Annotated in this window: 50 protein-coding genes, 1 tRNA gene and 1 pseudogene (1 of these 52 cut by a window edge); 39 read left to right on the top strand and 13 right to left on the bottom strand. The window is 64.5% G+C overall.

Features of this window, described 5'->3' with window-relative positions:
• Both FMM79_RS14705 and FMM79_RS14700 read left to right on the top strand, forming a co-directional pair.
• Positions 1-994, top strand: the 3' portion of a protein-coding gene (locus tag FMM79_RS14705) for an acyltransferase (RefSeq protein WP_148628212.1). 116 nt of this gene lie to the left of the window's left edge; the window shows 994 of its 1,110 coding nt (coding positions 117-1,110); its start codon lies beyond the left edge, outside the window; it ends in the stop codon at positions 992-994.
• 47 nt (positions 995-1,041) lie between these two features.
• Positions 1,042-1,401: a YigZ family protein gene (locus FMM79_RS14700; protein ID WP_148628211.1), complete on the top strand. Its 360-nt coding sequence runs from the start codon at positions 1,042-1,044 to the stop codon at positions 1,399-1,401.
• A 6-nt stretch (positions 1,402-1,407) separates the two neighbouring features.
• On the opposite strand, the gene FMM79_RS14695 is transcribed toward FMM79_RS14700, so the two are convergent.
• Together FMM79_RS14695 and FMM79_RS14690 are read right to left on the bottom strand one after the other, a co-directional pair.
• Entirely contained in the window at positions 1,408-1,650 is a 243-nt protein-coding gene (locus FMM79_RS14695) for a hypothetical protein (protein WP_148628210.1), read from the bottom strand.
• 243 nt (positions 1,651-1,893) lie between these two features.
• Positions 1,894-2,511, bottom strand: a complete 618-nt coding sequence (locus tag FMM79_RS14690) for a DNA-3-methyladenine glycosylase (RefSeq protein ID WP_148628209.1) — start codon at positions 2,509-2,511, stop codon at positions 1,894-1,896.
• Between the two features lie 152 nt (positions 2,512-2,663).
• Between FMM79_RS14690 and FMM79_RS14685 the strand changes: the two genes are divergently transcribed.
• The 30 genes from FMM79_RS14685 (at position 2,664) to FMM79_RS14540 (ending at position 35,658) form a co-directional block, all read left to right on the top strand.
• Positions 2,664-2,981 (top strand): 2Fe-2S iron-sulfur cluster-binding protein, encoded by a 318-nt coding sequence (locus tag FMM79_RS14685; protein WP_148628208.1) that lies wholly within the window; start codon positions 2,664-2,666, stop codon positions 2,979-2,981.
• Between the two features lie 196 nt (positions 2,982-3,177).
• Positions 3,178-4,188 carry a cysteine synthase A gene (locus FMM79_RS14680; protein ID WP_148628207.1) on the top strand — a complete coding sequence of 337 codons (1,011 nt, stop codon included), beginning with the start codon at positions 3,178-3,180 and terminating at the stop codon, positions 4,186-4,188.
• A 17-nt stretch (positions 4,189-4,205) separates the two neighbouring features.
• The gene (locus FMM79_RS14675; protein ID WP_240339221.1) at positions 4,206-4,598 is read left to right on the top strand and encodes a hypothetical protein; all 393 of its coding nucleotides are present in this window, start codon (positions 4,206-4,208) and stop codon (positions 4,596-4,598) included.
• Between the two features lie 921 nt (positions 4,599-5,519).
• Positions 5,520-6,023 carry a division/cell wall cluster transcriptional repressor MraZ gene (locus tag FMM79_RS14670; protein WP_148628206.1) on the top strand — a complete coding sequence of 168 codons (504 nt, stop codon included), beginning with the start codon at positions 5,520-5,522 and terminating at the stop codon, positions 6,021-6,023.
• Complete coding sequence (gene rsmH, locus FMM79_RS14665) at positions 6,020-7,003, top strand: 16S rRNA (cytosine(1402)-N(4))-methyltransferase RsmH (protein ID WP_148628205.1); 984 nt, start codon at positions 6,020-6,022, stop codon at positions 7,001-7,003. Before FMM79_RS14670 ends, rsmH begins: the two co-directional genes overlap by 4 nt.
• Entirely contained in the window at positions 7,000-7,581 is a 582-nt protein-coding gene (locus FMM79_RS14660) for a hypothetical protein (RefSeq protein ID WP_148628204.1), read from the top strand. Before rsmH ends, FMM79_RS14660 begins: the two co-directional genes overlap by 4 nt.
• A complete protein-coding gene (locus FMM79_RS14655) occupies positions 7,578-9,356 on the top strand; it encodes a penicillin-binding protein 2 (protein WP_240339219.1) in 1,779 nt (592 codons plus the stop codon). The genes FMM79_RS14660 and FMM79_RS14655 overlap by 4 nt, the downstream gene beginning before the upstream one ends.
• Entirely contained in the window at positions 9,353-10,825 is a 1,473-nt protein-coding gene (locus FMM79_RS14650; RefSeq protein WP_148628203.1) for a UDP-N-acetylmuramoyl-L-alanyl-D-glutamate--2,6-diaminopimelate ligase, read from the top strand. Before FMM79_RS14655 ends, FMM79_RS14650 begins: the two co-directional genes overlap by 4 nt.
• A complete protein-coding gene (gene murF / locus FMM79_RS14645) occupies positions 10,822-12,321 on the top strand; it encodes a UDP-N-acetylmuramoyl-tripeptide--D-alanyl-D-alanine ligase (RefSeq protein WP_148628202.1) in 1,500 nt (499 codons plus the stop codon). Before FMM79_RS14650 ends, murF begins: the two co-directional genes overlap by 4 nt.
• A gap of 16 nt (positions 12,322-12,337) precedes the next feature.
• Positions 12,338-13,408 carry a phospho-N-acetylmuramoyl-pentapeptide-transferase gene (gene mraY / locus FMM79_RS14640; protein ID WP_039388133.1) on the top strand — a complete coding sequence of 357 codons (1,071 nt, stop codon included), beginning with the start codon at positions 12,338-12,340 and terminating at the stop codon, positions 13,406-13,408.
• A gap of 14 nt (positions 13,409-13,422) precedes the next feature.
• A complete protein-coding gene (gene murD, locus FMM79_RS14635; protein ID WP_148628201.1) occupies positions 13,423-14,820 on the top strand; it encodes a UDP-N-acetylmuramoyl-L-alanine--D-glutamate ligase in 1,398 nt (465 codons plus the stop codon).
• On the top strand, positions 14,820-16,097 hold the full coding sequence (locus tag FMM79_RS14630) for an FtsW/RodA/SpoVE family cell cycle protein (RefSeq protein WP_240339217.1): 1,278 nt from the start codon (positions 14,820-14,822) through the stop codon (positions 16,095-16,097). Before murD ends, FMM79_RS14630 begins: the two co-directional genes overlap by 1 nt.
• The gene (murG, locus tag FMM79_RS14625) at positions 16,094-17,380 is read left to right on the top strand and encodes an undecaprenyldiphospho-muramoylpentapeptide beta-N-acetylglucosaminyltransferase (RefSeq protein WP_148628200.1); all 1,287 of its coding nucleotides are present in this window, start codon (positions 16,094-16,096) and stop codon (positions 17,378-17,380) included. Before FMM79_RS14630 ends, murG begins: the two co-directional genes overlap by 4 nt.
• A complete protein-coding gene (gene murC / locus FMM79_RS14620; RefSeq protein WP_148628199.1) occupies positions 17,377-18,798 on the top strand; it encodes a UDP-N-acetylmuramate--L-alanine ligase in 1,422 nt (473 codons plus the stop codon). The genes murG and murC overlap by 4 nt, the downstream gene beginning before the upstream one ends.
• Positions 18,795-19,697 carry a UDP-N-acetylmuramate dehydrogenase gene (gene murB, locus FMM79_RS14615; RefSeq protein ID WP_148628198.1) on the top strand — a complete coding sequence of 301 codons (903 nt, stop codon included), beginning with the start codon at positions 18,795-18,797 and terminating at the stop codon, positions 19,695-19,697. The genes murC and murB overlap by 4 nt, the downstream gene beginning before the upstream one ends.
• Positions 19,694-20,674, top strand: a complete 981-nt coding sequence (locus FMM79_RS14610; RefSeq protein WP_148628197.1) for a D-alanine--D-alanine ligase — start codon at positions 19,694-19,696, stop codon at positions 20,672-20,674. The genes murB and FMM79_RS14610 overlap by 4 nt, the downstream gene beginning before the upstream one ends.
• Positions 20,671-21,609, top strand: a complete 939-nt coding sequence (locus FMM79_RS14605) for a cell division protein FtsQ/DivIB (protein ID WP_148628196.1) — start codon at positions 20,671-20,673, stop codon at positions 21,607-21,609. The genes FMM79_RS14610 and FMM79_RS14605 overlap by 4 nt, the downstream gene beginning before the upstream one ends.
• Positions 21,610-21,658: 49 nt before the next feature.
• Positions 21,659-22,939 (top strand): cell division protein FtsA, encoded by a 1,281-nt coding sequence (gene ftsA / locus FMM79_RS14600; RefSeq protein ID WP_148628195.1) that lies wholly within the window; start codon positions 21,659-21,661, stop codon positions 22,937-22,939.
• A gap of 206 nt (positions 22,940-23,145) precedes the next feature.
• Positions 23,146-24,696: a cell division protein FtsZ gene (gene ftsZ / locus FMM79_RS14595; RefSeq protein ID WP_148628194.1), complete on the top strand. Its 1,551-nt coding sequence runs from the start codon at positions 23,146-23,148 to the stop codon at positions 24,694-24,696.
• 275 nt (positions 24,697-24,971) lie between these two features.
• Entirely contained in the window at positions 24,972-26,885 is a 1,914-nt protein-coding gene (locus tag FMM79_RS14590) for a lipopolysaccharide assembly protein LapB (RefSeq protein ID WP_240339216.1), read from the top strand.
• Positions 26,886-27,095: 210 nt separating this feature from the next.
• On the top strand, positions 27,096-27,602 hold the full coding sequence (locus FMM79_RS14585) for a YbjN domain-containing protein (protein WP_148628193.1): 507 nt from the start codon (positions 27,096-27,098) through the stop codon (positions 27,600-27,602).
• Positions 27,603-27,756: 154 nt separating this feature from the next.
• A complete protein-coding gene (proC, locus tag FMM79_RS14580) occupies positions 27,757-28,569 on the top strand; it encodes a pyrroline-5-carboxylate reductase (protein ID WP_148628192.1) in 813 nt (270 codons plus the stop codon).
• A gap of 145 nt (positions 28,570-28,714) precedes the next feature.
• Positions 28,715-29,452 (top strand): Bax inhibitor-1/YccA family protein, encoded by a 738-nt coding sequence (locus tag FMM79_RS14575; protein WP_148628191.1) that lies wholly within the window; start codon positions 28,715-28,717, stop codon positions 29,450-29,452.
• 187 nt (positions 29,453-29,639) lie between these two features.
• Complete coding sequence (locus FMM79_RS14570; RefSeq protein WP_240339215.1) at positions 29,640-30,338, top strand: hypothetical protein; 699 nt, start codon at positions 29,640-29,642, stop codon at positions 30,336-30,338.
• 146 nt (positions 30,339-30,484) lie between these two features.
• Positions 30,485-30,560, top strand: a tRNA-Ala gene (locus tag FMM79_RS14565).
• Positions 30,561-30,696: 136 nt separating this feature from the next.
• Positions 30,697-31,752 carry a GTPase ObgE gene (obgE, locus tag FMM79_RS14560; RefSeq protein ID WP_148628189.1) on the top strand — a complete coding sequence of 352 codons (1,056 nt, stop codon included), beginning with the start codon at positions 30,697-30,699 and terminating at the stop codon, positions 31,750-31,752.
• A gap of 389 nt (positions 31,753-32,141) precedes the next feature.
• Positions 32,142-33,320, top strand: coding sequence for a glutamate 5-kinase (proB, locus tag FMM79_RS14555; RefSeq protein ID WP_148628188.1), 1,179 nt, complete (start codon positions 32,142-32,144; stop codon positions 33,318-33,320).
• A gap of 40 nt (positions 33,321-33,360) precedes the next feature.
• Positions 33,361-34,284, top strand: coding sequence for an NAD(P)-dependent oxidoreductase (locus tag FMM79_RS14550; RefSeq protein WP_148628187.1), 924 nt, complete (start codon positions 33,361-33,363; stop codon positions 34,282-34,284).
• A 103-nt stretch (positions 34,285-34,387) separates the two neighbouring features.
• On the top strand, positions 34,388-35,383 hold the full coding sequence (locus tag FMM79_RS14545; protein WP_148628186.1) for a bile acid:sodium symporter family protein: 996 nt from the start codon (positions 34,388-34,390) through the stop codon (positions 35,381-35,383).
• A gap of 74 nt (positions 35,384-35,457) precedes the next feature.
• Positions 35,458-35,658 carry a hypothetical protein gene (locus FMM79_RS14540; RefSeq protein ID WP_199904325.1) on the top strand — a complete coding sequence of 67 codons (201 nt, stop codon included), beginning with the start codon at positions 35,458-35,460 and terminating at the stop codon, positions 35,656-35,658.
• A 161-nt stretch (positions 35,659-35,819) separates the two neighbouring features.
• Here FMM79_RS14540 and fahA read toward each other — a convergent pair whose 3' ends face one another.
• Positions 35,820-37,145, bottom strand: coding sequence for a fumarylacetoacetase (fahA, locus tag FMM79_RS14535; protein WP_240339214.1), 1,326 nt, complete (start codon positions 37,143-37,145; stop codon positions 35,820-35,822).
• A gap of 77 nt (positions 37,146-37,222) precedes the next feature.
• On the bottom strand, positions 37,223-37,669 hold the full coding sequence (locus FMM79_RS14530) for an Rrf2 family transcriptional regulator (protein ID WP_148628185.1): 447 nt from the start codon (positions 37,667-37,669) through the stop codon (positions 37,223-37,225).
• Between the two features lie 251 nt (positions 37,670-37,920).
• Between FMM79_RS14530 and FMM79_RS14525 the strand changes: the two genes are divergently transcribed.
• Both FMM79_RS14525 and FMM79_RS14520 read left to right on the top strand, forming a co-directional pair.
• Positions 37,921-38,190: a GlsB/YeaQ/YmgE family stress response membrane protein gene (locus FMM79_RS14525; RefSeq protein ID WP_148628184.1), complete on the top strand. Its 270-nt coding sequence runs from the start codon at positions 37,921-37,923 to the stop codon at positions 38,188-38,190.
• Positions 38,191-38,486: 296 nt separating this feature from the next.
• Positions 38,487-39,089 (top strand): superoxide dismutase, encoded by a 603-nt coding sequence (locus FMM79_RS14520; RefSeq protein WP_148628183.1) that lies wholly within the window; start codon positions 38,487-38,489, stop codon positions 39,087-39,089.
• Between the two features lie 439 nt (positions 39,090-39,528).
• On the opposite strand, the gene FMM79_RS14515 is transcribed toward FMM79_RS14520, so the two are convergent.
• The 3 genes from FMM79_RS14515 to FMM79_RS14505 all read right to left on the bottom strand — a co-directional run bounded on the left by FMM79_RS14515 (position 39,529) and on the right by FMM79_RS14505 (position 41,904).
• Complete coding sequence (locus tag FMM79_RS14515; protein ID WP_148628182.1) at positions 39,529-41,085, bottom strand: hypothetical protein; 1,557 nt, start codon at positions 41,083-41,085, stop codon at positions 39,529-39,531.
• Between the two features lie 110 nt (positions 41,086-41,195).
• The gene (locus FMM79_RS14510; protein WP_148628181.1) at positions 41,196-41,726 is read right to left on the bottom strand and encodes a sigma-70 family RNA polymerase sigma factor; all 531 of its coding nucleotides are present in this window, start codon (positions 41,724-41,726) and stop codon (positions 41,196-41,198) included.
• Entirely contained in the window at positions 41,719-41,904 is a 186-nt protein-coding gene (locus FMM79_RS14505) for a NepR family anti-sigma factor (protein WP_148628180.1), read from the bottom strand. The genes FMM79_RS14510 and FMM79_RS14505 overlap by 8 nt, the downstream gene beginning before the upstream one ends.
• 315 nt (positions 41,905-42,219) lie before the next feature.
• On the opposite strand from FMM79_RS14505, the gene FMM79_RS14500 reads away from it, so the two are divergent.
• Entirely contained in the window at positions 42,220-43,941 is a 1,722-nt protein-coding gene (locus tag FMM79_RS14500; protein ID WP_240339213.1) for a CHASE domain-containing protein, read from the top strand.
• Positions 43,942-44,119: 178 nt separating this feature from the next.
• A complete protein-coding gene (locus FMM79_RS14495) occupies positions 44,120-44,512 on the top strand; it encodes a hypothetical protein (protein ID WP_148628178.1) in 393 nt (130 codons plus the stop codon).
• 81 nt (positions 44,513-44,593) lie between these two features.
• Here the strand turns inward: FMM79_RS14495 and FMM79_RS14490 are convergent, their stop codons facing one another.
• Positions 44,594-45,391, bottom strand: a complete 798-nt coding sequence (locus FMM79_RS14490; protein WP_148628177.1) for a response regulator — start codon at positions 45,389-45,391, stop codon at positions 44,594-44,596.
• A gap of 536 nt (positions 45,392-45,927) precedes the next feature.
• Here FMM79_RS14490 and FMM79_RS14485 point away from each other — a divergent pair.
• Entirely contained in the window at positions 45,928-46,563 is a 636-nt protein-coding gene (locus tag FMM79_RS14485) for a sigma-70 family RNA polymerase sigma factor (RefSeq protein WP_148628176.1), read from the top strand.
• Between the two features lie 64 nt (positions 46,564-46,627).
• A complete protein-coding gene (locus FMM79_RS14480; protein ID WP_148628175.1) occupies positions 46,628-47,047 on the top strand; it encodes a response regulator in 420 nt (139 codons plus the stop codon).
• 300 nt (positions 47,048-47,347) lie between these two features.
• On the opposite strand, the gene FMM79_RS14475 is transcribed toward FMM79_RS14480, so the two are convergent.
• From FMM79_RS14475 to FMM79_RS14465, 3 genes are all read right to left on the bottom strand, one after another.
• On the bottom strand, positions 47,348-47,830 hold the full coding sequence (locus FMM79_RS14475) for a hemerythrin domain-containing protein (protein ID WP_148628174.1): 483 nt from the start codon (positions 47,828-47,830) through the stop codon (positions 47,348-47,350).
• A gap of 85 nt (positions 47,831-47,915) precedes the next feature.
• A complete protein-coding gene (locus FMM79_RS14470; protein WP_148628173.1) occupies positions 47,916-50,483 on the bottom strand; it encodes an HWE histidine kinase domain-containing protein in 2,568 nt (855 codons plus the stop codon).
• Complete coding sequence (locus tag FMM79_RS14465; RefSeq protein WP_148628172.1) at positions 50,476-51,042, bottom strand: biliverdin-producing heme oxygenase; 567 nt, start codon at positions 51,040-51,042, stop codon at positions 50,476-50,478. Before FMM79_RS14465 ends, FMM79_RS14470 begins: the two co-directional genes overlap by 8 nt.
• Before the next feature lie 323 nt (positions 51,043-51,365).
• On the opposite strand from FMM79_RS14465, the gene FMM79_RS14460 reads away from it, so the two are divergent.
• Positions 51,366-52,082, top strand: coding sequence for a Crp/Fnr family transcriptional regulator (locus tag FMM79_RS14460; protein ID WP_148628171.1), 717 nt, complete (start codon positions 51,366-51,368; stop codon positions 52,080-52,082).
• A 142-nt stretch (positions 52,083-52,224) separates the two neighbouring features.
• On the opposite strand, the gene FMM79_RS14455 is transcribed toward FMM79_RS14460, so the two are convergent.
• Together FMM79_RS14455 and FMM79_RS14450 are read right to left on the bottom strand one after the other, a co-directional pair.
• Entirely contained in the window at positions 52,225-55,623 is a 3,399-nt protein-coding gene (locus FMM79_RS14455; protein WP_240339212.1) for an autotransporter domain-containing protein, read from the bottom strand.
• 405 nt (positions 55,624-56,028) lie between these two features.
• Positions 56,029-56,155, bottom strand: a pseudogene (locus tag FMM79_RS14450) (IS630 family transposase); the annotation flags it as partial.

Raw genomic sequence — 56,155 nt, 5'->3', positions numbered from 1 at the left:
CTTTCCGTTCTCGGGGCGGCTCCAGCATTACTGTGTCATCGTCTTTTTCGTGTTGTCGGGCCTTGTCATCGCGACCTCGGTGACGGCGCGTCCCTCCAGCCTCGCACGCTTCACCATCGCACGGGTTAGTCGTATCCTGCCGGTCGCGGTGCCCGCGCTGCTGTTCGCGGCGCTTTCGGCCTATCTTCTGGCGGGGGACGCGCATGTGCGCATCGACAACAGCCCCGACGATCCGCGGCTCTTCGCCGAGCGCATCCTGCCGCCACTGGTATTCCTGAGCGCCTGGCCGGGAATGCCAGCACCAGTCTGGAACCCGCCGTACTGGTCGCTGTGCTACGAGGTCTGGTATTACGCGATCTTTGCGCTGGCCTTTTTCCTGAGGGGCTGGGCGCGCGTGATGGCAATTGCGATTGCGTGTATTCTGGCCGGGTCGACGCTGCTCCTGCTCTTTCCGGTCTGGCTGATGGGCGTGGCGCTGACCGCTATGCCGTCCGCAAAAAGATTGCCTCTGCGCGTCGCGCCGCTGGTGCTGGCGGGCTGCGGACTTGCGGCCTGGGGACTGTTTCAGGTCGATATGACGGTTCTCAATCCGCTGGCGGCGCGGATCTGGCCCGAGCCGCTGAAGTGGTCCTATTGGGTGCTGTCGGATCTGTTGATGGGCGCGATTATGGCCTCCGCCGTCATCGCGCTGCGCCCGCTGGCGGCGCGCCTTGAAGCTCCGATCTTGCGGATGCGAGGGGCGGCTCATGCGCTCGCGGGCTTCTCCTTCACGCTTTACCTGTTTCATTGGCCGCTGATCCAGTTGCTGCGCTCGCACGGGATCGAGGCGGGAGGCAGCCCGCTGCTCTGGGCCGGGCTGCTGATGCTGGTGACCGCGCTCTGCGTGCTGTTTTCGCAGGCGACCGAGGGCATGTCACCGCATCTTCGTCGCTGGATGGAGCGTCGCTTCCATCCCCGCGTAGCGAGGCCGAAGGTTCAGCCGGCCATCGTCTGAATCGCGCGTGCTTTGCATCGCCAAGGGACGGACGCTAAGGCGCGGGCATGCGCACTTTCGACAAGATCATCTCCGATAGAGGCTCGAAATATGCCGTTTCGGGCGCGCCGTGCCGCGACGCCGAAGAGGCAAAGGGGCTGATCGAAGGGCTGAAGAAGACCAGAAGGTTCGCCAAAGCCACGCACAACTCATGGGGCCTCTTGGGGGCGGGAGGTCCGGTCAAGAACGATGACGGGGAAAGCGGGGCGGGCATGATCATCCTCCAGCAGCTCGAAGCGGCCGGGCTGGAGGCGCATCTTGTAGTGGTGACCCGCTGGTACGGGGGCAAGCACTTGGGTGGCGACCGCTTTCGCCATGTGCGCGATGCGGTCGCCCTTTATCTGGACGCGTTGAACGCGGAAGGCTGAGGCGCCTCAGCCCGCGAGCGCGCTTTCGCGCACGGGGACATGCACCAGCGGTGGGATCAGGTCGGGTGCGGGCGTGCGCACGCGGCGAATGGTACACAGCCGGGTTTCATCCAGCCACAATTCGGCGTTGCGGTCCTGGGCTTCCTTGTGCGCGAAAATCAGGGCTTCGCTCGAATCGGCGGCGGTGAACTCAAGCCGCTGGGCAAGACCCACTTCGTCCTCGGCGAAGCGCAACTGGTAAACTGGCATCGGGCATCCTCGGGTTTCCACCGTTCGCACCCGGTTCCGGGCCGCGCACTCTCTCTCACTCTTGGCGATGGCCCATGGAGCAGGGCCATTCTTTGACCCTGCGCAATTCGCCATCGCGGCGGGAATGCGAACGGGAGGAAATTGGTTCCCGCCCGAGGCGAGGGAAGAGAGGGGGCGCGACAGATCGTGGCCAGCCTGCGCCGGACGAGAGAAGGTGTCGTGCTTTCAGCGGTTTGGTGCGTGTCACAGGGCTGCGTTGTTGTAGCAGTGCCAGGTGAAGATCGCCGCGGCGCCCCGGTGCGGCCGCCAGTTCTCGGCAAGCTTGCGGGTCTCCTTCTCGCTCGGCCTTTCGGGAAGGCACAGTATCTTGCCGATGCCGACCTGTACGGCCAGGTCGCCTGCGGGCCAGATGTCGGGGCGCCCCTCGGCGAAGAGCAGGTAGATCTCGGCCGACCAGCGCCCGATGCCCTTGATGCGTACCAGTTCGGCAATGGCGGCCTCGTCGTCATCTGGGAGGTTTGCAAGGTCAAGTTCGCCCGCCACCACCAGCTCGCACAGCGAGCGTGCATAGCCCTGCTTCTGGCGCGAGAGGCCGCATCCGCGCAGCGCATCGAACTCGGCTGCGAGGAGGTCTTCGGGGGGCAGCTCGGGCCCGAGCAGCGATTCGAGCTTGGCCCAGACCGAACTTGCCGCGGCGACCGACACCTGCTGGCCCACGATTGTGCGAAGAAGAGTTGCATAGCCGGTGGGGCGGGGGCGTGGTTCGGGGTAGCCACACGCCTTCAGCGCCCGGGCGATGCCTGGCTCGATACCGGCCAGGGTATCAAGCCCATACTCAATCTGGTGTGCGCCCAGCGCCATGATGCATCTCTCTTGTTTAAGTATGAACTTTTGGATGATTAGTATTAACAAATCGGCTTGCCAAAGCCGTATGGCGCTTCTAGCACCTCCTCTCAGAGGCGTGTAGAAGCGCCGCCGACCAACCCGGTTTTACCAAGAGGGGACACAGGACAATGCCGCAGATCACCGTCGTCAATCACGCGGGCGAGGAATCGAGCGTCGAGGCCAGCGAAGGCCGCACGCTCATGGAGACCATCCGCGACAGCGGTTTTGATGAACTTCTCGCGCTGTGCGGCGGCTGCTGCTCGTGCGCGACCTGCCATGTCCACGTCGACCCGGCCTACATGGACAAGCTGCCCGAGATGAGCGAAGACGAGAACGACCTGCTCGACAGCTCGGACCACCGCAACGAGTACTCGCGTCTCTCCTGCCAGATCCCCATTACCGCGGCGCTTGAAGGCTGCAAGGTAACGATCGCCCCCGAGGATTGATCGACGCGCCTTTGGCTCCGAAAATGGGGTGCAAGGTCGGTGCCGGACGATACGTCCGGCCGGCCTTGCGCCCCTTTTCGTTGCGAGCGGCCCTTTCGGCGGGTTCCGGCGGTATGCGTTAACCCGCGGTCCAGCTTTTTACGCCTAAAGCGCAATTCGATTGCGACATGCAGGGACACTTCCTAAGTCAGCGGCCATGACAGCACCAAACGCCACGCCTTCCTCGATCGACTTGATCGGCAATACCCCGCTCGTACTTCTCAAAGGGCCCAGCGCCGCTGCCGGCTGCGAAATCTGGGGCAAGTGCGAATTCGCCAACCCCGGCGCCTCGGTCAAGGATCGCGCGGCGCTCTGGATCGTGCGCGACGCCGAAGTGCGCGGCGAGCTGAAGCCGGGTGGAACGGTGATCGAAGGCACGGCGGGCAATACTGGCATCGGTATCGCGTTGGTGGCCAATGCGCGCGGCTACAAGTCGGTCATCGTCATGCCCGACAACCAGTCGAAGGAAAAGATGGACACGCTGCGCGCGCTCGGCGCCGAGCTGGTCCTTGTCCCGCCCACCAAGTTCGCCGACCCCAACCACTTCGTGCACACCTCGCGCCGTCTGGCCGAAGAAACCGAAGGGGCCGTCTGGGCCAACCAGTTCGACAACGTCGCCAACCGCAAAGCCCACATCGAAAGCACTGCGCCGGAAATCTGGGAGCAGCTGGGTGGCCGCATCGATGGCTTCACCTGCGCGGCGGGCACCGGCGGTACGATTGCGGGCACCGGCCTTGGCCTAAAGGCCTTCGACGAGAACATCCTCGTTGCGCTGACCGATCCGTATGGCGCGGCGCTCTACAACTACTATGCCAACGGCGAGTTGAAGGCCGAAGGGTCTTCGGTTGCAGAAGGGATCGGCCAGGGCCGCATCACCGCCAACCTGGAGGGTGCGCCGATCGACACCCAGTTCCGCATGTCGGACGAGGAAGGTCTCGAGTGGGTGCGTCGTCTGCTGGCCGAAGAGGGGCTGTGCCTGGGCCTGTCTTCGGGCATCAACGTGGCAGGTGCGGTAGCGCTTGGTCGGAAGCTTGTCGCGGAAGGTCGCAAGGATGCGCGTGTTGCCACGATCCTGTGCGACACCGGCTTCCGGTACTTGTCCACACTTTACAACCCCGAGTGGCTCGAAACCAAGGGTCTGCCCATCTTCCCGTGGCTGGTGCGCTGAGGTAATCTTTCCCCGAGATGGCAGCCAAGCTTCCCCCCCAGGTCGTCGAACCACTGACCACTCCGCAGCATTTTGCAGAACCGTCTTCGCGCGAACTGCGCTCGCAGGCGATGCATCGGTTGCAGGTCGGGCTTTTCGGCCTGTGTGCGATGCTGCTCATCGTCGGGCTGGCGAGCATCATCATGGAGCGCGCGCGCCTTGCGGATGAGGAAGACCCCATCCGCGAGGTCGTCGCGGCTGATGCGCCCGAGAAGAAGCCGGCAAGCGACCCGCTCGCGGATATCGGCGTGATGCCCGCAGCCGAACCTTCGCCGAAGGCCAAGGAAGCCGAAGGCACCTCGACGCGCGATGTGGAAGGGCCGCTCGATCCGCGTGCGGCGCCTTTCGATGCGCCGCTGCGCGAGGAATAGACCTCGTCCCTTGTTCTGGATGAGGTGTGCGTGGGGCCTCGTGCCCCGCAGGCGTCCTGAGAATCACTTAGAAATTTGCGTCCGATTCTCGGTCTGCGTCGGTTCCTCGTGGGGAGTGGGCGGGGATTGGCAGTGCCGGGCGCCGTGTTTCCTTCCGGACTATCCCTAAGGACGATTGCCAGGACCTTGGCTGAGTGGAACTTCGTCCCGGTTCGGGGAGGACTGGGGACAGGCCGGGGCCTAGGGAGAGGCCCCGGCCTTTTGGCTTCCTGATCCTCGCGCCATATTGCGCAATTTCGGCTTGGGGTGGGTCCATATGGAGATCTGCGGGGATGGGCGTGGGCCGTTTCGGGGAGGACTGGGGATCGATTGGCTCCCCACGTGGTCGCTACGGGGGCGCATCGGTCCTGTTTTTCGTAGTAAAGGGTTCCCTGAGGCGCGAAAAACCGGGACTTTTTGCCATGATTGCGCCGGTTGGCCTTTCCGGCGGGCAAAAGGGGAGATCGCGGGATCGTGCATTCATGATGGCTGCAATCCGTGTCTTTACGCAGGTTCTTGCGGCAAGGGTGGGGACGCTCGGGGACAGCGGCGAGTGGCGCTATCTTCGCAGCCGCAAACTCAGTGGAACTACATAAAATTACACAAATTCAAAGGTATTATTGGATAACTTAGGCTTAACAGGCCCTGTGGAAAGTATGTGGGTAAAGTCCCCAGGGCGTGCGATCTCGTGAAAATTCCCGTCATTCCCCAAATTTCCCTTTTATCCCCCAAGGGGGCAAGGTAGAAGGAAACGCAATCGGAATGCCTGAGTCCCGCCGCGCCGTGTTCGGTTGGTGCGGACCCTGTTGCGCACCTGCGCTGCGGGGGGTGGTCTCGGTCATGCTCCGAGGCGGCAAAACCCACGGGGATCAACAGGGCGGCATGGCTGGGCAGCCAACCATCTACAGCGGACAGGGCTTCTCGCTTATACGCGACAAGAAGCGCTTTGTGCTGCCCAACACCCTTCGCCCCACGGTTCGGGAATCGAGCGGCAAGGACATCATCTGCCTGGCCAAGCATCCCGAGTGGAAGTGCCTCGTCGCCTTCGGCCTTTCACGCGTGGACGACTTCGAGAAGCAGCTCGACACTGAGGAAGAGCGCGCGGACCGCGCCGGGCGCCCTTTCAGCCGCGACAAGCGTGCGATGCAGCTCTACTCGTTCCAGCAGGTACCTTTCGACGGCTCGGGCCGTTTCGTCCTGCCCGAGGCGCTGTCGGGTCTTGCCAACATCGAGGACCAGCTCTTCTTTCAGGGTGTGGGTCGCTTCATCACCATCTGGAACCCGGCCGAGCTCTATGCGCTCGCCGAGGATCCCGAGATGGAAACCATCGTCGCCACCTGCCGTTCGCTGGCCGACGCCGAACTTGCCAAGGCGAAGAAGAAGTGAGCGAGGCTCCCCACATCCCCGTCCTCTTGGACGAAGTCGAAGCCGCGCTGCTGCCGCTTGCCGGTCAGGTGGTCGTCGATGCGACCTTCGGGGCGGGCGGCTATACGCGTCGCCTGCTGGATGCCGGTGCGACCGTCCACGCCTTCGACCGCGATCCCGACGCGATCGCGGCCGTCCACGCGAACCCTGAACGCTGGCCCGAACTTTCCAGTGTGCCGCCCCGCCTGGTCCTGCATCCCCGCCGCTTCTCCGAAATGGTCGATGCCCTGTCTGACGCAGGTATCGAAACCGTCGACGGGATTGTGGCCGACATCGGTGTCTCCTCGATGCAGCTCGACCAGGCGGAGCGCGGGTTTGCCTTTGCCAGCGACGGTCCGCTCGACATGCGTATGAGTCAGGATGGCTACTCGGCCGCCGACTTCGTGAACGAAGGCGAGGAGAGCGCGATTGCCGATGTGCTCTATCTTTACGGTGAAGAACGCCAGTCGCGCCGCGTCGCCCGCGCCATTGTCGCCGCGCGTCCGATCACCACGACGGGCGAGCTGGCGCGTGTCATCCGCAAGGCGCTTGGCCACCGCCCCGGCGCTCCCAAGGATCCTGCGACGCGCAGCTTCCAGGCGATCCGCATCCACGTGAACGGCGAGCTCGACGAACTCGAGGTCGCGCTGGCCGCAGCCGAGGGATTGCTGCGCGAAGGCGGGCGACTGGCCGTGGTCACGTTCCACTCCCTGGAAGACCGCATTGTCAAGCGCTTCCTCAAGGAGGCGAGCGGCCAAGCGCGCTCCACCTCGCGCCACCTGCCGCTCGTCGATACCGGTCCCGCGGCGACCTTTGCGAAAGTGGCCAAGCCGGTAAAGCCCAGCGCCGCTGAGCTGGAGCTCAACCCCCGGTCCCGTTCCTCCACCCTGCGTAGTGCCATTCGTACCCACGCTCCCGCCCGTTCTGCTGAAAACCGTTCACCCTCAAGGAAAAACCCATGAACCTGACCCAAGATCGCGTTCGCTCCATCGGGTGGATCACGGTGCTCGCAATTTGTGCAGCGATGCTGGTGGCGCTGACCTTGCGCGTCAACGCGGTGAAGAGCGAGGTCTACGCGGCCGAGAAGCGGATCGTGTACACCCAGCAGCAGATCAACTTCCTTGAGACCGAGTTCCAGACGCGGGCCAACCAGCAGGCGCTCAAGAAGCTCAATGACCTGGAGTTCGGCTACGCGGCGCCGGGTGCAGGCCAGTACCTGGAAGGGGAGCGCCAGCTTGCCGCGCTGGGCGCCGCGCCGGGGCCCGATGCGCCCGCGCCGATCCGCTACGCCAACGCCGAGCCAGCCGACATCCCGGGTGAGGACGTGGCCGAGCGCGCCGAGGAGAAGGCTGGCTCGCTGCTGGCTATGGTCAATCCGGTGAGCGGCGCGACAGCTGCCGCGATGCCCGAAGAAGAGCGCCGGCGCGAGGTGGCGGCCGCAAAGACGCGCGACAGCGACCGCGCAGCCCTGCGCGCCGAAGCTGCCGACTTGTCGCGCCGCCTGGCTAGCATCGAAATCGCGGAGGCGCCCGACCAGTGACCGCGCTGGCTCTTCAGTCGACGGTTCCGGTCACGGTCTCGACGGGCTCACGCGGGCTCGTCAACGAACGCCAGCGCTCGCTGCTTATGGCCAAGGCGCGAACCCTCTGGGTGCTCGTCGCGTTTGTGCTGGTGGGGCTGATCGCTGCGCTGCGCATCGCGTACCTCGGCACCACGGGTCCGTCACCTCGCGAGGTGCGTCTGGCTGATCTGCTGACACCCCAGCGCGGCGAGATCGTCGATCGCAACGGGGCGCCGCTGGCCCGCGACTTTCGGGTCTATTCGCTCTGGTTCAACCCTAAGGCGATGGCCGAGGGCGAGCCCCTGATCCATTCGCCCAAGGAAATCGCGGCGGGCCTGGCGCGCATCTTCCCCGACATTGACCAGGATGAGGTGATCGAAAAGCTTTCGTCGGGCAAGGCGGGCTACATCCGCAAGTCGCTGCTTCCCGAGGACGCCAACCGCGTCCACGAACTGGGCGAGCCTGCACTTGAGTTCCCGCTGGAGACGACGCGATACTACCCGCAAGGCTCGCTTGCCGCGCACGTGCTGGGCTATGTCGACAGCTACGGTCACGGCAAGGTCGGCATGGAGCAGTACTTCGACAAGGAACTGGTGAGCCCAGAAGGCCGCTCGGCGCCTTCGGTCATCTCCATCGACTTTCGCGTCCAGAGTGCGCTGGAGGACGAACTCGCCAAGGGCATGGCGCTGTCCGAGGCCAAAGGCGCGGCCGGTGTGGTGCTCGATGTCGATACCGGCGAAGTCATGGCGCTGGCTTCGCTTCCCGGGTTCGATCCCAATCACGTGAAGCCCAATGACATGGTGGTGACGCCTGAAGAGGCCAAAGAGGGCGAGGTGCCCAAGGGCTTTAATCGCGCGACCAACCAGGTCTACGAGTTGGGCTCGACCTTCAAGCCGATCACGGTTGCAGCCGCGCTTGATGCCGGCACGGTCACGAACCTGGCGCGCCGCTGGCCCGCGGCCCCGCTCCATGTCGGGCGCTTCACGATTAAGGACAGCCACGCGATGGGCGATTCGCTCAACGTGCCTGAAACGCTGATCCATTCCTCGAACGTGGTGACAGCCCAGATCGCCGATGAACTGGGCGGAGAGCGGCTCAAGGCCAAGCTCAAGACGCTGGGCATGAACACGCGGCCCGCCATCGAGCTTCCTGCGCGCGGCTTTCCGATCTGGGACAACGGCAAGTGGCGGCGCCTGCGCACAATGACGGTATCCTACGGGCACGGCGTGGCGGTCACCCCGCTGCATTTGGCCACGGCCTACGCCGCGCTCGTCAACGGCGGGATGTGGCGCCCGGCCACGCTGCGCAAGCTGAGCGCGGGCGAGGTGCCCGAAGGGCGCCGGGTATTCAGCGCGGCGACCTCGGCGCGTATCCGCCAACTCCTGCGCATGATCGTGCTCTATGGTACGGGCCGCAAGGGCGATGCGCCGGGCTTCCGGATCGGGGGCAAGACCGGCTCGGCGGAAAAGCCGGGCAATGGCGGCTATCGCCACCACTCGCTGATTTCCACGTTCGCGGCGGCCTTCCCCATGGACAAGCCGCGCTATGTCGTCATAGCCATGATGGACGAGCCCAAGGGCACGGTCGCGACCAGCTACCAGCGCACAGCCGCCTGGAACGCGGCGCCGGTGGTGGCGCGCGTGGTCCCGCGTATCGGACCGCTGCTGGGCATCATGCCCGACGAGACCCGCGATATCGACATCTCGGATCTCAAGCCTCTCATCCCCCACGAAGTGAGCGAAGCCGAAGAATGAAACTCTCCGCCCTCTGCGCCACCGCCGGCCTTGCGTTTCCCGGTCCCGATGCAGAGGTGACCGGCTTCGCCATCGACCACAGGAAGGTCGCACCCGGAACCGTGTTCGGCGCCTTTAAAGGCGCGCGCTTCAACGGCGAGGACTACATCGCGGACGCCATCGCTTCAGGCGCGGTCGCCATCGTCTCGGCCAGCGAGGCGCCCATCACGGGTGCGGCGTCCTTCGTCGATGTCGAGCCGCGCCGCCTTTTCGCCCAGCTGGCCGCGCCGTTCTATCGCCCTGTGCCCGAAACGCTCGTCGCCGTGACCGGGACCAACGGCAAGACCTCGACGGTCGAGCTCACGCGCCAGGTCTGGAACATGGTAGGGGAGCGTGCGGCCTCCATCGGTACGCTGGGTGTGACGACCGGCGATGCGCGGGTTTCGACCGGGTTGACAACGCCAGACGTGGTGACGTTCCTCGGCAATCTGGCAGGGCTCGCCCGCGAGGGCGTCAGCCACGTCGCTTACGAAGCCTCCAGCCACGGCCTTTCGCAGTACCGCATCGAGGGGCCGCGCGCGGCGGCGGGCGCCTTTACCAATCTTAGTCGCGATCATCTGGACTACCATGCTACCATGGAACAGTACTTCGCAGCCAAGATGCGCCTTTTCGACGAAGTTGTAGCCGACGAGGGTACGGCGGTGATCTGGGCCGACGACGTCTGGTCGCAGCGGGCCGTCGTCCATGCCCGGGCGCGCGGGCTCAAGGTTTTTACCGTGGGGGAACAGGGCAAGGATATCCGCCTGGCCGCGCGCAAGCCTGGAGGCCTGGGGCAGCAGCTGGAAGTTCAGTATGCTGGCGTTTCGCGCATGATCTCGCTCCCGTTGATCGGTGCTTACCAGGCCGCAAACGCGCTGGTCGCTGCAGGCTTGGTTCTGGCGACGGGCGGCGATGCGGACCGGGTGTTCGATGCGATGAAGCGGCTCGTCACCGTACGCGGACGTCTTGAACGCGCCGCGATCACGCCCTCTGGCGCGCCGGTCTACGTCGATTACGCCCACACGCCCGATGGGCTGGAAGCCGCGATTGCCGCGCTGCGCCCACATGTCTCGGGGCGGCTCATCGTCGTGTTTGGGGCAGGGGGCGACCGCGATACTGGCAAGCGGGCACCGATGGGCCGGGTGGCCAGCGAACTCGCCGACATCGCCATCGTCACTGACGACAACCCGCGCGGCGAGGATCCGGCCGCAATCCGCGGTATGGTGCTTGCGGGTGCGAGTGCGAGCGCTCGCGAAATCGGCGATCGGCGCGCAGCCATCGGTGCGGCTCTTGCCGAGGCCAAGGGCGGCGACATCGTCCTCATCGCGGGCAAAGGGCACGAGCAGGGGCAGATCATCGGCAGCGGCGAGGCCATGCGTGTGCTGCCCTTCGACGACGTGGACGTGGCGCGCGAGATGGCAGGTGCACTGGGGAAGGTAGGCGACGCATGACGGCACTGGCACGTATCCTCGATTGGCCCGCACCGGAGGCGGAAGAGCAGGCGCAGGGCCTCTGGGATTCCGCGACACTCGAACGCGTATTGCGCGGCACGGCGAGTGGTCCCTTCACCGTATCGGGCGTCGAGATCGACAGCCGCGACGTCCAGACGGGTGACCTGTTCTTCGCCTTGAAAGGCGAGAGCATGGACGGCCACCGCTTCGTCGAGATGGCCTTCGCCAAGGGGGCGGCGGCGTGTGTCGTCGACCGCCCGGTGGAAGGACCGCACATCCTCGTCAAGGACACGACCGAGGCGCTTGAGCGTCTTGGCGCCGCGTCGCGCCAGCGTGCGCGCGGGCCGGTGATCGGAGTGACCGGATCGGTTGGCAAGACCGGCGTCAAGGAGATGATTTTCGAGGGCCTCGACCGCGCGACGCGCGGCGATGCGCACCGTTCGGTCAAGAGCTACAACAACCATGTTGGGGTGCCGCTCAGCCTTGCGCGCATGCCCGCCAGGGCCCGCTTCGGCGTGTTCGAGATGGGGATGAACCACGAAGGCGAGATCGCCGCGCTGACGCGCCAGGTTCGCCCGCATGTGGCGGTGATCACCACTATCGCGCCCGCCCACATCGAGAACCTGGGGTCCGAAGAGGCCATTGCCGACGCCAAGGCGGAGATATTCCAGGGGCTTGAACGCGGCGGCACGGCGGTGATCCCGGCCGACAGTCCGCATTACGAGCGCCTGCGCAAGGCGGCGCTGCGCTGCGGCGCGCATGTCGTCGCTTTCGGTCGAGGTGCCAACGCGGACGTGCGCCTGCTCGACGCAGTCGATGCGATTGGCGGGGGCTCGCTCGTCACTGCGGATATGGGCGATCGCCGGGTGTGCTACGCCGTGGCCGCGCCGGGCGAGCACCAGGTGATGAACTCGCTTGCAGTCATGGCGGCCATCCGCGCCATCGGCGGCGATCTGGGCGCGGCGGGCGTAGCGCTTGCCGAAATGGGCGGCCTTGCTGGGCGCGGCGCGCGTCTGGAAATCGCGGTTTCGCGCGGGGAGGCCAAGGCGGACGGTTCGCGTACCGCGCTCCTCATCGATGAAAGCTACAACGCCAATCCAGCCTCGATGCGTGCGACGCTTGCGCAGCTCGGTCGCACCAGCGCCAAGCGGCGCATTGCGGTGCTGGGCGCCATGAAGGAACTGGGTACTCACGGGCCCGGCTATCACGCCGCGCTCGAAGAGCCGATTCGTGAGGCCGGTGTCGACTATCTGGTGCTGGTCGGCGATGAAATGCTCCCGCTTGTCCGGGAACTCGAAACCCGCGCGGATGCGGGGGAAAACGCGGCCTCCTCGCTTGGCAAACCGGCCGCCTTCGCGCATTGCCAGAGTGTGAGGGAGGCTGTGGATCGTGTGCGCGCTTTCGGACTCGAAAGCGGGGATGCCATTCTCGTCAAAGGGTCCAATTCAGTGGGCCTGGCCTCGCTCGTTTCGGAGCTGAACAAGCAGGAAGGGTGAGGGTCGCTCCCGCAACATGCTGTATCTTTTCGCAGATTGGTTCGATTATCAGGGGCTCGCCAACCTCTTCCGCTACCAGACCTTCCGGGCCGGTGGCGCGCTTCTGTTTGCGCTCTTTGTCGGTCTCCTGATCGGTCCGAAGTTCATCAACATGCTGCGCGTGCGCCAGGGCAAGGGCCAGCCGATCCGCGAGGACGGGCCTCAGAGCCACCTTGCCAAGCGCGGCACGCCCACGATGGGCGGTCTGATGATCCTGACCGCGCTGATCGCGGCGATGGTTCTGTTCATGGACGTGACCAACCCGTTCGTGTGGGCCTGTATCGCGGTTACAATCGGCTTTGGCGCAATCGGCTTCATGGACGACTACGACAAGGTTGCCAAGCGCAGCACGGCGGGCGTTCCAGGACGGGTGCGCCTGCTCATGGAGTTCGCCGTGGCGGGGCTCGCCTCGTACATCATCGTCAGCCAGCTGAACACGAACCTCTACGTGCCCTTTTTGACCGGGCGCTACATCCCGCTGGGGCCGCTCTACTATGTCTTCGCTGCCTTCGTGATCGTGGGGGCGGGCAACGCGGTGAATCTGACCGACGGGCTCGACGGCCTGGCGACATTCCCGGTATTCGTCGCGGCGGGCACTTTCGCGATCATCTGCTACCTGGCGGGCCGCGTCGACTTTGCGACCTATCTGGGCATTCCGCATGTGCCGGGCGCGGGTGAACTTGCGATCTTCTGCACCGGCATCATGGGCGCATGCCTTGCCTTTCTGTGGTTCAACGCGCCGCCTGCAGCCGTGTTCATGGGCGACACCGGCAGCCTCGCACTCGGAGGTGCGCTTGGCTGCATCGCGGTCGCCGCGCATCACGAGATCGTGCTTGCGGTAGTGGGCGGTCTCTTCGTGCTGGAAGCGGCCTCGGTCATAATCCAGGTGTTCTGGTTCAAGCGCACAGGCCGCCGGGTCTTCCGCATGGCGCCGATCCACCACCATTTCGAACAGTTGGGCTGGAAGGAATCGACTGTCGTCGTGCGCTTCTGGATCATCTCGCTGGTACTGGCCGTTCTCGGCCTTGCCACGTTGAAGCTACGATAAGGAGAGCTGCGCAGGTGATCGTCTCCCCCGCCTTTGCCGGCAAACGCTACGCGGTCCTCGGGCTTGCCCGCTCGGGGATGACGGCGGTGCGCTCGCTGCTGGCGAGTGGGGCCCACGTCATGGCCTGGGACAGCCGTGAAGAGCCGCGCCAGGCGCTTCTGCGCGACTGTGAGGCAGGCACCTGCGAGATTGCCGATCCCACCAGCGCGGACCTTTCCGGCTACGACGGCGTCGTCGTCTCGCCGGGCGTCCCGCTCAACAGCCATCCGATTGCCGCAGCGGCGGCGCGGGCGGAGGTGCCGCTCATCGGTGACATCGAACTCTTTGCGCTCGCCCGCGCCAGCCTGCCGGAGCATCGGGTGGTGGGCATCACCGGCACCAATGGCAAGTCGACGACGACCGCGCTCGTGCGGCATCTCCTTGAAAAAGCAGGCGTGCCTGCGCGCATGGGTGGCAATATCGGCCTGCCGATCCTGGGCACGGTGCCGCTCAAGCCCAACGCAAATGGTTCAGGTGTCTATGTGCTGGAGCTTTCCAGCTACCAGATCGATCTTACCCGCAGCCTTGATTGCGACGTGGCCGCACTCCTGAACGTGACGCCCGATCACCTTGATCGCTACGATGGCTTTTCTGCCTACGCCGCCTCCAAGGCACGTCTCTTCGCAATGCAGTCGCCTGGCCATGCCGCGGTCTTCGGCAAGGGCGATGCGCAGACGCTGGGCGTGGCCCGGCGCGAGGAAGCCCGGCGTGAGGGCAAGGGCGTTGCCCGTGTCGACGGGGCCGACCTTGACGCGCTGCAAAAGGACTGGCCCTCGCTCCAGGGGCCGCACAACCTCCAGAATGCCGCCATCGCCATCGCCATCGTCGAGGCGCTGGGTATCGCGCGCGCGGATTGGGAGCCGGGGCTTCGCGACTTTCGTGGGCTGCCGCACCGCATGGAATGCGTCGCTCGGGCCGATGGGGTCGACTACATCAACGACAGCAAGGCCACCAATCCGGCCTCGGCCGCGCCTGCCATTGCTGCCTTTCCGCCCGACCCTGCACCGCGCATCCACTGGATCGTGGGCGGTCTTCCCAAGGGCGAGGACCTTGATGACTGCAAGCCCTGGTTCGGCCACATCAAGGCGGCCTACACCATCGGCGATGCGGGCTCGCTCTTTGCCGAGATCCTCGAGCCTTATACCCGCATCGTGCGCAGTGAGATGATGGCACAGGCCATCCGCCAGGCCATGAACGCCGCCGCATCCGGCGATGTCGTCCTGCTCTCACCTGCCTGTGCGAGCTTCGACCAGTTCCGCGACTACGAAGCGCGCGGCGAGGCCTTCCGCCAGATCGTCGAGGCGCTGCTCGCGCCCGAAGATGGGGACGAGAAGGACGGGGAGGGGCGCGGCCAGGGAGGAGCAGCGGGCTGATGGCAAGTGTGGCACCCGAAGGCCCGCAGGGCTTTACCATTCCCATGGCTGGAGGGCATCGCGGCGCGGTGAGCGGCCATTTCGCACCCGCGACGGGCCCGCTACCCACAGGCAAGGGGCCGGGGGCGCGCACCCGGCGCCAGAGGCTGGCCGTGTGGTGGCAGGAGATCGACCGCTTTGCCTTGTACATTGTCCTCATCCTCATGGGGATCGGTGCGGTGGCGGTGGCTGCAGGATCGCCCGCCTCTGCGCGGCGCCTGTCGACCTCTGCCGAGCGATTGCCCGATCTCTACTTCTTTTTCCTGCACATGCGCTGGCAGCTGGTGGGCATCGTCGCGCTGCTCTGGGCCTCCAGCCTCGATAAGGATGCGGCCCGGCGCTTTGGTATCCTGATCGCAGGCATCATGTTTGCAGCACTCTTCCTCGTGCCGGTGGTCGGCTCGGAAGTGAACGGGGCGAAGCGCTGGCTGCGTCTGGGCTTCTCGCTCCAGCCCTCCGAGTTCCTCAAGGTGGGCTGGCCGATCCTGCTGGCCTGGATCCTGTCCTGGCGCGCGCGCGACCCGAATATCCCTGTCGTGGGCATCTGCGCCGCGCTGATGGTGGTTCTGGGCGGCCTGCTCATGCTTCAGCCCGACTTCGGCTCTACCATGCTGTTTTCGGGCAGCTTTGCGGTGATGGTGCTGCTCTCCGGCTTCGACTGGCGGCGCCTTGTCGCGCTCGGCGTCGTCGGGGTAGTCGGCCTCGTCATCATGTACTTCACCTATGACAACGGGCGTAACCGCATCGACAACTTCCTGTTCGGCGGCACCGCGTTCGACCAGGTGGATCTTGCCGAGCGCACGTTTCTCAATGGCGGGTGGACGGGGCAGGGCTTCTGGATGGGGGTGCGCAAGATGTCGCTGCCCGAAGCCCATACCGACTATATCTTCTCGGTGATCGGCGAGGAGTTCGGCCTGCTGGCCTGCATGGTCATCGTCGCGCTCTACATCGCCTTCCTGGTGCGCGTGCTGATGCGAACGATCGATGAGGAAGATCTCTTCTCGGTGCTGGCCGCGGCCGGCATTGCCGCGCAGTTTGGCGGGCAGGCCTTCATCAACATTCTCGTCAACCTGCAGCTCTTTCCCTCCAAGGGCATGACGCTGCCGCTGATCAGCTATGGCGGTTCGTCGACGATCGCGCTGTGTCTGACGATGGGCCTTCTACTCGCCATTACCCGGCGCAATCCCTTTATCCAGCGCGAGCGGTTTACCTTGCGCACCAACGGAGAGCTTTCATGAGCGGCCCCTCGCGGCACTACGTCCTTGCGGCCGGTGGCACCGGCGGCCACCTGATCCCGGCCTTTGCGCTGGCCGCCGAGCTCCACGCGCGTGGGCACCATGTCGCGCTTATCACCGACGAGCGCGGCGCCAAGATCCCCGGTAAGCCCGATTACCTGACCACCCACGTCCTCCCGCAGGGCCGCATCGCGGGGAAAAATCCGCTGAACTGGGTGAAGGGCGCACGCGGTGTGCTTAAGGGGCGGAGCATGGCCAAGCGCCTGTTCGAGAGCTTCCAGCCCAGCGCCGTGATCGGCTTTGGCGGCTATCCCTCACTCCCCACCATGCTGGCGGCAACTGCGATGAAGATCCCGACCGTCCTGCACGAGCAGAACGCGGTGCTGGGGCGGGTGAACCGCTATTTCGCCAAGCGCGTCAATGCCATCGCCACCCCGTGCGAGGATGTCGACTTCCTCGATGCGCGCCATGAGGACAAGGTCACGCTGGTCGGCAATCCGGTCCGTGCGCAGGTGCTGTCCCTGCGCGAGGAGCCGTTTCCCGATTTCTCGGAAGACAGCCTGTTCCGCATCCTCGTGACCGGCGGGAGTCAAGGCGCGCGGATCTTGAGCCAGGTCATTCCGGAGGCGCTGGCGATGCTTCCGCCCACGCTGTGCTCGCGTCTTCAGGTCATCCAGCAGTGCCGGCCCGAGGACATCGACGGCGTGCGCCAGCGCTTTGCGCACCACGGTATCCCGGCCGAACTCGCGACCTATTTCGAGGACATGGCCGAGCGGCTTGCCGGCGCGCACCTGTTCATCGGGCGCTCGGGTGCCTCGACGATTGCCGAGTTGACCGCCGTGGGCCGACCCGCGATCCTGATCCCGCTTCCTTACGCGATGGACGACCACCAGGTTGCCAACACGCGTGAAATCGTGGCGGCGGGGGGCGCGCGTGTCATCCGCCAGCCCGCGATCACGACTGAGGACCCGGACCTTTTGACGGGCGATAAGCGCAATGCGCTGCTGCGCGAGCAGGGCGCGATCTTCGACAAGATGGCCAAGGACATCTGCCTGCAGGTTCAGGCCATTGCCAAGAACCCCCAGACGCTCGCCAATGCCGCGCACGCCTCGTGGAACTGCGGCTATCCCAAGGCGGCCAAGGATCTTGCCGATCTTGTCGAAAGCTTCGGGGCCGCCCCGATGATGGACGTGCTGCGCGTCGTGCCCGAAGGCGGGGCACCTGCAAGGGGTGGCGAGGCGTTCGCCCGCTCCGTTTCTGCGAGCAACAAGGAATTTGCCCAGTGAAAGCCGTCGGCACCGATATCGGGACCATCCACTTCGTCGGCATTGGCGGCATTGGCATGTCGGGCATTGCCGAGGTCATGCACAACCTGGGCTACTCGGTGCAGGGCTCGGACATGGCCGAGAGCTACGTTGTTGAACACCTGCGTTCGCGCGGGATCACGGTGAACATCGGACAGCGGGCCGAGAACGTGAATGGGGCGGCGGTTGTTGTCATCTCGACCGCGGTCAAGCGCAGCAACCCCGAAGTCGTCTACGCGCTGGAGCACCGCATCCCGGTCGTGCGCCGCGCCGAGATGCTGGCCGAGCTCATGCGCCTGAAATCGACCGTCGCGGTCGCGGGCACGCACGGCAAGACTACCACCACCTCGATGGTCGCCGCGCTTCTTGATGCGGGCGGCATCGACCCCACCGTCATCAACGGCGGCATCATCAACGCCTATGGTTCCAACGCGCGCCTTGGTGAGAGCGACTGGATGGTCGTCGAGGCCGACGAAAGCGACGGCTCGTTCCTGCGCCTCGATGGCACCATTGCGGTGGTCACCAACATCGATCCCGAGCACCTCGACCACTACGGCTCGTTCGACAAGGTGAAGGAAGCCTTTGTCGAGTTCATCGAGAATGTGCCCTTCTACGGTGCGGCGCTCCTGTGCATCGACCATCCTGAAGTCCAGGCGGTGATCCCCAAGGTGCGCGACCGCCGCGTCGTCACTTACGGTTTCAGTGCGCAGGCCGACATTCGCGGCGAAAACGTGACCCCGATCGCGGGCGGCAACCGTTTCGATGTGGCGCTGCGCCAGCGCGACGGCTCGTTCCAGCGTATCGAGGGAATTGAGCTTCCCATGCCGGGGCGCCACAACGTGCAGAACGCGCTCGCTGCGGTCGGCGTCGCGATCGAGATGGGCTGCCCGCATGACGTGATCCGCACCGGCTTCTCCAAGTTTGGCGGGGTCAAGCGCCGCTTCACCAAGGTGGGTGAAATCGCCGTGGGCGAGGGCGCGGTTTCGGTGATCGACGACTACGGCCATCACCCGGTCGAGATCCGGGCTGTGCTGGCGGCCGCGCGCGAGGGCGTGAAGGGCCGGGTCATCGCGGTCGCCCAGCCGCACCGCTACACGCGCTTGCGCGACCACATGGATGAGTTCGAAAGCTGCTTCAACGATGCGGACATTGTCTACATCACGCCGGTTTATGCAGCGGGCGAAGAGCCGATCGTGGGCGTGGACAGTGCGCACCTGGTCAAGGGCCTGAAGTCGCGCGGGCACCGCTCGGCGCAGGAAATTGCAGGCGCTGACGCCCTGGTTGAGACGCTGGCCGAGACGATCCTGCCGGGCGACATGATCGTGTGCCTGGGGGCAGGCGACATCACCAAGTGGGCCGCCAGCCTTGCCACCGCGATTACGGAAAAGCGCGGCGCATGAGCGAGATCGCGGCCTCCCTACCGCCCGTCCGGGGCAAGCTGACGGTGAACGCGCCATTGGCCCCGCTCGTCTGGTTCAAGGCGGGTGGATGCGCGCAGTGGCTGTTCGAGCCCAAGGATAGCGAAGACCTGCAGGCGTTCCTCAAGGATCTGGACCCTGCCATTCCGGTCATGGCGCTGGGACTGGGCTCGAACATGATCGTGCGCGATGGCGGCGTTGCGGGCGTGGTGATCCGGCTTGGCAAGCCCTTTGCCAAGGTCACCACGCACGAGGACCTCACGCTCGAATGCGGGGGGGGGGCGAGCGGTATTCTGGTTTCTTCCACCGCGCGCGATGCGGGGATTGCGGGGACCGAGTTCCTGCGTTCGATCCCGGGCACGGTGGGCGGCTTCGTGCGCATGAACGGCGGCGCCTATGGCGGCGAGGTGAAGGATATCCTGGTCGACTGCGATGTGGTCCTGCGTGACGGATCGCTGCACACGCTGGCCAACGCGGAGCTGGGGTACACCTACCGGCATTCGCAGCTTCCGGCAGACGCGGTGGTCGTTGCTGCCCGCTTCCAGGGCCGTGCGGGCGATCCCGCCGAGATTCAGGCCGAGATGGACCGGATTTCGGCAAGCCGCGAGGCTTCACAGCCGCTGCGCTCCAAGACCGGCGGCTCTACGTTCAAGAATCCGCAAGGGACCTCGGCGTGGAAGCTGGTCGACGAGGCCGGGTGCCGCGGGCTCCAGCTGGGCGGGGCGCAGGTTTCGGAAAAACACACCAACTTTCTTCTCAACACTGGCGATGCCACCGCCAGCGACATCGAGGCGCTGGGCGAGGAAGTGCGCCGCCGGGTCAAGGAAGCCTCGGGCGTCTCGCTCGAGTGGGAAATTCAACGAGTAGGATCGCACAAGTGACACTCCCCAAGCTCCACGTCGCCGTTCTGATGGGTGGCTGGTCGAACGAACGTCCCGTTTCGCTGATGAGCGGCGAAGGCGTGGCCAAGGCGCTTGAAAGCAAGGGCCACAAGGTCACCCGCATCGATATGGACCGTGAGGTCGCGCTGCGCCTCGCCGAGACGAGGCCCGATGTCGTCTTTAACGCGCTCCACGGGGCGCCGGGGGAAGACGGCACGGTGCAGGGCATGATGGACCTGATGGGCCTCACCTACACGCATTCGGGGCTGGCGACTTCGGTCATCGCCATCGACAAGGAGCTGACCAAGCAGGCGCTTGTCCCGCATGGCGTGCCCATGCCCGGCGGCCGCGTGGTCGAGACCGAGACCTTGTTCGCGAAGGACCCGCTGCCGCGCCCTTATGTGCTCAAGCCCGTTAACGAAGGGTCCTCGGTCGGCGTTGCCATCGTGACCGAGGAGGGCAACTACGGCAGTCCCATCAGCCGTGAGGCCAAAGGCCCTTGGCAGGAGTTCGACACGCTTCTGGCCGAGCCCTACATTCGCGGCCGCGAACTGACGACGGCCGTGATCGGCGAGCGGGCGCTGCTTGTTACCGAACTGAAGCCCAAGTCCGGTTTCTACGACTTCGATTCCAAGTACACCGACGGCATGACCGAGCATGTCTGCCCGGCCGACGTGCCAGGCGAGATCACCGAGGCCTGCAAGGCGCTGGCATTGCGCGCGCACCAACTGTTGGGGTGCAAGGGTACCAGCCGTTCGGACTTTCGCTGGGATGACACGCAAGGGGTGGAAGGCCTGTTCCTGCTGGAGACCAACACCCAGCCGGGCATGACCCCGCTCAGCCTCGTGCCCGAACAGGCCAAGGCCTGCGGTATCGAATACCCCGACCTTGTCGAGGCGATCATTGCCGAGGCGCTAGCCGATGCCGCGGACAGGAGCAAGGCGGGTGCCTCGCCGGAAAAGGCCGCTTCGCCATGAGCCAGACGATCAAGCGCAAGGGCAAGACCGCCCGCAAGGCTGCAGCCGCGCAGGGCAACCGCGCCAAGGTACGCAGCGCCAAGGCCACCGGCGGCAGCGCGCTCGACATGGCGATGGGCTGGCTGCCCTTCACAGAAGCGCAGCTGCAGCGGCTGTTCGTGCTTGCGATCCTGGTAGCCGTGGCCGCGCTGGCGTGGGTCGTCGCCTCCGCTGCTGGGGTGCCGGGCATGGCCGAAGCGCGGTTCGCGCAGATCTCCAAGCAGGCGGGATTCGAGGTGAAGCACATCGAACTGCGCGGCGTGAAGAACATCAACGAGCTCAAGATCTACGAGCGGGCGCTCGCGCAGAAGTACCGCGCTATGCCATTGGTCGATCTGGAGCAGTTGCGCAGTGAACTGCTCGAACTGCCTTGGGTCGAAGATGCGCGTGTGTCACGTCAGCTGCCTACGACGCTGGTCATCGATATCGTGGAGCGCTCTCCCCGCGCGGTGCTGCGCAAGGCGGATACGTATGCGCTGATCGACGAGACCGGGCACGAGCTGGAAGTGATCGACCGTTCGGCGGCCAAGGGCAAGCTTATCGTCTCGGGCGAGGGGGCAGGGCAGGAGATCATCCAGCTATCGCACCTGCTGGAGGCGGCTCCCGCGCTCAAGCCCCGTGTGCGCGAGGCGCAGTGGGTGGGAAATCGGCGTTGGAATCTCGTATTCGAGACAGGCCAGGTTCTCGCGCTGCCCGAGGGCGTCAAGGAATCGGCGGGGGCGCTTGTCACTTTCGCACGTCTGGACGGCACCAACCGCCTGATCGGGGGTAGGGCCCTCGCCATCGATATGCGCGCGCCAGACCGGGTCTACCTGCGGGTGCCCGAGGGCGAGGTTCAGGAGATCTCGACCAAGGGCGGCACAGTTGCGCTTGCCTCGGGCGGGAACGGGCAGTGAGGCAATGCGCGGCTCATGTGCGCGCGGCAACAGGGGAGGGGCACGCCTGATGGCGGCAACACGCATCAGCAAGGTTTTCGGAGCGGTCAACATCGGCTCGTTCCGCATTTCCGCAATCATTGCGGGCATCTCCGAGAGCGGTGAGCTCGTCGTGCTCGGCTCTGGGCATCGCGCCAGCCAAGGCATCAAGCGGGGCTTCGTGACCGACATGGCGGCGGCAACCTACGCGGTGCGCGACGCGATCGAACGTGCTGAGCGCATGGCCGACGTTTCGGTCCAGAAAGTGTGGATCGGCTGTTCGGGGGCTGGGCTTGCCAGCCGTCTCCAGCCCTTCGATGCCGAGATCGGCGGACGCCGGATCGAGCAGGAGGACATCGACCAGTTGCTCGTCGCTGCGCGCGATGCGATCCAGCCGGATGGACGCATGGTGCTTCACGTCCAGCCCGCCCAGTACCGTCTCGACGGCGCGCACGGCGTGGGTGACCCGTGTGGTCTCCATGCCGAGCGGCTTGGCGTCGATATCCACGTCATGCTCGCCGACGGCGCCCCTATCCGCAATCTGACAGAAGCGGTGCAGTCCGCGCATCTCGAGGTCGAGGCGGTGGTGGGCTCGCCAATTGCGGCGGGGCAGGCCTGTCTTTCGCCAGAGGAGCGGGACCTTGGGGTCGCGCTCGTCGAATTCGGCGCAGAAGTGACCAACGTCTCGCTTTATGCGGGGGGGATGCTGCGCGACATGATTTCCATTCCCATCGGGTCGGCCGATATCACCGACGCGATTGCCTCGGCTTTTGGTATCCGTCGCTACCAGGCCGAGCGCCTGAAATGCGTGAACGGTTCGGCCATCGCCTCGCCCCATGACCATCGCGAAATGATTCCCGTGAACGCACCCGGAGAAGAGGGCACGGGCCCCATCGCGCGCCACGCCGACGACAAGAACCGCATTCCGCGCGCCGAACTGATCGGTGTCATCACCGGGCAGCTTGGCATGTTGATGGAAGAAGTCAGCAAGGCTCTGAAAGTTATGCAGTTCTCCAGCCAGCGCGGCAAGCAGGTGGTCTTTACCGGCGGTGGCGCGGAACTGGTGGGGCTTGCCGATTACGCGCAGGCTGCGCTCGGCCGTCCGGTCCGCATCGGACGCGTGCCGCACCTTCCCGGGCTTGCCGAAGCGCACCTCAAGCCCGGGTTCTCGACGCTGACGGGGCTGGTTCTCTACGCGGCGAACGACCCGGTAGACATCCGCAGTTTTGCCCGTTCTTCGAACAGGACCGTGAAATTGGGCTGGAACACAATGTTTTCCCGGATCTTTCAGGCGGTTCGGGAGTATTTCTGAACGCGCCTGTTGGCGGTCCGGTTCCCATCCTAAATAGAGGCTGTGGACAGGACGTGCGAGAGGCGCGACAACGTGGCAGAAACCGCCGGTATCGGGCGTTTTTGCCTGTGGACAACACAAGGCCGTCCTTTGCCTCGCCAAGTCGAAGCGTGCAATCAGGATGGTTGAGAAATATCTGACGCGCATGTGTCTGGCAGGAGTCACTAATGAGCATTAACATCGGACTGCCGACGATCGACGAACTTCGCCCGCGTATCGTCGTCATCGGCGTAGGCGGGGCGGGCGGCAACGCCATCGCCAACATGATTGAGGCGCAGGTCGAAGGGGTCGATTTCGTCGTCGCCAACACCGATGCGCAGGCTCTCAACAACTCGATCGCGGAAACCCGCATCCAGCTCGGCCACGAGATCACGCAAGGGCTCGGTGCAGGGGCGCGGCCCGAGGTCGGTCGTGCGGCTGCCGAGGAATCGCTGGAAGAGATCGGTCGTGTGCTCGACGGCGTGCACATGGTCTTCATCGCAGCCGGTATGGGCGGCGGCACCGGCACTGGCGCGGCCCCGATCATCGCCCAGGCTGCACGCGAACGCGGCATCCTGACTGTCGGCGTTGTCTGTAAACCGTTTCTGTTCGAAGGCACGCGCCGCATGCGCGCGGCCGAGGCGGGCATCGAGGAGCTGCAGAAGAACGTCGACACGCTCATCGTCATTCCCAACCAGAACCTGTTCCTGATCGCCAAGGCGGAGACCACCTTCAAGGAAGCCTTCCAGCTCGCCGATGAGGTTCTGCAGCAGGGCGTGCGCTCGATCACCGACCTGATGATCATGCCAGGCCTCATCAACCTCGACTTCGCCGACGTGCGCTCGGTCATGGGGGAGATGGGTAAGGCGATGATGGGCACCGGGGAGGGTGAAGGCCCCAACCGTGCGCTCGAGGCGGCCGAACACGCCATCGCCAATCCGCTGCTGGATGGCGTTTCGATGCAGGGCGCAAAGGGCGTCATCATTTCGATCATCGGCGGTGAGGACATGAAACTTCTCGAAGTCGATGAAGCGGCAAACCATATCCGCGAACTCGTCGATGCGGATGCGAACATCATCTGGGGGTCGGCCTTTAATCCCGAGCTTGACGGCAAGATCCGGGTTTCGGTCGTGGCCACCGGCATCGAGCAGACCGCGGAGCAGGCCGACGCCCCGGCGCGGCCGATGGCGATTGGCGGCGGTCGTGGTCCTGTCCGTCCGGCCGTGCAGGCGCCGGCTTTCAGCGCACCGGCTCTGGCACCCGAGTCTGCCCCGCTCGATCTTTCGACCCCCGCTCCCGAAGCCGAGAGCGAGAAGGCACCGGAGGCGGCCAGTGGTTCAAAGCCTTACGTGCCCGAACCGTTCTCGCCGTCTGCGGAGCTGGAGCTGGGCGCAACCGAGGAGGTCGAGGACAAAGGTCAGGACGACACTGACGAGAGCAACTACGCCAGCATTTCGGGCTCGCGCAGCTTTGCTCCGCGCAGTCCGCAGCAGACCCCGCCGACGCGCCAGGACGAGCTGTTCGGCGGTGAGAACAAGGCGGCGGCTCCCGCGCCAAGCCCGGCACCCGCACCTGCCCCGCAGCGCCCCGTTGGCGGTGGTGGCAGCACCCTGTTCGAGCGCATGACCAGCCTTTCACGGCCCAAGCCCGCCGCGCCCTTGCGCGAGGGCGGTGAGGGTGAGGACGATAGTGGATCGCTCAGCATCCCGCGTTTCCTCAACCGCCAGAACAACCAGTAAGGCCGGGCGCCAGGCGCGCGCGGGAACTCCCTCCGGCTGGCTCTAGCCGGGCCTTGCAGTGTGAAAGGCCGCGGATGCGCGCAGAAGCGCGGCTGCGGCCTTTTGTGTATCCGGTGCTTGCTATCCCGCTTTGCTGGATGGGGCGGGCCGTGGGGCGGCTGCGGCCAGACTGCTTGGCCTGCAGGTTCTGTGAAGATATGGTGTATCCCAGATAACAGATGGTCCGAGGTCGCCGTAGCTGCGCGGACCCCATGACACGAGATGCAAGGTCCCAGATGATCCGGCCCAAGGCTCCGAGCGTACTTCGCGCCGCACTGCGCGTTTCCATTCCCGCCACCCGCCCGTCGTTCCATGCCGTTCGTTATGCGCTGGGCTGCGCCTTGCTGAGCGGGGGGGGCGGCCTGGCGGTGCAGCCGGCCACGGCCAGCGAGGTTGTCCAGGCGCTTCCCGATCCCAACACGGCACGCCTTGGCGATGCGCTGACCCGCCTGGCGCGCGACCAGAACGATCTGGAGGCGTTGCTGGACGCGGGCAACGCTGCGCGCGAACTGGGCGATTTCGATGCCGCCAAGGGCTTCTTCCAGCGGGCGCAGGAGGTGGCGCCGCGCGATGGCCGGATCGCCGAAGGTCTGGCGCGCACCACGCTTCGTGCGGGTGATCCGGTCGGCGCGCTCGCGTACTTCGACAATGCGCGCAAGGCCGGGCGCCCGGTTGCAGCTCTGGCCAGCGATCAGGCACTCGCTTACGACATGGTGGGGGATACGGTCGCAGCGCAGGCGCTTTATCGCCGTGTTCTCTCGGGAGGCGCGCTTACCTCGGATGAGGAAAACCTGGTGCGCCGGCGGCTTGCGGTCAGCCAGGCGATCGGCGGTGATCTCGATGGGGCCGAAGACACGCTGATGCCGCTCTTGCGCGCGCAAGATAAGCCTGGCTGGCGCACGCGCGCCTTTACGCTGGCGATTGCGGGGGAGACAAAGGAAGCGGTAAAGCTGGCCGAGCGCATCCTGCCCCCGCCGCTTGCCGAGGATGTAGCGCCTTATCTCCGCTATATGCCGCGCTTGACCGCTGCGCAGCAGGCGGCGGCCGCCAATCTGGGGCGCTTCCCCAGGGCTTCGGAGATCGGTCGCGACAGCGCGCGTATCGCGGCCTATCAACCCGCTCAGCCTATCGTGCCTACCGCGACGTCGGGCTCGGGCGTGCCTGACATCAGTACGGCAAAGCCTGCACGGGCTGCCGAGGCGCAGACGCCGAGCCGCCCTGCACGCCGCGCACGACGCTCGCTGCGTCTGGGTGAGCGTGATCTGGACGAGCCTGTGCTGCGTGAAACCGCGCTTCGCCCGGTTCGTCAGCCGGAGGCGGAAGCCGAGGTCGAACGGGTGGCACCGCCCGAGCCCCGGCCGGGCATCGAAGTGGTCCCGGGCGATGGTGGCCCAGTGCTGAGTGCTAATGGCGAACTTCCCCCGGTTTCGGCGTCAGCCTCGGCCGCCGCGCGTGACCGGATTGCCCGTGCCGCGCCGACCCCGGCGCCTTTGCAACAGGCAGCCGCGATGGCGGCGTCGGCTGATCCCTCAGCCACAGCCCCGGTCTCTGTCGCATTGCCAACTGCGACATCCGCTGTCGCAACGACGGAAACTCCTGGCTCGGGTGGCTTGATTTCCACGCGTTCGACCGTGCCCGGATTTGATCTGGCTCGGGCAAGTCAGGCCGGTGCGCCACCAGCGCGTAGCGGCGAAGCGCCCTCGAGCGCGGCCGAAGAGGCCGTCGCGCAGATGTCGCTGAGCGAGGCCTTTGCGGACCTCGGCAAGCCGCGTTCGCCCGATACCCCCGTCTCAGGCGCCGTCGATATTCGCAAGGTAACGCCGGCACGTCCGGCGCCGCCACCGCCGCCCAAACCCAAGAAACCGGCACATCCCAGCCGGATCTGGGTGCAGATCGGGGTTGGCCGTGATACCGACGCAATCGCGTTTGACTGGCGGCGCTACACGCGTCGCAATCCTGCGCTGTTCAAGGGGCAGGAAGCGCATGTAACCGATATGGGGCGCACCCATCGCATCCTCGTCGGGCCCTTTGCCACGCGCAAGGCGGCGGACCGCTTCGTCGATGATTTCGCGGAGGCGGGCAACGGCCGGGCGCTGGTCTGGACCAGTCCGGCAGGCCAGGTCGTCGACGCGCTTGACGGAGAGGACTAGTTTTTCCAAAGCTGCCAGCGCGATAGCCGCTGCCACGGAACGGGGCGGGAACAGCTGTCCCGGGATCGGACACGCGGCGTGCTTATCCACATCCTGTAAACAGACTTGTCGGGTTTTGCCCCGGTGATGGAAGGCGCTCCATTGTGCTGACAGGGGCAGGCAAAGCATCCCTCTATCCGAACACGCGGATAGGGGGGCTGCTGAGCCAATATGAGAATTGTGCGCGACACTATCGGACACGACGACGACGCCGCTCCCGTGGAGATGCTGGCGTCGCTCTTCGAGGCGCGCGACTGGCCTGTCGCCCATGCCAGCGAGGACGAGATTTCGGCTGAGCTGAAGGGGGCCTGGACGACCTACCAGTTCCAGGCGATCTGGCGGCGTGAGGACCATGTCCTGCAGCTCCTGTGCTTGCCTGAGTTGCGTATTCCCGAAGAGAAGCGCGCCTATGTCTACGAGGCGCTGGCGCTGATCAACGAGCAACTGTGGGTTGGCCACTTTGATCTGTGGTCGAACGGTTCGGTCGTGCTCTACCGTCACGGGTTGATGCTGGGGCAGGACGGCCTTCTCGGGCCGGGCCAGGCGCAGATGGTCGTCGAGGCCGCGATCGAGGAATGCGATCGTTTCTACCCGGTCTTCCAGTTCATCCTGTGGGGTGACAAGACGCCCCAGGAGGCGCTTGTCGCTGCGCTCGTGGACGCGCACGGCGAAGCCTGATCCGGTCCATGCAGGACTAAACGGGAAGGGCAAAGGGCTCCCTTCCGTCACGCCAGCGGCGCCATCGACGTGCGGCACTGGCCTTGCCCCATCCGGTTCCCGTCCCTAAGTCGAAGCCCGATTTCGACTGACAGCAGACAACGGGAAACGCACCATGGCGAACTTTGAATCCATCCTTATCTACGGTTGCGGCAATATGGCCGGTGCCATGCTGGACGGGTGGCTCGCCGGTGGTATTCCGGCCTCGACCTTCACGGTCTACAACCGGACGCCCAAGCCCGTACCCGGGGGTGTAGAGCAGGTGAACGAGGTGCCCACGGGCCGTGATTTCGATGCCGTGATGATTGGCGTGAAACCGCAGGTTCTCCCCACCGTCCTCGACACGATGGAGCCGCTCGTCGGGCCTGGCACGACTGTATTCTCGATTCTGGCCGGCAATGAACTGGCAAGCCTTTCCGCGCAGTTCCCACGCGCCCATGCCGTTCTTCGCATCATGCCCAACCTTGCCTGCGCACTTGGAAAGTCGCCGATTGCGCTCGGTTCGAGCGGTCTCGATGAGGATGAGAAGGCTGAAATCACCAAGCTCATGGAGCCTCTGGGCACGCCGGAATGGCTTGAGGACGAAGAGCAGTTCCACGCCGTCACCGCGCTCGCGGGGAGCGGCCCTGCCTATGTATACCGCTTCATTGACGCGCTGGCGAAGGGGGCTGCCGAGCTGGGCGTCGAGCCGGGCACGGCGCAGCGTCTCGCCACGGCCATGGTCGAGGGCGCGGCCTCGCTGGCCAGCGCGTCCCCGCTCACCGCGGGCGAGCTCGCGGACAAGGTGGCGAGCCCGGGCGGCACGACGCGCGCGGGCATGAACGTGCTGGACGAGGATGGCGCGGTGAACGCGCTGATGCTCGCCACGCTCACCGCCGCGCGCAATCGCAGCGCTGAAATGGCTGAGGAAGCGCGCGCCAAGGATTGAGCCCGGCGGGGCGCATCTGTGGCCACGACACATTTCGTTACACGAAAGCCGCGCCGGTTTTCCTTGAAAACTGTGCCGTGAAGGCAGATATTGGTAGAATATCGGGAGGCGGCATCATGCGCGCTTCCCCCCAAGGGAGTTTAACATGGCAAATTGGAACGACCCCCAGCCCCGTCAGGGCTTCGGTGCGTCTCCGATTGATGGACGCACCGCTGGCCGCGCCACCTACGATGCGGGCCTGCGCAAGTACATGCTGTCGATCTACAATTACATGGCCTCGGGCGTGCTGCTGACGGGCATCGTGGCGATGCTTTTCGCTTCGTCGGGTCTGGCCTATTCGGTTCTGACCACGCCGCTGCGCTGGGTGATCATGCTGGCCCCCTTCGGCTTCGTCCTCGCGATGAGCTTCGGTCTCAACAAGATGAAGACCTCGACGCTGCAGATTCTCTACTGGGGCTTTGCCGTGGTTATGGGGCTGTCGCTTTCGTCGGTCTTTCTTGTCTACACCGGGGAGTCGATCGCAACGACCTTCTTCGCGACGGCCGCTGGCTTCGCAGGGCTGAGCCTGTTCGGCTACACCACCAAGAAGGACCTTTCGGGTTTTGGTCGTTTCCTGATCATGGGCCTGGTCGGCATTCTCGTGGCGATGCTCATCAACCTGTTCGTGCAGTCGAGCGCGCTTAATATGGCGATCTCGATCCTGGGTGTGCTGATTTTCGCGGGCCTTACCGCCTACGACACTCAGAAGCTCAAGATGCAGTACCAGTATCTGCAGGGCACTGAGTTCCTCGGTAAGGCCGTGGTCATGGGCGCGCTGACGCTGTACCTCGACTTCATCAATATGTTCCTCTTCCTCCTCAACTTCCTTGGTCAGCGCGACTGAGTGAGGCGGGAGGCCCGCTTAGCCGTGCAAAAGCGGTAAAGCGTGGAAACAATGCGATGCCCGGTGCGAAACCTCGCCCCGGGCATTTTCTTTGTTAGACAGAGCGCGTAATGTGGTTTGTGACGAGATGAGTTCTTTTTTGAGGGTGGGTACGAAGGTGAAGAGCACGCTTTCCGGGCTTCGGCGGATGCTGACTGGCGCAAGCCTGATGGGGCTCGCAGCCCTTGCCGCGTGTGGCCCCAAGCAGTACGTCGTGACCGCGCCGCCGCCGCCGCCCGTCGTGGTTATTCCGCCCAAGCCTACGCCGCCCAACGGCGCGCAGCTGACCATGAACATTCCGCCGGTAAACGAGCAAGGCGAACGTCACACCGTGAACTACGGCATTTCCACACCGCAGGCGGTGTGGAACCTGCGTTCGGCCTACAACGTGGCTGCGCTCAATTGCATCGAGCCTGAGTACGCGCCGATCCTCGAAGGCTACAAGCGCTTCCTGACGCTCTACGATGCGTCGCTGGACAAGGCGAGCGAGGCAATTGATCGCAGCTTCCGCCAGGGACATACCCGCCGCGATGCCATCAAGGCGCGCGAGAGCTATCAGACCCAGGTCTACAACTACTTCTCGCTTCCTCCTGTCGATACCGGCTTTTGCGAAGCTGCCATGGGGGTGTCGCAGGACTTGCAGACGGTCGACCCCAGCCAGTTCGAGACCTGGTCCTTCATCGGGCTGGCCAAGATGGAGAAGCCTTTCAAGGAATTCTTCGACGCCTTCGAGCAGTACCGCGCGGACCTGGCGGCCTGGGAATCGGCCTACGGCGGCGGTCTTGTCACCGTGCGCCCCAGCTTCGAGCAGCAGACGGCCCGCGCCCAGGAAACGTACGAGCAGTAAAAAGTGGGGGGCTGCCCGGCTGGAGGTGGCCGGAAGGCGGCCCTCTCGCTCGCCTTTTGCGAAAAAGGGGGCTTTTCAAGCGTCCCAAGCTTCGCTAAGGGAGCGCTCCTGCTGCGGGGAAGCTCGGGGCAGGGCGATACTGGAACGGGGCCGTAGCTCAGATGGGAGAGCGCGTCGTTCGCAATGACGAGGTCAGGGGTTCGATCCCCCTCGGCTCCACCAGTACCACACGCCAGATCACGATCCGGTACAGGCCGGATATCCGCCCGGTCGCCATGGCCGGGTTTTTTGTTTATGGGGCTAGGGCGCACCGTGGCGCGCGATGTGCCCCCTTTGGAACCGTTGGGACCACTACCCCATGCATTTTCTCGACCAGGCCAAGATCTACATTCGCTCGGGCGCGGGTGGCCCCGGGGCGGTCTCGTTCCGCCGCGAGAAGTACATCCAGTACGGCGGCCCTGACGGCGGTAATGGCGGCAAGGGCGGCGATGTCGTGTTCGAGGCCGTGCCCGGCCTCAACACGCTGATCGACTTTCGCTACACCCAGCACTTCAAGGCGAAGCGCGGCGGCCACGGCATGGGCAAGAACCGCAATGGCGCGGCGGCCGATGATCTCGTCATCAAGGTGCCCGTAGGCACACAGGTGATTTCGGACGAGGACGGGGAGACCGTCCTGCTCGATCTCACCGAGGCGGGCCAGCGCGAGGTCCTGCTCGAAGGCGGCATGGGGGGGCGCGGCAACGCCAGCTACAAGACCAGCACCAACCGCGCCCCGCGCCAGCACCAGCCCGGCATCCCGTACGAGGAGATGTGGGTCTGGCTGCGCCTTAAGCTGCTTGCGGACGTGGGCCTTGTCGGCCTGCCCAACGCAGGCAAGTCGACCTTCATCAACAAGCTGTCGAACGCCAAGGCTAAGGTCGGCGCCTACGCCTTTACCACGCTACGTCCGCAGCTGGGCGTGGTCTACCACAAGGGCCGCGAGTTCGTGCTGGCCGACATCCCGGGCCTGATCGCGGGCGCCGCGGATGGGGCAGGTATCGGCGACCGGTTCCTCGGGCACATCGAGCGTTGCCGCGTGCTTCTCCACCTCATCGACATCTCGGTCGACGATCCGGTCGAGGCAATGAAAGTCGTTGAGCAGGAACTGGAAGCCTACGCGGGCGAACTGGCGGACAAGCCGCGCCTCGTCGCGCTCAACAAGGTCGATCTGGTCGACGATGAGCTCGCCGCCGAATACGCGCGCGAACTGCTCAAGGCCGGTGCTCACGAGGTCTTCCCGATCTCAGGCGTGACCGGACAGGGCCTCCCTGCGCTCCTCGATGCGGCAATCGAGCATCTGCCGGCCGCCACGGTCACGGAACGTCCCGAAGGCGAACAGGAAGAGGCGAACGAGACGCCTTGGTCCCCGATCTGATTCGGTAGTTTAGCGCGGTTCAGCCAGAGTCGGCCTAAGCTTTGGCCGCGCCACCATCATCATTGGACGCGATGAGCGCGCAGGAGGCCAGGTGCCCCCTGCGCGCTGTTCGTTTGGGCCGGAGAGGGTCGCATCTGCGGCCTTTGTCTCCTGCAGGTGATTCGCCTTTCGCGCCTAGGATCCGCGTCAGAGCGGCCGAGGCGGATCTTGTGCAGGGGCGAAAAGAGGGATGTGAGAGGGAACATTGCAGATGTGGCTGCGTTAAAAAATGCTCACTGCACGAAAAGGGGACTTTCGTGCGGCTTCCGCGTGCCGAAATGCCGGTACGCTGCGCCGGTTCGTTGGGTCCACCTTTGCACTCTTGCGCAATTCTTCTAGAAGCCGAGCTTATGCCTATTACCAAACTTTCCGACCTCGCCGATCCTGAACTCAATCCCTGTCTCGTTATCAAGGTGGGTTCGTCCCTTCTTGTCGACGATGACGGGGTCCGTACGGTCTGGCTCAACGGCCTCGTCGGTGAAATCTCCGAAGCGCGTCGGCGGGGGCAGAATGTCATTGTCGTGTCCTCGGGCTCAGTGGCCCTGGGCGCGCGTACGCTGGGCCTCGACAAGGGCGGGCGCGGCTCGCTTGCCGATGCGCAGGCTTCGGCCGCCGTAGGCCAAATCGCGCTCTCGGGCATGTGGGCCCAGCTCCTTGGCAACCACGGCCTGACCGCTGCGCAAATGCTGGTCACGCTGATGGATCTTGAAGATCGCCGCCGCTACCTCAACATTACCGCGACAATCGAACGCCTGCTCGATGCTGGCGTGGTGCCTGTCATCAACGAGAACGATTCGATCACCACGCAGGAACTGCGCTTTGGCGACAACGACCGCCTGGCCGCGCGCGTAGCGCAGGCCGCTGGCGCCAGCTCGGTCCTGCTGATGTCGGACATTGACGGCCTCTACGATCGCCACCCCAAGGAGCCGGGCGCCACGCGGCTCGAAGTGGTCAAGGGCATCACGCCCGAGATCAAGGCCATGGCCTCGACCGAATCGAATTCCGGCATGGGTTCGGGCGGCATGGTCTCCAAGCTTCAGGCCGTTGAAATCGCCGCGATCGCGGGCGCCTGCGTCGTCATCGGCAACGGTTTCCATGAACGTCCGGTCGAGCGGGTCATGGGCTCGCGTGACGAGGCGGGCGTGGGCACGCTGTTCCTGCCGCGCCGCCGCCGCGGGGCCAGCAAGCCGGGAGCGCGCAAAGTGTGGCTGGGTGGACGCCTGCGCACCAAGGGCAAGATCATCATTGATGACGGCGCGATGAAGGCGCTGATCCACGAGGGTGCGAGCCTGCTCGCCAAGGGCGTGATCGATGTCGACGGGCGTTTCCGCCGCGGCGATCCGGTCTCCATTGTCAATTCGGAAGGAACCGTTGTCGCCAATGGCCTGTCCGAGTACGACGCCAAGGAGATCCACGCGATTCGGCGCCTGCATTCGAATGAACAGCAGACGGTCCTGGGCTACGCACCGCGTTCCTCCGTCGTTCATCGCGACCTCATGTCGATCAAGTATGTGCCAACTGTCGCCTGATTTTCGGGCACGGGATAAGGCCTGAAGGACCACACACTGCATGCACAGCGAGAGCCCCATCGTCGCGCTTACCGGCGCGACGGGTTTTGTCGGCCATAGTGTTCTCACAGAAGCGCTCGCCCAGGGCTATCGCGTGCGCGCGCTCACGCGGCGCGAACAGGGGCCTCGCGAGGGCGTGATCTGGGTGCCGGGCGATCTCTCGGACACCGCCGCGCTCTCGGAACTCACGCGCGGGGCCGAGGCGACGGTCCACGTGGCGGGCGTGACCAACGCGTCCGATGCGGCGGGCTTCGAGGCAGGAAACGTCGCAGGCACGCTCAACCTTATCGAGACCGTTGTGGCCAAGGGCATCCCGCGTTTCGTCTGCGTCTCCTCGCTTTCTGCGCGCGAACCGGGCCTTTCGGCTTACGGCGCGTCGAAGGCGAGGGCCGAGAAGCTCCTCAAGGCGAGCCCACTCGATTGGACAATAGTGCGCCCGCCCGCGATTTTCGGCCCGCGGGACAAAGAAATGATGGAACTCTTCCGGGCGGCGCGCTGGGGTCTTGTCCCGGTTCCGGCCGAGGGACGCGCCTCGATGCTCCATGTCGAGGACCTAGCGCGCCTGCTTGTCGCGCTGGTCGTGCCGGGCGAGGCCGTCCACCGCATGACCTTTGAGCCCGACGACGGCAAGCCCGAGGGCTGGGAGCATACCGAGATGGCGCTCGCCATCGGGCAGGCCATGGGGCGCCGTCCCAAGGTGATCGGCCTGTCGCAAAAGGCACTCGAACGCGTGGCCAGCCTCGATAATTTCGTGCGCGGCACCAAGGCGAAGATGACCAAGGACCGCGCCGCCTATTTCGCGCATCCCGACTGGGTCGTCTCGCCCGCGGCGCGGCCGCCAGAGACGCTGTGGCGCCCGCAGATAGAGACCCGCGAGGGCCTTCGTTCGACCGCCGAGTGGTACCGCGCGAACAAGTGGCTTTAAAGGTTCGGGGCAACCTTCCAGGAGGGTGCTCTCAAAATTCTATGCGTGCAGTGTCATAAACAGGTACTGGCCCCGACAGGCGGCGACGGCTAAGCGCAAGGCCATGCAGAGCCTCGTCAAACGCCTCAATCTCGATCCCTATATGCTGGCGCTTGTCAGCATGGTGGTGCTCGCCAGTTTCTTTCCCGCGCAGGGCATCTGGGCGCAGATTGCCGACAAGGCAACCGACGTCGCCATTGCGCTCCTGTTCTTCCTGCACGGCGCCAAGCTCTCGCGCGAGGCAGTGATCGCGGGGGCAAAGGCGTGGAAGCTGCATGTGGCCACTATGGCGATCACCTTCGTCCTCTTCCCGATCCTGGGGTTGGGCCTGCGCGCCATTCCGGGGATGGATGCAAACCTGGGGACGGGCCTCCTGTTTCTCACGCTCCTCCCGTCAACGGTGCAGTCCTCGATTGCCTTCACCGCGATCGCGGGCGGTAACGTGGCCGCCGCCGTGTGCGGGGCTTCGTTCTCGAACCTTGCCGGCATCTTCGCGACGCCGCTTCTTACCGCGCTGTTCATTACAGGCCAGAGTCAGGGGTTTTCGGCCGATCCGGTTATCGCCATCGCTTCGCAGCTGCTCCTGCCGTTCGTGGCGGGCCATTTGCTGAGGCCAGTGATCGGGGGCTTCGTCACCCGCCACAAGAAGATGGTGGGCTATGTCGACCGTAGCTCGATCCTGCTAGTTGTCTACACGGCCTTTGGCGCAGCCGTGCTCGATGGCCTGTGGCAGACGGTGACGCTGGGTGAGCTTGCGCTGATCGTCGTCATTGCGCTCGCTCTCCTGGCGGTGGTGATGACGGCCACGAACCTGCTGGGCCGGGCGATGGGCTTCGCGCGCGAAGATCGTATCGTCATGCTCTTCTGCGGTTCCAAGAAGAGCCTGGCGAGCGGTGTGCCGCTGGCAGGTGTGCTGTTCCCGGCCGCACAGGTGGGCGTGGTGATTCTTCCCGTCATGTTTTTCCACCAGATCCAGCTGATGGTCTGTGCGGTGCTCGCGCGGCGCTACGCGGCCGAGACGGCTGAGTTGGAAGCCAAGGGCGAGGCCACCTCGGCCTGAGGGGCTGCAAAGGTCGGTCGATAACCTTTAGGGATATCTGGACGGAGCGTGGCCGCCAAGCCTAACGGCGCGCCATGAGTATCATCGCAACCGTCATGAATTCGACCACCGGCCTTGCCATTCAGAAGATGAAGTTCGAGCGCATGCCCAAGCCCTGGGTAACCTTCCACCTGGAGAACGGCGAGCAGGTCACTGCTGATCGCGTTCACGTGGGCAAGCCCGCGCCGGGCAAGTTCATCACCCCGGTCGAGGTCTGGGTCACGCCCAAGGGCTGAACAGCAAGGCAATTCGCAAGGATTGATTCGAGGGCCTTTGCCCTCGGGCTCCCCGAACTGTTGAGGTCTTGTCCTGCGGGCCAATGCCGGACGAGAGAGGTGAGGGGAAGTATCGCAGATAAGGGCAAGGGGCGGTGGCTCCTTGAAAAGATGCAATCTTCTCAGATTGCTGGCGCAGGCGCGATAAGCCCGCGGCACTCGCCAAAGCCGATGCTTCGGCGACCTTCGGCCATGAAACGGCCTTTCAGTACGACTTCGTCGCCATCCTCCAGGAACGTGCGTGTCTCTCCGCGTGGCAGTTGCAGCGCCTGTGCGCCGCCGCAGGTGATTTCGAGCAGCGACCCCTTGCTGCCGGGTTCCGGGCCGGACAATGTGCCGGTACCCAGGAGATCTCCGCTTTCAAGCGCGCAGCCGTTCACGGTGTGGTGCGCGACCATCTGGCCCAGTGTCCAGTACATCGTCCGGGCCTGCGTGTGGCTGAGTACTTGCGGATCTTCTGCGCGCGCGCGCATCGCGGCGCTGGAAAGCGTAACCTCGAGATCGAGCGCAAGCGCGCCTTTGCCTTGATCCTGCGCATCCTGAAGATAGGGCAGAACGCCGGGGTCTGCGTCGGCGCGAGAAGGCTGGCCGATCCGGAAGGGGGCCATCGCTTCTGTGGTCACGATCCACGGCGAGACCGTGGTGTGGAAGCTCTTGGAAAGAAACGGGCCGAGTGGCTGGTACTCCCAGGCCTGGATGTCGCGCGCGGACCAGTCGTTGAGTAATGTCAGACCGGCCATGTGGTCCCAGGCCTGCGTGAGGGGGACGGGCTCGCCATGCGCGTTGCCCGGACCGATCCAGAGCCCCAGTTCCAATTCGAAGTCGAGACGTTGGGTTGGGCCGAAGCGTGGCGTATCGGCGTCGGTCCCTCGGGTCTGACCGTTGGGGCGGATGACGCAGGAGCCGCTTGGGCGGATCGTCGAGGCGCGGCCGTGATAGCCAATGGGAATGTGCTTGTAGTTGGGCAGAAGCGGCTGCTCGGGCCGGAACAGCGCGCCGACTTCGGCTGCATGATGAATGCCGACGTAGAAGTCCGAATAGTCGCCGATCCTGGCCGGGAGGTGCATCTCGGCGTGGTGTGCAGGGACAAGGAGGGGGGCAACATGGGGCTGTTTCGGGGCGCCTGTCGCCAGCAGCGCGCTGACTGCGCGGCGCAGCGCCCGGCGCGGCCCTGTTCCCAGCGCCAACAGGGGATTGAGCGTTGGGCCAGAGGCGGCTTCAGCGGCGGCAAGCGCCTCGCCTTCCAAGAGGTCGCTGTGCGCGAGCGCAGCGAGGTCTAGGATCATCGCGCCGATGGCAATGCCTCCGCGCGGCGTCTGCTGGTCTACCGAAAAAACCCCGAGTGGAAGGTTCTGGATCGGGAAGTCGAAGTGCGTGTCGGCGCCGTCCACCCACGAACCAAGGCCGGGGGCATGGGTCTCGTCGATGGTGGGCATGGGGGTGGGCATCTGGTCCTCTCGCCTGTTCTTTTGCCCAGCAGCTTAACGCGCGAGAGGCAAAAGCAAAACCATGATCGCGCCGAGGCTCAGGACGGCTCGGGCGCGTCCCAGGCGGGCGGGGCCAGTTCGATGGGATCGGAGAGGCTTATCCCATCGAGGAGTTCGGCCGTGGCGTCGCGGACCTGCAACATGAGGGCGCGCGTGCGGCATTCGGCCTCGGGTACGCAGTTCTTGCAGGTCTCATGGGCGTTGCGACTGGCACAGGGGACGAGGGCTACCGATCCGCGTACGAGCCGAACCAGGTCGCCGTAGCTGATCTCCCGGGGCGCAAGGGCCAGCCAGTACCCGCCATCCTTGCCACGCTGCGAATCGATGAGGCCGGCACGGGACAACTCGGAGAGGATCACGGTCAGGAACTTGGCCGGGATGTTCTGGCTCTCGGCGATTTCGGTCAGCTGGATCGGGCCCTGTCCATGCCTGTCGGCAAGATGCTGCATGGCGCGGATGGCGTACCGGGTCTTCTGCGCAAGCATGGGGAACGCGACTCCGCGAAGCAGGAGGAAAGTGAGAGTCCTCCTTGGGGTGCAATGGCTTGCAGCGTCAAGTCGGCCAAGAGGGAGAGGTGGCTGGCGCAGGGGTAGCGCGCGATAACGCAGGTCACAGCCGCAGGTTTCCCACATTCTGGAAAAATAAAACCAGATCGCGCAGATGTCCACGGCCGGAACTTTTGACGGGTGCCCTTAGTTTAGAGTGCAACAGACACAGACTTTTCGGAGACGGACCTATGACACTTCTTCTTATCCTTCTCGTCGGCGGCATCCTGGGCTGGCTGGCGTCGATCCTCATGCGGACCGACGCTCAGCAGGGCATCTTCCTGAACGTGATCGTCGGCATCGTCGGCGCACTTATCGCCGGCTTCATCATCACGCCGCTCATCGGCGGTGCGCCCATCACCAGCGGTTCGTTCGATCTCATGAGCCTGATCTCGTCGTTCCTCGGCGCGGTTGTCCTCCTGGCGATCGTCAACCTCTTCCGTCGCGGTTCGGTGCGTTAATCCGGATACGGACGGGCCCTTGAGCCAAGGGCCCATCCGGCCAAAGGGGACGGCAGCCGCTTAAGGCTTCTGTCCCTTTTCGCCGTCCGGGCTTCCCGCAGGCGCGACGTCGCCGCCCGAGATGTTCAAAATGTTTAAAATGACACATTTCCACGCTTGAATTGTGGCGCTGCAACACAGACATAGGCGCTGTGTTTTGCGTAAGGCCTGGCGGAACGCGGCCGGGCTTCGCACACGGACGGCTTCGACTTCGGGGCCACGCGTTCGAAAACTCGAGAGAACAGGAAAGACTAGCCATGACCATTTCGCTGATGCCGCTGCCCTATGCGCACGACGCCCTCGAACCGCACATCTCGAGCAAGACTCTCGAAATCCATCACGGCGCGCACCACAAGACCTACGTCGACAAGCTGAACGCAGCCATTGAAGGCACCGAGAACGCCGACAAGTCGGTTGAGGAAATCACCAAGTCGGCTTCGGGCGGCCTGTTCAACAACGCGGCGCAGACCTACAATCACGGTTTTTACTGGATGTCGCTGTCGGGTGAGAAGACCGAGCCCAGCGAAAGCCTCGCCACTGCGATCAAGAACGACTTTGGCTCGATGGACGCTCTCCTCGAAGCGCTGACCAACGAAGCGGTTGGCCACTTCGCCAGCGGTTGGGCCTGGCTGGTCGTCGACGCGGGCAAGCTCAAGGTCATCTCGACCCATGACGCGGCCACTGCGATCACCGAGGACGTGAACCCGCTCCTCACTATCGACGTGTGGGAGCACGCCTACTACATTGACCAGATGAACAAGCGCCCGGCTTATGTGAAGGCAGTTCTGGAGAACCTCATCAACTGGAAGTTCGCCAGCGACAACTTCGACCGCGGCACGCCCTGGACCTACCCGGCCTGAGGCACGGCGGGCGAACCCGGTTACCGCGCCGCTCGTACCGGCAGGCGCGGGCCGGACCGCATTGAAAAAGGAGGGGGTGCTCCCGGCAAGGGGGGCGCCCTTTTTTCGTGGGCTTGCCGCGGCGACGGCGGCCATGCGGAAGATTTGACGGCAAGAGGCGTGCAAAGCTGGCTCCTCTCGCCCGCGCGCGTGTCGGCACGCTCCGCCTCCGGATCGCCATGGTCCATGAAAAGGTGTGGAGTGTGTGCCGGGCTGAGGATGGCAGCTGCCCGAAAAACCTCTCCGGTTTCTTCGAAGGCGAAGTGCGCCGGGATGTGTCGGGTGGGGTCGGGGGCGGTTTATGCAACCCATCTCGGGGCCTCCAAGCCCGATATGGCGCGGCTTATTCGCCCCGCGCCTCACGCTGGCCCGACGGTTCTGAAAGTGTCTGGCGCAACCGCTAGTGCGCCGCAAACACGTCGCCGGAGCGATAGGAAAGGGACAGCACCTCGTTCAGATTCTCACCCGTCCAGTCCGGCTCGGTATTCAGCCGGGCCAGCAGCGCGTGTGCGGCTCTGGCCTGGCTGCCCCCGTGGGGATTATAGGCAACCGGCTGGAGATGGCGCAGCGCCCGCTGACCTTCGCCCAGGCCGATCAGGGTCGTGGCAACATTCATCTGCAGGCTGAGATCGAAGGGGGCCAGCTCGCTCGCGCGCTCGAGCCCCTGCACCGCGAGTTCAGGCGGCGTGATCCCGGCCTCGGCAAAGCTGCGGTAGTAGTAGACCAGAGGCAGCGGGTGGTCGTTCTCGATCCTGTTGAGCGCCAGGAATGGTGCGCGCGCCGCCTTGTAGGCCCCGGCGCTCGCATCCTCGGCGTCGCGCGCCTTGGCGAAGAGGGCATAGCCCTTCTGGAGGTAGGCGTTGACCGTACCTGGGTCGGCGGCCAGCGCCCGGTCGGCCGCAGCGATGGCAGCATCGTATTGGCCCGCGTCGTATTCGGCTTCAGCCAGTTCGGAGAGGACGGCCGGGTCGTCGGGGTACAGGGCCGCGATTTCACGCGCCTCGGTCACGATTTCGGCTGCAGCCTCGCTGTCGACACCACGTCGGCTCTCGATGGTAAGCGGCAGGATCTCGGCCTCGCCCTCACGCAGGCGCGTGATCGTCACGGCTACGGCGGGGAGGTTTTCCGGGCTCAGATTGAGGGCTGAGATGCGCCGCTGATCGAGATAATCGTCGAGTTCGTCCTCAAGCGTCTCGAAGTCGCCGAAAACCTCCTCGGCTGCCGCGCGTTCTCCGTCACCTTGCGCGATCCGCACAAGATAGGCGCGCATCTGTCCCTTTCGGGAAGGTGCGAAGGTCAGGTAGTGGTAGAGCAGCCAGCTGCGGCCGTAAAAGGCATCGTAGCCCTTGCCACGGTGCGCCTCGTAGAGCTGGGGGGCGAGCAGGTCCTCGACCGGCACGCTCTTGGCGTTGAACAGTTCGTAGCCACGGTGCTGCGCAGCACGCCCCATCAGGATCGAGCCGTCGCGCTTGAAGGTGCTGGAGGCGAAGAATTCGGCCGCTCCCTCGCTCATCCAGCGCGGCATGGTCAGGCTCTGGCCCGAGAGCAGGAAATGGTGTGCGTATTCGTGCAGGAGCGTGATGAGCGCCACATCGGGCGTGCCGGATGTGGAGCCGAGACGCGGCACGATGGCGAGCGACTTTCCCGCGCGTGGCACATAAAAGCCGTTGACGTACTTGTCATCCCCCCCATGGAGGCGGCGCACCTCGCGCTCGCTGCTGACCACGAAGATGGTCACCCGGTTGGAAGGGCTGGGCGGTGGAGTGACGTCGTTGGTCACCAGCGCCATGGCTTCGTGGAAGCGCTCCAGCCGGGTGGTGAAGGTCTCCAGGTCCTTGGCGCTGTCCTTGGCATAGACCACGAAGTGCGGGCTCGCCGCCTTGTACCAGTCCGCGGCGATTGCTGCGGACGGCAGAAAGGCCGCTGCGCTCAAGGCGGCCAGAACCAGTCGTTTCATCAGTCCCCCCCTATTACAAGGAGATACTAGAGCGGCTGCCTAGACGCTTGGCAAGTGTCCTGCCCGATTAAAGGTCCGCAGGACACTGCCATGCCGAGGGGTTACAAAGGTTAGCGCGCCCCGATTTTCTCGGGTTCGTCGGCCAGCATGCGGGTAAGATCGGTGCGGGCACGGGCCACGCGGCTCTTCATCGTACCGATCGGACAACCTGCGATATCGGCTGCCTCTTCATAACTGAAGCCCGAAGCGCCCACCAGCAGGACGGCTTCGCGCCGTTCGGGCGCCAGTTTCTGAAGCGCGGCTTCCATGTCGCCCAGATGGACCGGCCCCTCCTGGTCCGCTTCCATGACCAGCATACGCTCCATGTCTGCGTCTTCGACGTCGGTGTGGCGCTTGGACTTGCGCAGCTCGGACAGGTAGTGGTTGCGCAGGATCGCGAAGGTCCAGGCGCGCATGTTGGTGCCGACCTGGTAACGCTCGCGCGCGGTCCAGGCCTTGACCGCGGTTTCCTGGACCAGGTCATCGGCAAAGTCATGACGGCCGCACAGGCCGCGTGCGAAAGCGCGAAGGTGCGGCAGCACCCCCATGAGTTCGCGGCGGAATGCCTCGTCGCCCGAGGGAGGCGTTATCCGCTCAGGCATCGTCGCCGTCGTCCAGCTTCTTCAGGAGATCCTGGAAGCTGTCCGGCAGCGGTTCATCCACCACGGAGTTGTACAGCTTCCTCAATCCACCGGCCCAGCCGGGCTCGCCGTCGCGGCGAACCTCCGGCGGGAGACCCGGTATCTCGCCGGGTTGGCCATTCGATTTGGGGTGGTCCAAAGCTGACTCCTTGCTTCAAAGCTCCTTGCGGCCCGTAGGCACGCCGGTCAAGCCTTGCACGGGCAGTGTGCCGCGCAATTCTTCCCCCAGCGTGCCGGGCGAGACGCGCCCGGATCGCTTGTGTCATTCTCGTCGCCCGGGTTGCCTGAACGGGCTGACCTGCGGGCGGATACAGCTGCGAAGTGCTGCTCAAATTGCTCTTACACACGGAACCATTGGGGGGCTGCATGGTTCCCGAATGACAAGTGTCTCGCAACATGCCGCCGAATTAGAAGAAATTAATGGGTAGGCTGGAGGCGGGCGGCATGCCATGGCATGGACGAATTTGCACCGCACGAAGCGGCCGAAGATCGGCCGGAGCGGATCTTGGGGGTATGTACGGTGGTTGACCAGCCTCTGCTGGACAGGGTCGAAAAGCAGGCATGGTTCCACAAGTATCCGCGTGGCTGGCCATTCCTTCTCTTCGTTATTGCAAGCGTGACGACGGCTGTCTCGGTCATGGCGATTGAGCGCGCTGACCGTGAAACGCGCCGCCTTGCGTTGGAAAGCAGCATGACCGAGGTCTCGTCCGCGCTGCAGCGCCGTGCCACCGAGACTATTGCCTTGCTGCGCGCGGGCAGCGCGCTCTTCGCGACGCAGAAGGAGGTAAGCCAGGATCAGTTCGCTGAATTCGTCGGGGACATGCAGCACGAGGGAGACCTCTACGGATCGCTCGGGATTGGCTGGGCTCCTCTGGTCCAGCGCAAGGACCTGGCGGCCTTTGAAGTGGCCGAGGCCGAGGCGGGGCGGGTCGATTTTCTCGTCCATCCGCGTCCGGAAGCGGGCGACGAATTGGTGGCGCCCATTGTCTATTTGCGTCCTGCAAGCGCCGCCAACCTGCGCGCGATCGGCTACGATATGTATTCGGAAGACGTGCGCCGCGCCGCGATGGAAAAGGCGATGGAGCTGGCGCAACCGATTGCCTCGGGCAAGGTTCGTCTGATCCAGAACGGTCGCGGAGATGATTCGGCCGGGTTCCTGATCTACATGCCCGTTCTTGTCGACACATGGGGAGGCAAACGGGTCAAGGGGTTCATCTATTCGCCGTTCGAGGCGAGCGAATTTCTCGATTCGGCAAGTGAGCTTTTCTCCAGTTCGCGCCTTGAGATGGCGATCTACGACGAGAAGGTGGATCCGGCCAATCTGCTCGCCGAGCACCGTGTCGAGGGGACCGGCGGGCCCATGCTGGCCCGCCGTCTGGAAGTCGCAGGGCACCATTGGGTGCTGCAGGTGCGCGACAAGAAGAGCCGTCTGCTCTCGCCGCTTTCGCGCATCACGCTGTTTTTCGGGGCAATCGCCTCGCTCATGGTCATGGCCATCGGGCGGCTTATCACCAAGCGTGCCGCCGAAGACCGACGGGTGCTCGAATGGTTGCGCAGCCAGGCCTCGATCCGGGATTCGCTGACGCGTGAACTCAACCACCGCGTGAAGAACACGCTGGCCAATGTGCTGTCGATCGCCGCGCTGACTCGGCGCCGCTCTAGGGATATCGATGACTTCACCGACAGTCTGACCGCGCGCATCCGTGCGCTGTCGGCTACGCATGACCTCCTTTCGCAATCGGACTGGGGCTTCGCGGCCCTGGGCGATGTCGTGGCCTCCGAGCTGGCGCCGTACATGGAAGGCAGCGAGAGCCACGTCGAGATGTCGGGCCCCGACATCAAGCTTGCACCCAACGATGCGATGTCACTGGGCCTCGCCATCCACGAGTTGGCGACCAATGCAGCCAAGTACGGCGCGCTCAGTGTCGGCGAAGGCCGGGTTTACGTCGACTGGGCTCTCATCTGTCATGATCGGGCAACAATCCGTTGGCGCGAAAAGGGCGGCCCGCCGGTGACCGAACCGGTCAAGCGTGGCTTCGGGCGCGATCTTATCGAGAAGATCGTGGCGCATGAGTTGAAGTCGCAGGTCAATCTCGAGTTCAAGCCTGGCGGCGTTGAGTGCGAACTCAAGGTTCCGGTGCGTGTCTCTCGCGATTTCGTCCTGCGTAGCCAGTAGCCTTGAGGGGCCTGCCGGGAAAATTCAGCTGCGCGGCGCTTCTCCATCGTTTTCAGATATATAGTTGCTTCTTAGGTATTTTTCCGAGGCTTGCTTTCGGGCCCTGGTAATGCTGCAGCGCAAAAGCGGGTCGCAGCCGCAACCAGAGCCGAGAACAAGACCAGAAGGAAAACGAGACATGGGTTGCACCATCAGGGCCAGCCGTTGGCTTGCGCAGGCGGACGAGATTGCGCTTTTCTGCAGCGATGCCGAGGACCAGCAGCAGGGCGCCTGCCTAGTGGCGATGATGCAGTTCCTCAGCAAGCACCAGGGCCTCAATGCGCGCGCGGAGGCTCGCGCCGCCCGTTTTCTCTCCGTGGATGCCTATACCGATGCGGCTCTTGCGTTGTTGCCGGGGTACTGTGCCAGGATGATTTCGCAGGCGGGACGTGGTGCACTGGCCTGTGCGAGCGTGCGGCTCGATAGACGCAATGGTGCCGAGGCCACCGCGACAGCGCGCACACCTGCTCTCGCTCTCCTTGCGGCCTATGCGCAGGCGCTGGTCGAAGCGGAGCTGTCGCTCGCGGCCTGAGGCTCGCCGCCTGCGGACATGAAAAAAGGGGCCGTCCCACTAGGACGGCCCCTTTTTTGCAGGAACGTGGAAGCTGGAGCCTCAGCCTAGGGGCTTGCTCGAACCGAAGAACAGCGCCTGGCTGATCGCGGCGCGCACGGTTGCCTCCTTGAACGGCTTGGTCACGAGGTAGGTAGGCTCCGGGCGTTCGCCGGTGAGCAGGCGTTCAGGATAAGCGGTGATGAAGATCACCGGCACGTCACCAAACTTAAGCAGGTCTTCCACCGCGTCGATCCCCGAGCTGCCGTCGGCCAGCTGGATGTCGGCGAGGACGAGCCCGGCGGGTTCGCGCTCGAACATTTCAAGGGCCTGCGTGCGCGTGGCCGCGGTGCCCACAACCGTGTGGCCCACATCCGAGACGAGGCTTTCGAGCTGCATCGATATCAGGGGCTCGTCCTCGATGATGAGGACGCGGGTTGCGCTTTCGCCCTCAATCTCGGCAATGGCCTGCCCGATCAGGGCGTCGACGGCGTCGGGCGTGACGTCGAGGATCGCGGCGGTATCCTCGCGGCTGAATTCCTCCACCGTGTTTAGGAGCAGAGCCTGGCGGTGGGTCGGGGCAATTGTCGAGAGACGCGCCTGGGCGGCCTGCTCATGACGGTTGTCGGCAAGATCAGAGCCGAGTTCACCTTCGACGTGGCCGGTCGTCCATATCCGGGTGAAAGCCCCGTAAAGGGCCGCGCGGCTCCGTGCGATGGAGCTACGCAGTTCGGTATCGGCCAGCGCGGCCTCAAGCGTTGCGCGCACATAGGTATCGCCGGACTGCTGGGAGCCGGTGAGCGCACGTGCATAGCGGCGTAGATAGGGAAGCTGCAGTGCGATCTGATCTGAGACGGACATCCGTATTCCTCGTCCTTGCAATCTGTATTTCCTGTGTACCCGTCCGTGCTCCCTGAAGAGGGGAACGGCGTCGGGCGCGGCGCGATCGGGCTGGGGCTGTACCGGAACGGGATGTCCGGGCCTTTCCCTAGCCAGCTTTGGCGCGCGAACCTCGTTCAAGGTCTGGCGCGGAGCTGCCTTGAGAGCAACATCAAAATTTTTCCTCCGCGCGGCCGATCCCGGGAACGAATTTCCGGAAGCGGCGTTACGCCTGTGTTGCCGCCGGGACCACCCCCACCCCCCGCGATCCGGCGTCAACCTGATCCCAAGAGGCCTCCGATCACGAGCATGATCGGAGGCCTCAAAGTTTGGGCGCGGCATGTGTTCCCCCGAAGAAAGGTTTTTTTCGATTGTGCGGTGGTTGCACGTGAGAATTTCAATTCATCGCACGCATGGAGCGCTTTGTCGCTGATGGACCATGCGATGTGTGCATTCCGGAACTTTTCACGCCCGCTTCACGTTGGCCTCATAACGGAATTCAACGGAGGGTAATCCAGATGACCGCACAGCTTAGCGAAGCCGGCGAAACCACGGCGCTTTCGGACGAAGAGTTCAAGCGCGCGCTTGCCGACGTCGCGCCGCACCTGCGTGCCTTTGCACGGGGCCTTTGTGGCAACCGCGATCGGGCCGACGATCTGGCACAGGAGGCGATGTTGCGGGCTTGGGCTGCACGCGAGCGTTATGCCGCGGGCACCAACTTCAAGGCTTGGACCTTCACGATTCTGCGTAACCATTTCTATTCCGAGGCACGCCGCGCGCGCTTCCATGGCGAATACGATGAACTGGCTGCTGAGCGTATCCTGCGCACTGATGCGACCCAGGAAAGCGCTATCGAGCTGGCCGATGTCCTGCGCGCTCTGGAGGCGATCCCGGCCAACTATCGTGAAGCACTCATACTGGTCGCTGCGGGCCATCTTTCCTACGAGGAAATCGCGAGCATTTGCGATATTGCGCTGGGCACGGTGAAGAGCCGGATCTGCCGCGCGCGGGCCATGCTTTCCAAGATCATCGAGTCGGGCCAGCTGCCGGACTCGCGCCATGAATTCGTGCTTACCGGCGAGGCGATCGACGCCTTCTTTGCCGAACTGGGCAAGGTTTCCAACGTCGAGGAGCTGCGCCGCATCGCGGCCTGATTTCCCACTCATTCGGTGTGCCCCTTTTAAGGGGGCTTCGCCCCAGCTGGATCCTTGTGTCCCCATGCCCCACGCGGCCAATATCCTGATTGTCGAAGACGAATTTCTGCTCGCCCTGCAGCTTGAAGATATCCTTATGGATGGGGGGCACGCGGTGGTCGGAACCGTAAGCGAACGCTCGGCGCTCGATGCGCTGTCGCAAAACCGGGTGCGCCCGGACATTGCTTTGGTCGATCTCAATCTGCGTGACGGACTGACCGGACCGGGAGTGGCGCGTGATCTGTGCGACAAGTTCGGGGCCCATGTGATCTACGTCACGGCCAACCCGGCGCAGATTGGCGATCCGGCGTCGCGCGCGGTGGGCGTGGTCCAGAAACCATTCGGACCGGAATCGATCCTTGCGGCTATCCGCTATGTCTTGGATGGGTGCCCGGAGGGATCCCGTCCGGCCGGTCTCGACAAGCTTTCGATGGCTTCGAGCTAGGCTCGGGATCATCCTGCCTTCAAAAAAGGGCGCTGTTCCAAGAGGGACGGCGCCCTTTTTCATGCGTTGGCCAATGGAGGGAGCAGTCTGCTCCCGACTTTTTGGCAATACATGCGGAAGAGCGGGGCGGTAGAGTGGCCGGGGCTGCTGAGCCCCGCCTACGAAAAAAGGCCTCTTCCGCATAACGAAAGAGGCCTCCTCTCAAGGAGCGATCCCGGCGGGGGATGACGGTTCGCTCTCTCTCCCAAAGGTACGGAGCGAGCGCGGTGGGGGGCGCTCGCCCGGTGTCTGTGGTATGCCTTACTCGCGCTCGTCACCCGGGCCCTGGTCCTCGGCGAGTTCCAGCTCCTTGGGCTTGCGCTTTTCGAAGACCTTGGCGATCTTGGCCTCGGTTTCGGCGCTAAGGCCTTCTGCGGCGGCGGGGAACATGTCCTCCTCCTCCTCCTCAATGTGGTGCAGGTAGCGATGGCGCATGTCCTTGAAGGTCATCAGCCAGGCGTTGCTGCTCATGTCGGTGTCGGCCAGTTCGGCGAGGAAATCGTCGATCTCCTTGTGTTCGGCGACTGAGTGGCGCGCTTCATCGCGCAGCTTGGGCGCGGCAAGCATGGCCGCATAAAGCGATTCTTCTTCAGCGGCGGCGTGGGCCTGCAGTTCTTTGCTGAGGGCAGCGAAGAGCGTGCGGCGCTCCTCGCTGTTCCCGTGCGTATCGCCGAGCTTGGCCAGTATGTCGCGGTGACGGTCGTGGTCGGCCTTGAGATCGGCGAAGATCCGTGCGTCTGCCATGGGTGCGTCTCCAAATCCTGTGGTTGTCGGTTTTGCCAATAACAACGGGTAGGACACGCTTTTGTTTCCCGCGAATGCGCCCTTTTTAACGCTGTTCCGCGCTGGCCCGGGCGATGGCCGAGCGCAAGTCGCGCTCACCGTAAGGCTTGGTCACTACGGGAACGCCGGTGAAGTTGCCTTCGGGCAGCGTCCGCTCGCCATAACCACTGGCGAAGATGAAGACTATGCCCCTTTCGCGCAGGGCTTCGGCGATCGGTGCGCTGGTGTCCCTGCCCAGATTGATGTCGAGCATGGCGAAGGCGATATCGGTGTTCTCAACAAGGTTTATCGCGGCCGCCACCGATCCCGCCACACGGCAATCGCTAAAGCCGCAAGCGCGCATGTGGTCCTCGGCCTCCATCGCGATGATGACATTGTCTTCGACGATGAGGGCAGCGCCTTCGGGCAGCTGTGCGCGAAGATCGGTCCCATCGGGCACGTCGATCACACCCTGGCGGGGGTCCGCACCGGGGGTCTCGAACGTCGCGATATGGTCACTGGGAATGAGAAAGAAGGCCTGCATTCCGGCTTCGGGGTAGATAACCGAGGCGCTGCCGTCCAGTTCATGCGGGATGGTACGCTCGATGATGGTCGAGCCGAAGCCACGCCGGGAGGGTGGAGTGACGGGCGGACCGTGCTCCTCGCGCCAGTCGATCTCCAGAGCGCCATCGTCGCTGCGCGCGATAGTAACATGAACCGAGCCCTGACTGTCCGACAGCGCGCCGTACTTGCAAGAGTTGGTCATCAGCTCGTGGACGACCAGCGCTAGCGTGGTGAAGGCGCTGGGGGCGATAAGGGCATCGGGGCCCTCGATCACGACGCGGTCCGTGCCGTGGCCGGCGTAGGCGGCGGTTTCGGTGCGGATAAGGTCGTAGAAGGAGGACGGGCGCCAGTCCTTCTCGGTTACCTGGTCGTGCGCCCGGGCGAGGGCATGGATGCGGCTGCCGACGATCTCGGCGAATTCGTCGATGGTGCTGGCGCCGTCCTTGCTCTGCGAGACGAGGCCGCGAATAAGGTTGAGGATGTTGCGCACGCGGTGGTTGAGTTCGGCGATCAGCATGTCCTGCTGCTGGCTGGCCTGTTCGCGCTGGGCATGGGCTGCGTCCGACATGCGCAGGACGACTTCCAAAAGGGTGATGCGCAGCGATTCCGCAGCGGACACTTCCTCCTCGGTCCAGGGCCGCGAATAGCCCCGGCGCTCTTCCTTCCACAGGTCGAAGCTCTTGCGCGGGGTGAGGCGCGAACCGTTGGGACCAAATTCGACCGACTTTTCGGGGTTGCCCGCCCAGTTCACCTCGCGCAGCTGCTCCTTGCGGAACAGCACGATGTAGTCGCGCGGGCTGCGGCTGACGGGCAGGGCCATGACGCCCGCGGCCTTGTCCGCCCACTCGCGGGCAGGGTCGAAGATCGCGGTGATGTTGTCGGTGGCCCACACGGTGCTGGCGCCCGCGGTGTTGAGGAAACGGGCGAGCTGGCCGAACTGTGTGCGGGTCGGAGTGAGCCCGTCGGCCATGAACTCGCCATCAACCCAGCCGATTGCACCGTCAAAGCTGATCACCCGCCCGATCGACTGGCTGAAGTCGCCAAAGGCGTCGAGTAACGAACCGCCCCCGGCGACCCGGCTCATAATCTCGTCGTGCAGCTTCATTGAATCGCCACGACGCTCAAAAGCCGCGTCGGTTTCCTTCTGCTCGAGGAGGTAGGCAAAGAACTCGCCGAACAGTTCGGCTGCGGTTCGTACCGAGTAGGACAGGCGCAGCGGGCTGTAGTGATGGCAGGCCATCAGGCCCCACAGTTTGCCTCGGCGCATAATCGATACCGACATCGAGGCCTTGACCCCCATGTTGCGCAGGTACTCGATGTGAATGGGCGATACCGCGCGCAGGCCCGACATCGAAAGATCGAGCGGATCGCCGGTCGGGCCCGTGGCCGGGATCACCGGCACAGTGGGATCATCGATGTCGGTGATGATACGCAGCAGATTGCGGGTGTAGAGCTTGCGCGCCTGCTTGGGAATGTCGGAGGCCGGGAAGTGCAGGCCCTTGAAGCTATCCACGAGGCCGTTGAGGCTTTCGGCAATGACTTCGCCGGCGCCTTCTTCCGAAAAGCGGTAGACCATGACCCGGTCGAAGCCGGTGAGGCCACGCAGGTGGCGCGCGGCGCTCGCGCACAGTTTCTCGGTGGTTTCTGTCTGGCGCATGCGCTCGATCATCGGGCGCACGTAGGAGACGAAGTCGCGGCGCCGGCCGCTTTCGTGCTCCTCAATCTCGACCACGAAGGACCGGCCCGAGGTGTGCACGGCAAGATCGAAGAGGCGCCCGTCGCTCAGGAGGTCCAACTCGAAGATCCGTTCGACCGTGCCGGCCGCGCCCAGGATCTGCAGGCGCGAGCGGATGTCGTGCATCGCGCTGGGCGAGAGGAACTGCGCGGCGTTGAGGCCGATCAGGTCTTCCGCGCTCTGCCCGAACAGCGTGTCGCAGTTGCGCGAGGCGTGATTGATGATCCAGTCGCTCGAAAATGAGATGAGCCAGCCGAAACTCTGGATCCGTCCGATGATGTGGATCGGTTCAAGGTCACAGGTGGTAAGATCGACTTGGTGTTGGTCTTCAGCCATCGGCGCGAGGTGTCTCCATGTTCGACCCGACGGCGAAGGCGGTCTCGAAGTGAGCGAAAGTGGCAAGGGCAGCGGCTTCGATCGCACGCGCTTCGGACTGACCGAAGCTGCGCGCGCGCGCCCAGGTGCTAAGGGCCTTCCAGACGGCGTGGCCAGTATCGTCTTCCATGTAGCGCGAGGGCAGCCCGGTGTCGCGCCCGTGGTATCCCTCGGCGCGGATCACCGCGTTGCCGAGGCGCGATCCGGCGATGACATAGGCCACTCCGGCCCCGCCACAAGGCGCGTGCACGGCCGGATCGGGCTCGGGCGAGAGCAGCGCCTCCATCGCCAGACCACGCTCAGTGAGGTCGGCGGCGAGCATGGCGGGAAAGTCCGGGCAGGGTACGTCGAGTTCTTCCTCAACGAACCGGCGGAAGGGGGTGGAAAGGCCTTTGAGAGCAATGGCATGGGCCGAAAGGAAGCGCGCACAGTCATCCGCCGCGCTCAGGTCGAGAGCGCCAAAGGCCGCATCGAGTCGGTCATGCGACGCGCGTGTCACTGTGCGCAGATGGCTCAGCATGTATTTGTCTTCCGGGCCTTTGTCATAAACGTCGGGAAATCCATTGCATGATCGAATAGTTGAACCGCCACCATTTGCAAGAAGCGCTATATGAGGGGGAAGCGATCCACGCACCGCGATCGGACGTCGCGTTCGGTGTGATCGAACGTCAAGGTTCGAGAAATGTTCCTGAGGCACGCAATAGCAGCGTGTGACACGTCTGTCTGTGCATTAGCGCACAGATCTCGAAAGTGACAGTTCGTGTCAGGAACATGCACGGGATCGGCTCGTTAGAGAGGGATCAAGACATGTGACTGGCGGCGCGAAGGCGTCGGGAAGACCTTATGGACGCTATGGCCCTCAACAACGACAACGCTCTTCTGGACCGGTTGGAGGCGCGCGATCGCGACGCCTTGTCTTCTGCGGTCGAGGAAGTCCGCTTTGAATCCGGTGCGGTGCTCTACGAGCCGGGCACCAATATCGATTATTGCTATTTTCCGACCGGCTCGGCCATCAGTTCCTACTTTGTCGAAATGGATGAAGGTGTAGCCGTCGAGACCATCCTGATCGGCAAGGAAGGGGCACTTGGCGGCGTGGTCAGCCACGGCAACCTGCCGGCTTTCGCCCGCTCCAACGTGCTCCACGGCGGGGTTTTCCAGCGCATAGCGCTGCGTGACCTTGACCGCATTAAGCGCGACAATCCGGCGATTGCACACCTGATGAGCCGCTACAGCGACTGCGTCATGGCGCAAGTGTTCCAGTCGATCGCCTGCAACGCGGTCCACACCATCGAGCAGCGGGCGGCCAAGTGGCTGGTTGCTGCCGTGGCGCGCATGGGCCGCCCCAGCGTGACGATGACGCAGGAGCAGCTTGCCTCGATGATGGGGGTCGGGCGCAGCTACGCCAGCCGTGTTCTCCAGCGCTTCAAGCGCGATGGCCTGCTGCGCACACGGCGCGGCGGCATCGAGGTGCTGGACCGCGACGGCCTCGCGAAACGGGCCTGCGCCTGCAACGACCATGTCGATGCCCACTTCGAGCGAGTTCTAGGCGGGCTTTACTGATTGGGTAGGGCTTGGCGTCTCGCTGCAAGCCTCGGGACACGAAAGGGCGCGCAGGGACACATCTGTCCTTGCGCGCCCTTTCGTGTCCCGAGGCCCGTTCGCGCGGCACTCGGCAAACCGCGCGAACGGAACGGGTGTATTCTCAGAAGCGGACGCTGACCGTGCCGCGGTAGGACTGGTAGCTCAGGTCATTACGCCACACGGTCGTTTCAGCATGGAGCGAAACGGCGATCTGACCACCGGTGGTGATGCCCACGCCGATCTCGCCCCAGTCCTGATCGTCGCCTGGAAGAGCAAAGAAGGCGTCGGGGCCACGGCCGCCCACGAAGTTCGCGCCGAAGAAGCCGGGCTTGTCCTGGAAGTCGTGGATATAGGTTGCCGAGATATAGGGCTTGATCGCTCCGTTGGCGGCGAGGCGGGCACCAGCCCGCGCCTGGGCGCTTTCGTAGTTGTCCATCTTGTACTGCAGGACGGGACCTCCTCCCACTTCCTTGGTGCGGGTGAAATCGACCGAAGCGTAGCGGAAGGCAACGCGCGGGGTGAAGCTCAACGCGCCGCCCATGCCGATCATCTGGCTGATGCCCGCCTCACCGCTCAGTACGAGAGGTGAGTCGTCGGCGCGAAGCGACCATTCGCTGGTGCCGATCATCACGTCGCGCTGCGTCTTGAAGTCCCAGAAACCGCCGCTCAGTTGGGCATCGATGCCAAAGCCGCTCGCCGAGCGCGTGCCGCCATAGAGATTGACCTGGAACATGTCACCGGTGACATCGCGCGTGGGATAACCCGGGTCGCCCTCCATGCGGGTGTACGAGAGCGCCATGCCGACAAAGGTGGAATTGCCGGCCATGATCTCGAGACCGCCCGCGAGGTAGTAGCCATCGAACTTGTCCCCGGCGTAGGGCTGCGCGGTGGGAGCGCCGTCGCTCTTGCCGTCAATGTAGCCACCGGCCACGAAGGCGCTCATGGTCTCGGGAAGGGCGCCTGCGACGACTGATCCTGGCGCGCCGCCTGCGCCCGCCATCGACGGCGCCGTGCCAGCCGTGTTGCTGGTGTCGAGGGCGGACATCGCACCGCTCGGGCTGCCGTAATAGGACAAGGTGCCACCCGTATTGCCCGCCGTGACGGTGGCGATGCGCTCACGCAGAAAGCGCGAGTTGGTGTCGAGAGCGGCGGTCGCCATCGACTGGAGCAGGGGCTGTTCGCGCGGAGCGAGCCCTTCCAGCGTGCCCTGGATGGCGGCAACACCCATCATGTCGAGCGGGCCATAGACACTGGCGTAGTCATCGTAGAGCTGGCGGTTCTGGTCGAGCAGCTGCGCGTAGGCGGACTGCACGTTCGAGCCAGGTGCGATGACGTTGGCATAGCTTCCCGCCGCGATCGTCACGGTAACGTCGGTGGGGCCGTAGCTCAGTTCGGGCATGAGGATGGCGCTGATCGCGTTCCAGTTGTCGAACTCGCCCTCGATGCCGCCCGTGGCGGTCAGGATGGTGTATTCGTCGCCGTAACGCACCATGCCGGTGGGATTGAACATGACGAGACCGCCGATGTCGGCCATGCCGTCGAGCGGAACGTCGGCGGCATCGAGCATCGTGGGGTTGACCGCGATCATGTCGGACGTGCGTGCGGGTCCGAGGTCGACGAGGTAGGTGCTGCCCGAGGAGAGGATGACGTTGCCATTGAAGCTCAACGTGCCGATCTCGCCCACGCCGCCCGGCGCGATCACGCCGGCGACGTTCGTGAAGTAGGGCGTGGTGATCATGCCCGAACCCTGCAGACCGCCGGTCATCAGCATATAGTCGCCATTGGTGGCCAGTTCGCCGTCGACGCGGACCATGCCCTGATACTGGTTGATCGACATGAGCGAGGTGAGCGAGCCCTCCTCGGTGATGTCGAGCGCCGCGCCTGCACCGTCCATGGAGAAACGGTCGATGGTGACCGCGCTCGAGAGCGTGGTCTTACCATCCGCGCTCAGTGTCACATCGTAGTAGGTCGGACGCACGCCGTTTGCGGGATCGCCCGCATCGTTGCCCGGCACGAATCCGCTCGCACCGGGAAGGCCGTTGGCGATGGTGGGCGCATTGAGGACAAACGGAGTATCCGTGGCCTGGGCCGCATCATCGGCGCGGGCAAGCAGGTCACCGATGGCGACGGTCGCACCGGCATCGGTGGTCACCGGCGTGCTCGCATCGACAAGTTCGCCGTCGATGTAGATGTCGCCTGTCGCCATGTCCTCGCAGATGTCGTCGCCGCCCAGCTGGAAGCACGCGTGGCCGAACGAATCCGGGCTGCCGGCCGAGCCGGCGCCAGGGGTATCGGGGACGCCGTTGACGAGGTTGCCGTCGGCGTCGAGCACCATGTAGTTGGGATCGGTGATGGTAACCCAGTGTTCGGGGTCCTCCCAGGCTCCGTCACCTTCCACAGCGCTCGCATAGCGGTACGGGTTGTTGGCCGCGATCCAGTCCCAGTAAAGGTAAAGCGGCTGGTAGAAGCTCATCGTGCCATAGGTGCTGAAGGGCTGGGGGCCGAAGAAACGGCTGCCGCCCGAGAGTACGCCGATGACGACGTCGATATCGTAGGTCTCGTCAAGGATCAGCGGCCCGCCCGAGTCGCCGCCTGCGGTCGTGCCCTCGTTGGGCGTGGCCGCATCCTTCCACAGGTTGAAGTCATAGGGGTTCGCGTCCGGCGTTCCGCGCAGCGGGTCGTCGAAGTCGAGCATGTAGAGGTTCTGCGGAAGACCTGAGGTGCTGCCGAACAGGAAGAGGTCGCGCTGGTCGAGGCTGGCGAGGGCGCCGAGCATGTTCTCGGCGGCGCGGCGGCGGTAGTCGATGCCGCCGGTGTCGCCCGTTGAACCCGAGCCGTTGCGGCCATAGCCGGTGATCTTGACGTGGTAGCCGGTGCCGTTCTCGTCGGTGATCTCATCGGGCGTGGGCAGCGGCGAGAACATCAGCGCCCAGGTCGGTACGTCGGCGGCGGGCGTGTCGAGCGAGGCCATCGCGACATCGCCATAGAGGAACGAAATCGCATCGGGTTCGAGCGAGGCAGGGTGATAGTTCACCCAGTCCGCGTTGTAGAAGGCCAGGTCCGGGTTGGACTGGTTGCCCCCGAAGTACCAGTCGATGAGGCCGTTGTAATTGTCTTGCGCGAAGCCGAAGCCGATCGGCACGCCGCCGGTCGTGGAGCCGTAGGTGGCGGGATCGCGATCGTTCACGCAGTGCGCGGCGAAGATCACCGTGCGCGGGTTGATCAGCGTGCCGGTGCACAGACCAATGAAGCCGTTCTGCTGGTCGATGATCATCTGACCGACGCCGTTCACGTCTTCGGGATCGAGGCTGGTGGTGCTATTGCCCGGATCGGCGACCACGATGTGCGGCGCGTTGACAACATCGGGCGCCTGGATCTGTCGGTAGGCCGCCTCGAAGATCGTGCCGGCATCTGCGCCATGCGCGGTGTTCCAGGCCTGACCCGGCCGCTCCTGCGCCCCGGCCTCGACAGACAGGAGCGCGAGCCCCGCCGCCGAGCCCAGAAGCAGGCTACGGCGCATCACCTTGCGAGACGAAACTTGTGCAATCCTCATAAAAGCCCCGGTTCTGCTGTGCCGGCTGCCTTCGCGAGTGTACATTCCTGACCCGCTACGGCGCGACCGGCGGATTACGGCCCGGCCTTCGGTGGCTGGTGCCTTGTGATTGAATACGTTTCGTGCGCCCATCGAGCCACGGTGGCTCATTGGACGACCGCAAGGTTCGGCAGGCCGGAGCAGATCGCAATAGAGATTGTCAGTAGTGTCTAAGTATTTGCCGGATAGTGTTGCAATTTGGTCATGCTGGTCCGGCGGGAGGTAAGTAAATCAAGGTCTTGTCGTATGCCTTGAAGACTGGTTCCCGCAATTTTAATCCGTGTTTTTTTCTGACACAACTTGTCACTTTCCGCTCTCGCGGTGGAGGCACGCCTAGTGGATTGATTCCAACGTTTGGTGCCCGCGCCTGACAGCGGCGATGATGTCGTGGGGGTCGGCTTTCCAGACGAAGGGACGCGGATCCTCGTTGTGCTCTTTGATGAAGCGGTTGATGGCTGCC

It is taken from the genome of Novosphingobium sp. BW1 (assembly GCF_008107685.1).
GTDB lineage: Bacteria > Pseudomonadota > Alphaproteobacteria > Sphingomonadales > Sphingomonadaceae > Novosphingobium.
The sequence above is the reverse complement of the archived record's forward strand: the minus strand, read 5'-3'. Positions and strand labels throughout refer to the sequence as shown.

Excerpts from the sequence above, each read along its gene's own strand:
- mraY (WP_039388133.1), top strand. The coding sequence starts at position 12,338 with ATGCTGTATCTTTTCGCAGATTGGTTCGATTATCAGGGGCTCGCCAAC.
- FMM79_RS14650 (WP_148628203.1), top strand. The coding sequence starts at position 9,353 with ATGAAACTCTCCGCCCTCTGCGCCACCGCCGGCCTTGCGTTTCCCGGT.
- FMM79_RS14605 (WP_148628196.1), top strand. The coding sequence starts at position 20,671 with ATGAGCCAGACGATCAAGCGCAAGGGCAAGACCGCCCGCAAGGCTGCA.
- ftsZ (WP_148628194.1), top strand. The coding sequence starts at position 23,146 with ATGAGCATTAACATCGGACTGCCGACGATCGACGAACTTCGCCCGCGT.
- FMM79_RS14570 (WP_240339215.1), top strand. The coding sequence starts at position 29,640 with ATGCTGACTGGCGCAAGCCTGATGGGGCTCGCAGCCCTTGCCGCGTGT.
- FMM79_RS14590 (WP_240339216.1), top strand. The coding sequence starts at position 24,972 with ATGATCCGGCCCAAGGCTCCGAGCGTACTTCGCGCCGCACTGCGCGTT.
- FMM79_RS14575 (WP_148628191.1), top strand. The coding sequence starts at position 28,715 with ATGGCAAATTGGAACGACCCCCAGCCCCGTCAGGGCTTCGGTGCGTCT.
- FMM79_RS14480 (WP_148628175.1), top strand. The coding sequence starts at position 46,628 with ATGCCCCACGCGGCCAATATCCTGATTGTCGAAGACGAATTTCTGCTC.
- FMM79_RS14700 (WP_148628211.1), top strand. The coding sequence starts at position 1,042 with ATGCGCACTTTCGACAAGATCATCTCCGATAGAGGCTCGAAATATGCC.
- FMM79_RS14630 (WP_240339217.1), top strand. The coding sequence starts at position 14,820 with ATGGCAAGTGTGGCACCCGAAGGCCCGCAGGGCTTTACCATTCCCATG.
- FMM79_RS14500 (WP_240339213.1), top strand. The coding sequence starts at position 42,220 with ATGGACGAATTTGCACCGCACGAAGCGGCCGAAGATCGGCCGGAGCGG.
- fahA (WP_240339214.1), bottom strand. The coding sequence starts at position 37,145 with ATGCCCACCCCCATGCCCACCATCGACGAGACCCATGCCCCCGGCCTT.
- FMM79_RS14530 (WP_148628185.1), bottom strand. The coding sequence starts at position 37,669 with ATGCTTGCGCAGAAGACCCGGTACGCCATCCGCGCCATGCAGCATCTT.
- FMM79_RS14550 (WP_148628187.1), top strand. The coding sequence starts at position 33,361 with ATGCACAGCGAGAGCCCCATCGTCGCGCTTACCGGCGCGACGGGTTTT.
- obgE (WP_148628189.1), top strand. The coding sequence starts at position 30,697 with ATGCATTTTCTCGACCAGGCCAAGATCTACATTCGCTCGGGCGCGGGT.
- FMM79_RS14675 (WP_240339221.1), top strand. The coding sequence starts at position 4,206 with ATGGCAGCCAAGCTTCCCCCCCAGGTCGTCGAACCACTGACCACTCCG.
- FMM79_RS14465 (WP_148628172.1), bottom strand. The coding sequence starts at position 51,042 with ATGCTGAGCCATCTGCGCACAGTGACACGCGCGTCGCATGACCGACTC.
- FMM79_RS14470 (WP_148628173.1), bottom strand. The coding sequence starts at position 50,483 with ATGGCTGAAGACCAACACCAAGTCGATCTTACCACCTGTGACCTTGAA.
- ftsA (WP_148628195.1), top strand. The coding sequence starts at position 21,659 with ATGGCGGCAACACGCATCAGCAAGGTTTTCGGAGCGGTCAACATCGGC.
- FMM79_RS14690 (WP_148628209.1), bottom strand. The coding sequence starts at position 2,511 with ATGGCGCTGGGCGCACACCAGATTGAGTATGGGCTTGATACCCTGGCC.
- FMM79_RS14455 (WP_240339212.1), bottom strand. The coding sequence starts at position 55,623 with ATGCGCCGTAGCCTGCTTCTGGGCTCGGCGGCGGGGCTCGCGCTCCTG.
- FMM79_RS14495 (WP_148628178.1), top strand. The coding sequence starts at position 44,120 with ATGGGTTGCACCATCAGGGCCAGCCGTTGGCTTGCGCAGGCGGACGAG.
- FMM79_RS14460 (WP_148628171.1), top strand. The coding sequence starts at position 51,366 with ATGGACGCTATGGCCCTCAACAACGACAACGCTCTTCTGGACCGGTTG.
- murF (WP_148628202.1), top strand. The coding sequence starts at position 10,822 with ATGACGGCACTGGCACGTATCCTCGATTGGCCCGCACCGGAGGCGGAA.
- FMM79_RS14525 (WP_148628184.1), top strand. The coding sequence starts at position 37,921 with ATGACACTTCTTCTTATCCTTCTCGTCGGCGGCATCCTGGGCTGGCTG.
- FMM79_RS14685 (WP_148628208.1), top strand. The coding sequence starts at position 2,664 with ATGCCGCAGATCACCGTCGTCAATCACGCGGGCGAGGAATCGAGCGTC.
- FMM79_RS14585 (WP_148628193.1), top strand. The coding sequence starts at position 27,096 with ATGAGAATTGTGCGCGACACTATCGGACACGACGACGACGCCGCTCCC.
- murG (WP_148628200.1), top strand. The coding sequence starts at position 16,094 with ATGAGCGGCCCCTCGCGGCACTACGTCCTTGCGGCCGGTGGCACCGGC.
- proB (WP_148628188.1), top strand. The coding sequence starts at position 32,142 with ATGCCTATTACCAAACTTTCCGACCTCGCCGATCCTGAACTCAATCCC.
- FMM79_RS14545 (WP_148628186.1), top strand. The coding sequence starts at position 34,388 with ATGCAGAGCCTCGTCAAACGCCTCAATCTCGATCCCTATATGCTGGCG.
- FMM79_RS14670 (WP_148628206.1), top strand. The coding sequence starts at position 5,520 with ATGGCTGGGCAGCCAACCATCTACAGCGGACAGGGCTTCTCGCTTATA.
- proC (WP_148628192.1), top strand. The coding sequence starts at position 27,757 with ATGGCGAACTTTGAATCCATCCTTATCTACGGTTGCGGCAATATGGCC.
- FMM79_RS14695 (WP_148628210.1), bottom strand. The coding sequence starts at position 1,650 with ATGCCAGTTTACCAGTTGCGCTTCGCCGAGGACGAAGTGGGTCTTGCC.
- FMM79_RS14520 (WP_148628183.1), top strand. The coding sequence starts at position 38,487 with ATGACCATTTCGCTGATGCCGCTGCCCTATGCGCACGACGCCCTCGAA.
- FMM79_RS14490 (WP_148628177.1), bottom strand. The coding sequence starts at position 45,391 with ATGTCCGTCTCAGATCAGATCGCACTGCAGCTTCCCTATCTACGCCGC.
- FMM79_RS14660 (WP_148628204.1), top strand. The coding sequence starts at position 7,000 with ATGAACCTGACCCAAGATCGCGTTCGCTCCATCGGGTGGATCACGGTG.
- murB (WP_148628198.1), top strand. The coding sequence starts at position 18,795 with ATGAGCGAGATCGCGGCCTCCCTACCGCCCGTCCGGGGCAAGCTGACG.
- FMM79_RS14680 (WP_148628207.1), top strand. The coding sequence starts at position 3,178 with ATGACAGCACCAAACGCCACGCCTTCCTCGATCGACTTGATCGGCAAT.
- FMM79_RS14510 (WP_148628181.1), bottom strand. The coding sequence starts at position 41,726 with ATGCCTGAGCGGATAACGCCTCCCTCGGGCGACGAGGCATTCCGCCGC.
- FMM79_RS14515 (WP_148628182.1), bottom strand. The coding sequence starts at position 41,085 with ATGAAACGACTGGTTCTGGCCGCCTTGAGCGCAGCGGCCTTTCTGCCG.
- FMM79_RS14475 (WP_148628174.1), bottom strand. The coding sequence starts at position 47,830 with ATGGCAGACGCACGGATCTTCGCCGATCTCAAGGCCGACCACGACCGT.
- FMM79_RS14485 (WP_148628176.1), top strand. The coding sequence starts at position 45,928 with ATGACCGCACAGCTTAGCGAAGCCGGCGAAACCACGGCGCTTTCGGAC.
- FMM79_RS14540 (WP_199904325.1), top strand. The coding sequence starts at position 35,458 with ATGAGTATCATCGCAACCGTCATGAATTCGACCACCGGCCTTGCCATT.